Source organism: Nocardioides silvaticus (assembly GCF_003160695.1).
Taxonomy (GTDB): domain Bacteria; phylum Actinomycetota; class Actinomycetes; order Propionibacteriales; family Nocardioidaceae; genus Nocardioides; species Nocardioides silvaticus.
The window spans coordinates 110,958-159,775 of sequence record NZ_QGDD01000010.1; the positions used below are offsets into that span (position 1 = coordinate 110,958).

General features: G+C 71.5%; 55 protein-coding genes. 35 read left to right on the forward strand and 20 right to left on the reverse strand.

Translation table 11 applies throughout. From position 1 onward, the window contains the following. The first annotated feature begins 96 nt into the window (after nt 1-96). The 7 genes from DJ010_RS19335 (at nt 97) to malQ (ending at nt 4,992) form a co-directional block, all read left to right on the forward strand. On the forward strand, nt 97-432 hold the full coding sequence (locus DJ010_RS19335) for a rhodanese-like domain-containing protein (RefSeq protein WP_109696843.1): 336 nt from the start codon (nt 97-99) through the stop codon (nt 430-432). A 53-nt stretch (nt 433-485) separates the two neighbouring features. After that, entirely contained in the window at nt 486-1,064 is a 579-nt protein-coding gene (locus DJ010_RS19340) for a YceI family protein (RefSeq protein ID WP_109696845.1), read from the forward strand. 65 nt (nt 1,065-1,129) lie between these two features. Next, on the forward strand, nt 1,130-1,915 hold the full coding sequence (locus tag DJ010_RS19345) for a CPBP family intramembrane glutamic endopeptidase (protein ID WP_158283068.1): 786 nt from the start codon (nt 1,130-1,132) through the stop codon (nt 1,913-1,915). Continuing rightward, the gene (locus tag DJ010_RS19350; protein WP_109696849.1) at nt 1,912-2,355 is read left to right on the forward strand and encodes an ester cyclase; all 444 of its coding nucleotides are present in this window, start codon (nt 1,912-1,914) and stop codon (nt 2,353-2,355) included. The genes DJ010_RS19345 and DJ010_RS19350 overlap by 4 nt, the downstream gene beginning before the upstream one ends. Before the next feature lie 4 nt (nt 2,356-2,359). Further along, nucleotides 2,360-3,307, forward strand: a complete 948-nt coding sequence (locus DJ010_RS19355; protein ID WP_109696851.1) for a Gfo/Idh/MocA family protein — start codon at nt 2,360-2,362, stop codon at nt 3,305-3,307. Nucleotides 3,308-3,336: 29 nt separating this feature from the next. Then, entirely contained in the window at nt 3,337-3,588 is a 252-nt protein-coding gene (locus DJ010_RS19360; protein ID WP_109696852.1) for a DUF3072 domain-containing protein, read from the forward strand. A gap of 42 nt (nt 3,589-3,630) precedes the next feature. Further along, complete coding sequence (malQ, locus tag DJ010_RS19365) at nt 3,631-4,992, forward strand: 4-alpha-glucanotransferase (RefSeq protein WP_109696854.1); 1,362 nt, start codon at nt 3,631-3,633, stop codon at nt 4,990-4,992. Here malQ and DJ010_RS19370 read toward each other — a convergent pair whose 3' ends face one another. Next, nucleotides 4,993-5,496 (reverse strand): EVE domain-containing protein, encoded by a 504-nt coding sequence (locus DJ010_RS19370; RefSeq protein WP_146207408.1) that lies wholly within the window; start codon nt 5,494-5,496, stop codon nt 4,993-4,995. After that, complete coding sequence (locus tag DJ010_RS19375; protein WP_158283069.1) at nt 5,489-6,199, reverse strand: HNH endonuclease family protein; 711 nt, start codon at nt 6,197-6,199, stop codon at nt 5,489-5,491. The genes DJ010_RS19370 and DJ010_RS19375 overlap by 8 nt, the downstream gene beginning before the upstream one ends. Nucleotides 6,200-6,523: 324 nt before the next feature. Between DJ010_RS19375 and DJ010_RS19380 the strand changes: the two genes are divergently transcribed. Beyond that, nucleotides 6,524-6,997, forward strand: a complete 474-nt coding sequence (locus tag DJ010_RS19380; RefSeq protein ID WP_109696860.1) for an NYN domain-containing protein — start codon at nt 6,524-6,526, stop codon at nt 6,995-6,997. Nucleotides 6,998-7,204: 207 nt separating this feature from the next. Here the strand turns inward: DJ010_RS19380 and DJ010_RS19385 are convergent, their stop codons facing one another. Further along, nucleotides 7,205-8,983: a M1 family metallopeptidase gene (locus DJ010_RS19385; RefSeq protein WP_109696862.1), complete on the reverse strand. Its 1,779-nt coding sequence runs from the start codon at nt 8,981-8,983 to the stop codon at nt 7,205-7,207. 264 nt (nt 8,984-9,247) lie between these two features. Here DJ010_RS19385 and DJ010_RS19390 point away from each other — a divergent pair, with 264 nt between their 5' ends. Further along, entirely contained in the window at nt 9,248-10,039 is a 792-nt protein-coding gene (locus DJ010_RS19390; RefSeq protein ID WP_158283070.1) for a nuclease-related domain-containing protein, read from the forward strand. A gap of 68 nt (nt 10,040-10,107) precedes the next feature. Further along, nucleotides 10,108-10,509 (forward strand): PLD nuclease N-terminal domain-containing protein, encoded by a 402-nt coding sequence (locus tag DJ010_RS19395; RefSeq protein ID WP_109696864.1) that lies wholly within the window; start codon nt 10,108-10,110, stop codon nt 10,507-10,509. A 30-nt stretch (nt 10,510-10,539) separates the two neighbouring features. Here the strand turns inward: DJ010_RS19395 and DJ010_RS22165 are convergent, their stop codons facing one another. Next, nucleotides 10,540-10,689, reverse strand: coding sequence for a hypothetical protein (locus DJ010_RS22165; RefSeq protein ID WP_158283071.1), 150 nt, complete (start codon nt 10,687-10,689; stop codon nt 10,540-10,542). Between the two features lie 142 nt (nt 10,690-10,831). Between DJ010_RS22165 and DJ010_RS19400 the strand changes: the two genes are divergently transcribed. From DJ010_RS19400 to DJ010_RS19420, 5 genes are all read left to right on the forward strand, one after another. Beyond that, nucleotides 10,832-11,032 (forward strand): hypothetical protein, encoded by a 201-nt coding sequence (locus tag DJ010_RS19400; protein WP_109696866.1) that lies wholly within the window; start codon nt 10,832-10,834, stop codon nt 11,030-11,032. Nucleotides 11,033-11,065: 33 nt separating this feature from the next. Continuing rightward, complete coding sequence (locus DJ010_RS19405) at nt 11,066-12,202, forward strand: protein kinase domain-containing protein (protein ID WP_109696868.1); 1,137 nt, start codon at nt 11,066-11,068, stop codon at nt 12,200-12,202. A gap of 9 nt (nt 12,203-12,211) precedes the next feature. Then, complete coding sequence (locus DJ010_RS19410) at nt 12,212-13,108, forward strand: haloalkane dehalogenase (RefSeq protein WP_109696870.1); 897 nt, start codon at nt 12,212-12,214, stop codon at nt 13,106-13,108. Nucleotides 13,109-13,236: 128 nt separating this feature from the next. Beyond that, complete coding sequence (locus DJ010_RS19415; RefSeq protein ID WP_109696872.1) at nt 13,237-14,409, forward strand: WD40 repeat domain-containing protein; 1,173 nt, start codon at nt 13,237-13,239, stop codon at nt 14,407-14,409. 22 nt (nt 14,410-14,431) lie between these two features. After that, complete coding sequence (locus DJ010_RS19420; RefSeq protein WP_109696874.1) at nt 14,432-15,574, forward strand: PQQ-binding-like beta-propeller repeat protein; 1,143 nt, start codon at nt 14,432-14,434, stop codon at nt 15,572-15,574. Nucleotides 15,575-15,711: 137 nt separating this feature from the next. Here the strand turns inward: DJ010_RS19420 and DJ010_RS19425 are convergent, their stop codons facing one another. From DJ010_RS19425 to DJ010_RS19435, 3 genes are read right to left on the reverse strand one after another with little or no spacing between them, the layout of a single operon-like run. Further along, nucleotides 15,712-16,272: a hypothetical protein gene (locus tag DJ010_RS19425; RefSeq protein ID WP_109696875.1), complete on the reverse strand. Its 561-nt coding sequence runs from the start codon at nt 16,270-16,272 to the stop codon at nt 15,712-15,714. Between the two features lie 33 nt (nt 16,273-16,305). Further along, nucleotides 16,306-16,719 (reverse strand): (deoxy)nucleoside triphosphate pyrophosphohydrolase, encoded by a 414-nt coding sequence (locus DJ010_RS19430; protein ID WP_109696877.1) that lies wholly within the window; start codon nt 16,717-16,719, stop codon nt 16,306-16,308. 7 nt (nt 16,720-16,726) lie between these two features. Further along, nucleotides 16,727-17,335, reverse strand: a complete 609-nt coding sequence (locus tag DJ010_RS19435) for a hypothetical protein (RefSeq protein ID WP_109696879.1) — start codon at nt 17,333-17,335, stop codon at nt 16,727-16,729. Between the two features lie 95 nt (nt 17,336-17,430). On the opposite strand from DJ010_RS19435, the gene DJ010_RS19440 reads away from it, so the two are divergent. After that, nucleotides 17,431-18,000 (forward strand): hemerythrin domain-containing protein, encoded by a 570-nt coding sequence (locus DJ010_RS19440; protein WP_109696880.1) that lies wholly within the window; start codon nt 17,431-17,433, stop codon nt 17,998-18,000. Nucleotides 18,001-18,009: 9 nt separating this feature from the next. Here the strand turns inward: DJ010_RS19440 and DJ010_RS19445 are convergent, their stop codons facing one another. Together DJ010_RS19445 and DJ010_RS19450 are read right to left on the reverse strand one after the other, a co-directional pair. After that, nucleotides 18,010-19,311 (reverse strand): MFS transporter, encoded by a 1,302-nt coding sequence (locus tag DJ010_RS19445; RefSeq protein ID WP_109696882.1) that lies wholly within the window; start codon nt 19,309-19,311, stop codon nt 18,010-18,012. Then, complete coding sequence (locus DJ010_RS19450) at nt 19,304-19,999, reverse strand: FadR/GntR family transcriptional regulator (RefSeq protein WP_109696884.1); 696 nt, start codon at nt 19,997-19,999, stop codon at nt 19,304-19,306. The genes DJ010_RS19445 and DJ010_RS19450 overlap by 8 nt, the downstream gene beginning before the upstream one ends. Before the next feature lie 115 nt (nt 20,000-20,114). On the opposite strand from DJ010_RS19450, the gene DJ010_RS19455 reads away from it, so the two are divergent. From DJ010_RS19455 to DJ010_RS19465, 3 genes are all read left to right on the forward strand, one after another. Continuing rightward, nucleotides 20,115-20,645: a gluconokinase gene (locus tag DJ010_RS19455; protein WP_109696886.1), complete on the forward strand. Its 531-nt coding sequence runs from the start codon at nt 20,115-20,117 to the stop codon at nt 20,643-20,645. Next, nucleotides 20,642-22,027 (forward strand): GntT/GntP/DsdX family permease, encoded by a 1,386-nt coding sequence (locus DJ010_RS19460; protein ID WP_109696888.1) that lies wholly within the window; start codon nt 20,642-20,644, stop codon nt 22,025-22,027. Before DJ010_RS19455 ends, DJ010_RS19460 begins: the two co-directional genes overlap by 4 nt. A gap of 129 nt (nt 22,028-22,156) precedes the next feature. Continuing rightward, nucleotides 22,157-22,924, forward strand: a complete 768-nt coding sequence (locus DJ010_RS19465; RefSeq protein WP_109696889.1) for a class I SAM-dependent methyltransferase — start codon at nt 22,157-22,159, stop codon at nt 22,922-22,924. Between the two features lie 42 nt (nt 22,925-22,966). Here the strand turns inward: DJ010_RS19465 and DJ010_RS19470 are convergent, their stop codons facing one another. The 4 genes from DJ010_RS19470 to DJ010_RS19480 form a co-directional block, all read right to left on the reverse strand. After that, nucleotides 22,967-23,302 carry a WhiB family transcriptional regulator gene (locus tag DJ010_RS19470; RefSeq protein ID WP_109696892.1) on the reverse strand — a complete coding sequence of 112 codons (336 nt, stop codon included), beginning with the start codon at nt 23,300-23,302 and terminating at the stop codon, nt 22,967-22,969. Between the two features lie 135 nt (nt 23,303-23,437). Beyond that, the gene (locus DJ010_RS22170; protein WP_158283072.1) at nt 23,438-23,596 is read right to left on the reverse strand and encodes a hypothetical protein; all 159 of its coding nucleotides are present in this window, start codon (nt 23,594-23,596) and stop codon (nt 23,438-23,440) included. 193 nt (nt 23,597-23,789) lie between these two features. Continuing rightward, entirely contained in the window at nt 23,790-24,284 is a 495-nt protein-coding gene (locus tag DJ010_RS19475; protein WP_109696894.1) for a hypothetical protein, read from the reverse strand. 17 nt (nt 24,285-24,301) lie between these two features. Further along, on the reverse strand, nt 24,302-24,703 hold the full coding sequence (locus DJ010_RS19480) for a hypothetical protein (RefSeq protein WP_109696896.1): 402 nt from the start codon (nt 24,701-24,703) through the stop codon (nt 24,302-24,304). A 197-nt stretch (nt 24,704-24,900) separates the two neighbouring features. Here DJ010_RS19480 and DJ010_RS19485 point away from each other — a divergent pair, with 197 nt between their 5' ends. Further along, on the forward strand, nt 24,901-25,623 hold the full coding sequence (locus DJ010_RS19485; RefSeq protein WP_109696898.1) for a hypothetical protein: 723 nt from the start codon (nt 24,901-24,903) through the stop codon (nt 25,621-25,623). A 9-nt stretch (nt 25,624-25,632) separates the two neighbouring features. Here the strand turns inward: DJ010_RS19485 and DJ010_RS19490 are convergent, their stop codons facing one another. Both DJ010_RS19490 and DJ010_RS19495 read right to left on the reverse strand, forming a co-directional pair. Then, nucleotides 25,633-26,061 carry a hypothetical protein gene (locus tag DJ010_RS19490; RefSeq protein WP_146207409.1) on the reverse strand — a complete coding sequence of 143 codons (429 nt, stop codon included), beginning with the start codon at nt 26,059-26,061 and terminating at the stop codon, nt 25,633-25,635. Nucleotides 26,062-26,105: 44 nt separating this feature from the next. Continuing rightward, nucleotides 26,106-26,705, reverse strand: a complete 600-nt coding sequence (locus DJ010_RS19495; RefSeq protein ID WP_109696901.1) for a mismatch-specific DNA-glycosylase — start codon at nt 26,703-26,705, stop codon at nt 26,106-26,108. Nucleotides 26,706-26,836: 131 nt separating this feature from the next. Here DJ010_RS19495 and DJ010_RS19500 point away from each other — a divergent pair, with 131 nt between their 5' ends. Then, on the forward strand, nt 26,837-27,325 hold the full coding sequence (locus DJ010_RS19500; RefSeq protein WP_109696903.1) for a hypothetical protein: 489 nt from the start codon (nt 26,837-26,839) through the stop codon (nt 27,323-27,325). Nucleotides 27,326-27,329: 4 nt separating this feature from the next. On the opposite strand, the gene DJ010_RS19505 is transcribed toward DJ010_RS19500, so the two are convergent. Further along, the gene (locus tag DJ010_RS19505) at nt 27,330-28,604 is read right to left on the reverse strand and encodes a phosphodiester glycosidase family protein (protein WP_109696906.1); all 1,275 of its coding nucleotides are present in this window, start codon (nt 28,602-28,604) and stop codon (nt 27,330-27,332) included. A 107-nt stretch (nt 28,605-28,711) separates the two neighbouring features. Between DJ010_RS19505 and DJ010_RS19510 the strand changes: the two genes are divergently transcribed. Continuing rightward, nucleotides 28,712-29,890, forward strand: a complete 1,179-nt coding sequence (locus DJ010_RS19510) for a site-specific DNA-methyltransferase (RefSeq protein ID WP_109696908.1) — start codon at nt 28,712-28,714, stop codon at nt 29,888-29,890. 534 nt (nt 29,891-30,424) lie between these two features. On the opposite strand, the gene DJ010_RS22960 is transcribed toward DJ010_RS19510, so the two are convergent. Both DJ010_RS22960 and DJ010_RS19515 read right to left on the reverse strand, forming a co-directional pair. After that, the gene (locus DJ010_RS22960) at nt 30,425-30,556 is read right to left on the reverse strand and encodes a hypothetical protein (RefSeq protein ID WP_281271151.1); all 132 of its coding nucleotides are present in this window, start codon (nt 30,554-30,556) and stop codon (nt 30,425-30,427) included. Nucleotides 30,557-30,673: 117 nt separating this feature from the next. Then, the gene (locus tag DJ010_RS19515) at nt 30,674-32,110 is read right to left on the reverse strand and encodes a WS/DGAT/MGAT family O-acyltransferase (RefSeq protein ID WP_245927719.1); all 1,437 of its coding nucleotides are present in this window, start codon (nt 32,108-32,110) and stop codon (nt 30,674-30,676) included. 202 nt (nt 32,111-32,312) lie between these two features. Here DJ010_RS19515 and DJ010_RS19520 point away from each other — a divergent pair, with 202 nt between their 5' ends. Both DJ010_RS19520 and DJ010_RS19525 read left to right on the forward strand, forming a co-directional pair. Continuing rightward, nucleotides 32,313-32,684 carry a hypothetical protein gene (locus DJ010_RS19520; protein ID WP_109696910.1) on the forward strand — a complete coding sequence of 124 codons (372 nt, stop codon included), beginning with the start codon at nt 32,313-32,315 and terminating at the stop codon, nt 32,682-32,684. Between the two features lie 37 nt (nt 32,685-32,721). Further along, nucleotides 32,722-33,879, forward strand: coding sequence for a DNA polymerase IV (locus tag DJ010_RS19525; protein WP_109696912.1), 1,158 nt, complete (start codon nt 32,722-32,724; stop codon nt 33,877-33,879). Between the two features lie 96 nt (nt 33,880-33,975). On the opposite strand, the gene DJ010_RS19530 is transcribed toward DJ010_RS19525, so the two are convergent. Continuing rightward, nucleotides 33,976-35,139, reverse strand: coding sequence for a glutamate--cysteine ligase (locus tag DJ010_RS19530; RefSeq protein ID WP_109696914.1), 1,164 nt, complete (start codon nt 35,137-35,139; stop codon nt 33,976-33,978). Nucleotides 35,140-35,153: 14 nt separating this feature from the next. Here DJ010_RS19530 and DJ010_RS19535 point away from each other — a divergent pair, with 14 nt between their 5' ends. Next, nucleotides 35,154-36,251, forward strand: coding sequence for an FUSC family protein (locus tag DJ010_RS19535; protein ID WP_109696916.1), 1,098 nt, complete (start codon nt 35,154-35,156; stop codon nt 36,249-36,251). Between the two features lie 26 nt (nt 36,252-36,277). Here DJ010_RS19535 and DJ010_RS19540 read toward each other — a convergent pair whose 3' ends face one another. Further along, nucleotides 36,278-37,447, reverse strand: a complete 1,170-nt coding sequence (locus DJ010_RS19540) for an ROK family transcriptional regulator (protein ID WP_109696918.1) — start codon at nt 37,445-37,447, stop codon at nt 36,278-36,280. Nucleotides 37,448-37,545: 98 nt separating this feature from the next. Here DJ010_RS19540 and DJ010_RS19545 point away from each other — a divergent pair, with 98 nt between their 5' ends. The 10 genes from DJ010_RS19545 to DJ010_RS19590 all read left to right on the forward strand — a co-directional run bounded on the left by DJ010_RS19545 (nt 37,546) and on the right by DJ010_RS19590 (nt 48,513). Next, nucleotides 37,546-39,099 carry a sugar ABC transporter ATP-binding protein gene (locus tag DJ010_RS19545; protein ID WP_109696920.1) on the forward strand — a complete coding sequence of 518 codons (1,554 nt, stop codon included), beginning with the start codon at nt 37,546-37,548 and terminating at the stop codon, nt 39,097-39,099. Then, nucleotides 39,096-40,148, forward strand: a complete 1,053-nt coding sequence (locus DJ010_RS19550) for an ABC transporter permease (RefSeq protein ID WP_109696922.1) — start codon at nt 39,096-39,098, stop codon at nt 40,146-40,148. Before DJ010_RS19545 ends, DJ010_RS19550 begins: the two co-directional genes overlap by 4 nt. Beyond that, entirely contained in the window at nt 40,145-41,281 is a 1,137-nt protein-coding gene (locus DJ010_RS19555; protein ID WP_109696924.1) for an ABC transporter permease, read from the forward strand. Before DJ010_RS19550 ends, DJ010_RS19555 begins: the two co-directional genes overlap by 4 nt. Continuing rightward, on the forward strand, nt 41,281-42,501 hold the full coding sequence (locus DJ010_RS19560; RefSeq protein WP_109696926.1) for a substrate-binding domain-containing protein: 1,221 nt from the start codon (nt 41,281-41,283) through the stop codon (nt 42,499-42,501). Before DJ010_RS19555 ends, DJ010_RS19560 begins: the two co-directional genes overlap by 1 nt. 175 nt (nt 42,502-42,676) lie before the next feature. Next, on the forward strand, nt 42,677-43,552 hold the full coding sequence (locus DJ010_RS19565) for a sugar phosphate isomerase/epimerase family protein (protein ID WP_109696928.1): 876 nt from the start codon (nt 42,677-42,679) through the stop codon (nt 43,550-43,552). Next, nucleotides 43,549-44,733, forward strand: a complete 1,185-nt coding sequence (locus tag DJ010_RS19570; protein ID WP_109696931.1) for a Gfo/Idh/MocA family protein — start codon at nt 43,549-43,551, stop codon at nt 44,731-44,733. Before DJ010_RS19565 ends, DJ010_RS19570 begins: the two co-directional genes overlap by 4 nt. Further along, a complete protein-coding gene (locus DJ010_RS19575; protein ID WP_109696933.1) occupies nt 44,733-45,743 on the forward strand; it encodes a sugar phosphate isomerase/epimerase family protein in 1,011 nt (336 codons plus the stop codon). The genes DJ010_RS19570 and DJ010_RS19575 overlap by 1 nt, the downstream gene beginning before the upstream one ends. A gap of 83 nt (nt 45,744-45,826) precedes the next feature. Continuing rightward, nucleotides 45,827-46,900 carry a ferredoxin reductase gene (locus tag DJ010_RS19580; protein WP_109696935.1) on the forward strand — a complete coding sequence of 358 codons (1,074 nt, stop codon included), beginning with the start codon at nt 45,827-45,829 and terminating at the stop codon, nt 46,898-46,900. Between the two features lie 12 nt (nt 46,901-46,912). Continuing rightward, entirely contained in the window at nt 46,913-48,130 is a 1,218-nt protein-coding gene (locus tag DJ010_RS19585) for a fatty acid desaturase family protein (protein ID WP_109696937.1), read from the forward strand. Then, nucleotides 48,127-48,513, forward strand: coding sequence for a hypothetical protein (locus DJ010_RS19590; RefSeq protein WP_146207410.1), 387 nt, complete (start codon nt 48,127-48,129; stop codon nt 48,511-48,513). Before DJ010_RS19585 ends, DJ010_RS19590 begins: the two co-directional genes overlap by 4 nt. The last annotated feature ends 305 nt before the right edge of the window (nt 48,514-48,818 follow it).

Genomic DNA, 48,818 nt, shown 5'->3' on the forward strand with positions numbered 1-48,818 from the left:
CCAGAAAATGTGCGCACGCACACTCTTGCGTCCCGTCGCTACCTGGAATAATGTGCGTGCGCACGCACTTTAGATAGCCAACTGAAAGGAACCGACATGACCGAGCTGATCTCCCGCGCCGAACTCCAGCAGCTGATCGAGGACCAGGCAGTGGTCGTCGTCGACGCGCTGCCGCGCGCCTACTACGACCGCGACCACCTTCCCGGCGCCATCAACCTCGTCGAGTCCGACGTGGACGCCCTCGCCGGGGAGCTGCTCCCGGACAAGGACGCGGCGATCGTCACCTACTGCTCGAACGCGGCCTGCGGCAACAGCCAGGCAGTGGCCAACCGGCTCGAGCGCCTCGGCTACACGAACGTCCGCAAGTACCGCGACGGCATCCAGGACTGGGTCGAGGCGGGCAACCCCACCGAGCGCACCCACGCGGCCTGACCGCACCCACCACCCAACAACCAACTCACCAACCCCACCAAGGAGAAACCGCAATGACCACCACCACCGCCCCCACCCGCACCGTCGACGGAGCCCTCCTCCCCGCTGCCGGCGCCTGGGAGATCGACCCCGGCCACACCGACCTCGCCTTCACCGGCCGCCACTTCATGGTGACCAAGGTGCGCGGCCGGTTCACCGGCGTGACCGGCGTCGTCGAGATCGCCGAGGACCTGCGCGACTCGCGCGTGGACGTCACCATCGACATGGCGAGCGTCGAGTCCGGCAACGAGACCCGCGACGAGCACCTGCGCTCGGCCGAGCTCTTCGACGTCGCGATTTATCCGACCGCCACCTTCCGCAGCGCCGAGGTGGAGTGGCGCGGCACCCGCGGCACCGTCCACGGCGACCTCACCATTCACGGCGTCACCAAGCGCGTCCCGCTCGAGGTCGAGTTCGAGGGCTACGTGCGCGACCCGTGGGGCGGCGACCGCGCCATCTTCAGCGCCCGCACCAAGGTCAACCGCGAGGACTTCGGCGTGACGTGGAACGTCGCGCTCGAGGCCGGCGGCGTCCTGGTGTCCAAGGAGATCCAGATCGAGATCAACCTCGAGACGGTCCTCAACAACGCATGACCCCATCCAGTGACGAGCGGCGCGGCCGAGCAACGGTCGCGCCGCTCGTCCCCGAAAGGAAGCCGATGCCCACGTCGCCCGCCACCGCTGCGCGCACGAACCCGCGCGCCGCCGTACCCACACGACCCCTCCTCGCCTTCGCCGCCATCGCGGTCCCAACGGGGTGGGTGCTCCTCAGCACCGCCCAGCTGCTCGACGCCCCGGCGGACCCGTTCGTGCTGCTCACCCTGCTGCTCGGGTTGGTGCTGCCTGCTGTCGTGCTCCTCCGTCGCGATCCGCGTACGACGCTGCGCGCGACCTTGCGCGACCTCGTCCGGCCGACGCGGCCGGCCTGGTTGATGGCGCCCGCCGCGCTCGGGATCCCCCTCGTGGCCTGGCTGCTGGCCGCGGCACTCGACGGCACCGACGGCGACGCAACAGCGGCAGTCGGCGCCTTCGCCGGCGCCGCCCTCGGCAGCCTCGTCATCGTCAACCTCTGGGAGGAGCTGGCGTGGACCGGGTTCTTCCAGCGAGGCGCGATGGCTCGCTGGGGCTACCTCGGCGGCAGCCTGGTCACCGCGGTGCTCTTCGCAGCGATCCACCTCCCGCTCGCGTTCGACGGCGCCGACGGGCTCAGGGATGTCCTCGTCGGTGTCGCCGCCCTGCTCGGCGCCGGCGTCGGGATGCGCCTGCTCATCGGCGCCCTGGACCTGTGGGCCGGCAGCAGCCTGCTGGCGGTCGCGATGCTCCACGCGTCCTTCAACGGGGCCGCGGAGATCATCGAGCCGGACGTCGACTGGGTACGCTACGCCGTCGTACTCGTCGCGGGCGTCCTCGCCGCCGCCCTCCTCGGCCGGAAGGACCGGGCATGACGCCGTTCGAGGTCCACCCCGGGGACGTCCCGACCTGGCCGGGCATCACCGATGCCGGCCGGGTCGTCGCCCGCTTCCTCGCCGAGGTCCGGGTGACGGGTGATGAAGCCGCGGCCCACCGTCTGCTCGCCGCCGAGGTCCCCGCCCACCAGGTCACCTCGGAGGAGCCGACGACGGTCGTCCGCACCCCGGGGGAGTACGCCGCGCACGTGCGCGACATGTTCGCCACCTTCGGCCGCTTCCGCTACGTCGTGGAGGAGGTGCTGGCCGACGGCGACCGCGTCTACGTCCGCTGGCGCCAGGAGGGGCGTGGCCTCACCGAGATCGGTTCGGCGGTCTACCGCGTCCAGGACGGGCGGATCGCGGAGTACTGGATCCAGCTCGACCGTCTTGGCCTCCTCCGACAACGTGAGGCCGCTGACGGCACCCTGGCAGAGTGACCGCGTGACAGCGCAGACCACCCGCGACGTGCTGATGGTCGGGCTCGGCACCATCGCCACGACCCACCTCCACGTGCTCGACCAGCGCGCCGACGTACGCGTCGTCGCCGGCGTCGACCCGCAGCCCTCCGAGCAGCCGTTCCCGGTCTTCGCCTCCGTCGAGGCCGCTCTCGCGGAAGCGCCCGAACCCGACCTGGTCGTCGTCGCGACGCCCACCGACACCCACCCCGCGCTCGTCCAGGAGGTGCTGCGGTCCACCGGCGCGCTGGTGCTCTCGGAGAAGCCGCTGGCCCGCGACCTGGCCACCATCCGGGCGCTCGAGCAGGCGGAGCCGGACCTGGCCGACCGGGTCAAGGTCGCCCACCACTTCGCGTTCTCGCCCGAGATCGAGTGGGCCCGCAGCGTCGCGGCGGCGCACCCGCAGTGGGGGCCGCCGAGCCACATCCTGTCGGTGTTCAACGACGCCTACGGCGGGTTCTCCGCCGAGCGCCGCGCCAGCTACGTGTCGACCTGGGTCGACTCCGGCCCCAACCAGCTCAGCCTGCTCGGCGCGTTCGTCGGCGGCTGGCGGCTCCTCGACCACGACGACCGCGGCGACCGGTCGGTGACCACGCTCGCGCACGACGGCGGCACGACCGTCCTCACGTCAAACTGGCTGGCCGCCGACAGCAGCAAGCAGACGACCATCGACTACGCCGGCGGCGCGCGCATCCGGATGGACCACACCTCGATGACGGGCGTGGTCCTCGAGGGTGGCCGCGTCGTCGAGCACCACGGCTACACGGGCACGGCCGGCCGCAAGGAGGCGCACTACCTCGGCCTCTACGACGTGCTGCTCCGCGACCCCTCCGACAGCCGGCTCGGCGTGCCGCTGGCGACCGACATCGCCGCGCTGCTCGAAGCAGGGGAGCTCGCGGCCGCGGCGACAACGATTCGCTGGACGGACGCATAGGCCGTCGCCGGGCCGGGTACCGGCGGGACATGACCGATTCGAACACACGTACGAACCAGTCCGATGCCGACGTGATCGGCGCCGAAGCTCCCGACCCGACCGGCACCGAGAAGGACCCCGACGACTGGGTCACCGGCGACGAGCCGATGACCGGCGCCCAACGCTCCTACCTCGACACGCTCGCGCGCGAGGCCGGCGAGACGCTGTCGGCCGACCTCACCAAGGCCGAGGCGTCCGAGCACATCGAGCGGCTCCAGGCACAGACCGGCCGGGGTGCCTGACCGCACTGTGGTTAGGGTCGAAGGCCTCGGGGAGGAGTGTCGATGAGCGAGCAACCAGGTCCGTTCGGCGTACGACGTGCCGGCGTGCTCCTGCACGTCACCTCGCTGCCGTCCGGTGACCTCGGCGACGACGCGTTCGGGTTCGTCGACTTCCTGGCCGACGCCGGGTGCTCGGTGTGGCAGGTGCTGCCGCTCGTGCCCACGCACGAGGAGGACCGCTCGCCGTACAACTCACTCTCCTCGATGGCCGGCAACCCCGAGCTGATCAGCGACGCCCGGCGCGAGCAGCCCGACAACGCCACGCTGGCGGACTGGTGCGCGCAGCACAGGGACTGGCTCGAGCCGTACGTCGAGTTCGTCGCGCTACGGGAGCTCCAGGGCGGCACGAAGTGGTGGACCTGGGAGCCCGGCCTCCGCGACCGCGACCCCAACGCCGTGACGCGGGCGCTCGCACCGGTCGTCGACCGGGTGGTGGAGCTCAAGCGCGAGCAGTGGCAGTTCGCCCGCCAGTGGCAACGACTGCGCGAGCACGCGGCCGAGAAGGGCGTGCTGTTCTTCGGCGACCTGCCGATCTTCGTGTCCCTCGACAGCGCTGATGTGTGGGCGCACCGCGAGCTGTTCCTCCTCGACGAGCGCGGACAGCCGATCACAGTCACCGGGTGCCCTCCCGACTACTTCGCCGAGGACGGGCAGCGCTGGAACAACCCGCACTACGACTGGGACGCGATGGCGGCCGACGGCTACGACTGGTGGCGGCGGCGGATCGCCCGCCAGCGCGAGCTCTTCGACCTGGTGCGGATCGACCACTTCCGCGGCTTCGAGGCCGCCTGGCACATCCCGGCCGACGCGCCCACCGCGCGCGACGGGAAGTGGGTCGAGGCGCCCGGTGCCGAGGTGCTCGCTGCGCTGATCGACGAGGCCGGCACCGGGACCCTGGTCGCCGAGGACCTCGGTGTCATCACGCCCGAGGTCGACGCGCTGCGCACCAGCTTCCGGCTGCCCGGGATGAAGGTGCTGCAGTTCGCCTTCGACGGCGCGCTCGACAACCCCTACCTGCCGGTCAACCACGACGAGCTCAGCGTCGTCTACACCGGCACCCACGACAACGACACGACCGTCGGCTGGTGGGCGAGCATCGACGAGCGCACCCGCACGCAGGCGGCCTCCCACCTGATCGACCCGGACGAGGAGATGCCCGGAGCGCTGGTGCGGCTGGCGATGCAGTCGACCGCGCGGCTCGCCGTCGTACCCGCCCAGGACCTGCTCGCCCTCGGCAGCGAGAGCCGGATGAACACGCCCGGCACCGAGACCGGCAACTGGTCGTGGCAGGCGCCGCCCGACGCTTTCGACGAGGAGCTGGCGGCGCGGCTGCGTGCGGTCGTGGGGGAGGCCGGGCGGCAGTGATCAGCCGTCGTCGTGGTGCAGTCGCCACAGGTGGAGCAGCCGCTCGGTGACCGAGGGCGGCGTACGACGCCCCGAGCTGTAGACCTTGCGCCACGGGAACTCCGGCGTCGCCATCTCCAGCTCGGTCACCTCGATCGCCTCGGCGAGCGGCACCGCCTCCACCAGCTCGAGGTCCACGACCCGGGTCGCCGCGCCGCGGCGTGACCGCTCGGGGTCCCAGTGCGGCGCGGTCCACGGCGTGCTCCGGATGACGCCGCGCGCCACGATGCCGCGTCCGTGCGGGCCCTGGCGGTAGAGGAACGCGGTGTCGCCGGGGTCGATGCCGTTGACGTGCCGGCCGACGCCCCAGGTCGTCGCCACCGGACCGTTCGCCTCGATCGCGTCGACGACCTCGCGCTCCCACGTCTCCGGGCTCCAGACGTAGTCGTCGTCCGGGCCGGGGTTCCAGGTCAGGAGGACGGCGTGCATGGCGGTCCAGTGCCCGCGGCTGTCGCGATCAACCACGGGGACTCCGGCAGTACCCGAGCATGTCCTCGAGGGCCGCGACCTCGCTCGGGTCGGCCGCGAGGTCGTACTCGTGCTTCACCCGGATCCACCGCCGTGCGTAGGCACACTGGTACTCCTTGCGCGGCCGCCACGCCGCCGCGTCGTCCGACCCCTTGCTCGCGTTGGTCGGTCCGTCGACGGCGAGCAGCACCTCGAGGTCGTTGGCGAACTCCTTGCGCTCCTCGTCCGTCCACCCCGCTGCACCCGAGACCCACGCCTCGGCCAGCGGCACGACGTGGTCGATCTGGATCGCCTGCGCCTGCGCAGGATCCTTGAGGTCGTCGAAGGTCAGCGTGCCGCCGGTATAGGGGTCGACCCACGACCCGGCGAGCACGTCGTGGTCGCACGCGTCCTGCTGGGTGGTCGTGGTGGATCCGGGGACGGCATCGCGCAGGAGCACGTCGTCGCGCTGGTTGCACCCGTTGCCGTCGATGTCCGCCCAGGCGTAGCCGAACGCGTCGCGGTCGTAGGTGTCGGGCGGCACCCGCTCCGCGATCCTGAGCTCGGACAGCAGGCGCTTCGCGTTGGTCGGCGCCGGCGGGGACTGTGCGGTCGGGGTCCCCGCCTCATCTGCGGGGGCGCTGTCAGGACGTTCGGTGCTGCACCCGAGGAGCAGGACGGTCGTCGCGAGCGCGATGCCCACACGAAGACCGGTCGTCACGACACGAATGTTGCCGCACGGACGGCCTGTGGATGAGACCCCGCTTGTCGGAGGTGCGGCTCACGATCGAGCCATGACCGGACGACTCGGAGTGAGGCACCAGGGTCGTCGATCCCGATGGCCCGCGCCTGACGGCCTGGGAGCTGAGCGAAGGGGCGTACGTCGAGGCGGACGTGGTCGGTCCTGGCGAGGAGTGGGCGGCGTCCGCGCCGTTCGAGGTCACCGTGCGGCCGGACTCGTTCGCCGGCTGACCGAAGTGTCGGGGGTGCGGCGCAGAGTGGGCGTGACAGGACTTCACGACTCGGGCCGGCTCAAGGACTTCGGATGGACGCACACTTCGACCCGGGCGACCGGCGGTTGGTGCTGATCGACATCGAGAACGTCGTCGGCGGGCTGGTGCTGCACGAGCGCGCCGCCGGGCACGCGCGCTGCTCGATCGAGGAAGCGGTGGGGACGCGCCCGATGGACCAGGTCGTGGTGGCGACCTGCCACAAGGGCTACCCGCACGTCGCGTGGACCTGGCCGAGCGCCCGGCGGCTGGTGCGGTCGGGGCAGGACGGCGCCGACCTCGAGCTGCTCGACGTCCTCGACGAGGAGGTGGCCGACCACTTCGAGCACGTCGTGCTGGTCTCGGGCGACGGGATCTTCACCGACGCCGTCACCGCGCTCGAGCGCAGTGGGGTGCGGGTGACGATCGCCGCCCGGCGCGGGCACCTCAGTGGCCGGCTCCGGCTGGCGGCGTCGGAGGTGGTCTACCTCAACGGGACCTGGGAGGCGCAGGAGAGGGTGGCGATCTGAGGTAGGGGTCTCGATACGTCCTCGCGCAGGGCGCTCGGACTACTCGACCACCGGAGGGGTCACCTTGACCACCGGAGGGGTCTCGATACGTCCTCGCGCAGGGCGCTCGGACTACTCGACCACCGGAGGGGTCTCGATACGTCCTCGCGCAGAGCGCTCGGACTACTCGACCACCGGAGGGGTCACCTCGACCACCGGAGGGGTCGGCTACCCGAGGATCTTGTCCAGGGTGAGCTGCGCGACCGGGTGGTAGCCGGGGCGGGCACGGGCGTAGACCTCGCGCGCCCGCCCGAGCCCGCGGTCGGTCGCGGCGAGCTTGAGGTAGACCTTCTTGATGTAGAGCGCCCGGCCGTGGCGGGTGAGGAAGTCGGCCATGGCGGCGTCGACATCGGGGCGTTCGAAGAGGTAGCCGGCGTCGATGACCTTCTCCAGCCACGCGGTCGCGTTCTCGATGTTGCCGCTGCGGCTCAGGCCGAACGTGGCGTCGGCGTCGTCGAACCGCTCGAACGGCAGGTCGTCGGGAAGCGCGCGGATGAAGTGCACCCACTGCTGGGAGACCCAGTCGCCGGTCGCGAGCTCGGCAGCAGGGCGGCCGGAGAGGAACGCGGTCACCTCGGCGTCCACCCGGTCGAAGGCGTCGGAGGTGAAGTGCGGCTCGTTGTCCGGCACGCCCGGCCCGCGCACCCAGGCATCGACCTGCAGGTCCTCATCCGTGATGCCGGCCGGCTCCAGCAGCTCGGCACGCAGGTAGGAGAGGAAGGTCTCGGTGTCCATCGACTCGAAGGCGAACCGCTCGAAGTAGCCGCGCAGGAACGCGTCGAACCTCTCCCGCCCCACGGCGGCTTCGATGGTGCGGAGGAACAGCGACCCCTTCTCGTAGGGGATCTTCGACGGGCCCTCGTCGGGGTCGGTGAGGTCGAGCTCCAGCCAGGTGTCGCGCGGCTTCTCGACCGCGAGCCAGTGCTCGAGCTCCTGGCGTCCGAGCCGCAGGATCATGGCGGCGTAGTCGGCGCCGAACAGCTCCTCGTCGATCCGCGTCTCGAAGTAGACGGTGAAGCCCTCATTGAGCCAGATGTCGTTCCACGTCGAGTTCGTGACCAGGTTGCCCGACCACGAGTGCGCGAGCTCGTGCGCGACCACGGTCACCAGCGACCGGTCGCCCGCGAGCAGGGTCGGCGTCGCGAAGGTGAGCCGCGGGTTCTCCATGCCGCCGTACGGGAAGCTCGGCGGCAGCACCAGAAGGTCGTAACGGCCCCAGCGGTAGGGCCCGTAGAGTCGCTCGGCGGCTTCCATCATCTTCTCGGTGTCGGCGAACTCCCACGCCGCCGCGTCGACCACCGACGGCTCGGCGTAGACGCCGGCGCGCTCGCCGAGGGCCCGGAACTCGAGGTCACCGACGGCGAGGGCGACGAGGTAGGCCGGCACCCGCGTGTCCATCGCGAACCGGTAGACCCCGTCGTGGGCGCGCTCGGTCGGGTTGGTCGCGCTCATCACGGCCAGCAGGTCGGACGGCACTCGCAGGACGGCGTCGTACGACGCGCGCACGCCCGGGCTGTCCTGGCAGGGGATCCAGCTCCGCCCGAGGATCGGCTGGTTCTGGGTGAAGAGGAACTGCTTGCCCGACGCGGTCTGCTCCGGCTCCAGCCACTGCAGCGCCCGCGCGTCGTCGGTCGTGGCGTAGTGGACGACGACCCGGCTGACCGATCCCACCTCGATGGTGAGCGGCTGCCCGAGGATCGGGTCGTGCTCGCCGAGCTCCCACCGCAGGTCGCTGCCGTGCCCGTCGGTGACCGCCGAGATCGCGAGCTGCCAGGTGTCGAGGACGAGCGTGCCCGCGTCCGGGGAGCTGACGTCGAGGTCGAGGGTGGCCCGTCCCGCCAGCCGGCGCGCATCGAAGTCGGCGGTCAGGTCGAGCGAGAGATGCCGGACCGCGATCTCGTTGGGCCGGGCGAACGAGTGCGGGTCGGGGGCGAACGAACGAGCCATGCCGTCACGGTAGTGGCCGCCCCCACGAGTCACTCCGCCGCGTCCCGAGCGCTTGTTCTCCTACGCACCCCACGCCTGCTCGCCTCAGCAGTCCCAGCAGCCCCAGCGGTTTCCGGGAATCCCGGACGTGGCCCCGTCGGCTGCCTACGCTCGTCGTGGGAGAGGGAACTGTCGGACTCGGCCGGCTTGAGGGGGCACTGCATGGCCGGCGAATCGGCAGAGATCTCGGCACGCCCGATGAGGGAGAGGGCGAGGCGGCTCAGGTTGGTCGCGGCTCGCTACGAGCGGCGCGCCGACGACGAGCGGCGTACGGCGCACGCCCTCGAGTCGCTGCCCACCGAGGAGTGGCAGGTCTTCCACGACATAGCCTGGCCCGGCCGGCGCTACGCGAGCATAGATCACGTCGTGATCGGTCCGCCGGGTGTGTTCGTCATCGACTCCCAGCACTGGACCGGCCGGGTGACGGTCGAGGGCGGCGTGCTCCACCGGAACGGGAGGCCCCGCGACGCGGCCACCCTGGCCGCGGCGGAGGCGGCGGCGAGCATCAAGAAGCTCGTCGTCGCGGTTCAGGACATCCCGGTGCACGCGGTCCTCTGCTTCGCCGGCGACCTGGAGCTGTTCGGGCTCGCCGACGACGCCGTGCTCTGCTCGACCGACACCGTGGCGACCGTGCTGCGGACGCGGCAGGGCGTCGTCGCCCGCGGGATCCGCGAGGACGTCGCCCGCCAGCTGGCGGAGAAGCTCGGCGACCGCACCACCGTGCGCAACGTCGTACCCGCCCAGCGGCTGCGGATCTTCCTCCCGGAACCGTCGCGGTTGCCCACCCCGCCGCCGGGGCGGCCAACGGGACGGCTCCGCAGGTCCGACATCGCCAGCGTGGCGGTCGGGGTCTCGCTCGCGGTCGGCTCGCTGGCCCTGGTCGCGTCGGGGTCGGAGACCCTCGGCGACCTGGGGCAGGCGGTGGTCGACCTGGTGTCGAACGACTCCGCGCCGGAGCGCCAGCCGGAGATCCAGATGCCCACCGGCTACGAGCCGCCCGCGCAAGACGACAGGTGATCCGGGACCCGGTCCCGATCCCTCGCAAACTCCCTCCGCGAGCCCGAGCGGCCCGGCACAATGCGGCTGTGATCAGGTTGGTGCCCGCGGTGGTCGTCTTCGTGTTCTGGCTCTACTGCCTCATCGAGGTCATCACGACGCCGGCGGGCAACGCCCGCAACCTCAGCAAGAACCTGTGGCTGCTGATCGTGTTCATCTTCCCGCTGGTCGGCTCGATCGCATGGCTGGTCGCGGGACGTCCCGTCTCCGAACGGCGGCTCACCCGCGAGGAGGGTGCGGCGCCCAGCTTCCCCGAGTACGAGCGCCGAGGTCGCTTCTCGGCGGCCGATCCGGAGAAGGACGAGGAGTTCCTCAAGCAGGTTCGTGAACGGGCGGAGCAGCAGCGCCGCGAGTACGAGGCACGTCGCCGCGCCGAGCGGGAAGCCGCCGAGCGCCCGGAGGACGAGGAAGGCTCGTCCTCGCCAGCGTGACCCAGGGGCCGCGCTGGCAATGACGACCGGTCAGGAGCGAGCGGCGACCAGGTCGCGTTTGCGGCGGAGGTCGCGCCGGGCGCGGCGGTACTCCACCTCGAGGATCAGCGCCACCCGGGCAGGCCGCAGCGCGCGGACCGCAGGGCGGTCGGCGGCGCGGGTGCGCTGGAGGGTGGTCACAGGACGAGGGTAGGCAGTGGCCGGGCCGCGCGGCTACCGACTTAAGGATGATTCGGGGTCCGACCAGGGGTAGCCCTGAGGCGTGCCCTCCGTCAGTCTGGTTCGTTAGGGACTCGGGGGGTTCCTTGGGAGGGGGACCAGCATGGACTACCTAGGACTGATCATCTTCGCCGTTGCTGCGGTGGGGTTCGCCTACCTCGTCCACGCCATGAGCGTGGCCGGTAGCTGGGACGAGAAGGATCGGGAGGCGCGGCGGCAGGCCGAGCTCGACCGTCGCGGCGAGGCGGCGCTGGAGGCGCTGCGCGAGCTCGGTCGCAAGTATCCGCGACCCAAGGACTATTGATCCGCGGGGGAGGGGCGGGGTGAGACTGCCCTCATGCCCCCACCCACGCTCCGGCTGAACACCGTCCTGGTCACCGACGACGGACCCCGCTACCTGGTCGAGCGCAAGCTCGGCGCGGGCGGCTTCGGCACGACCTACTTCGGGCACCGGGTCACCAAGAGCGGTCGGGTAATGGAGCTGGCGAAGGTCTGCATCAAGGTGTGCACGAGTCGGAAGGACTGGCACGGTGAGGCCTTCTTCGGCGAGCTGCTGGCGGACGACCCGCGCGTCGTACGGCTCCGCGACGCCGTCGTGCGGACGACGGGCTCGGGCACCTCGCAGCGCCGCAAGTACATCTTGATCTTCGACTACATGGAGGGCGGCACCGTCGCCGACGCGATCCGGCGCGGGGAGCTGTGCTGGACCGAAGCGCGGACCCGGCGCGAGATCAAGGCTCTGCTCCGCCTGCTCGCCCGGTTGCACGATGCCGGCGTCACCCACCGCGACCTCAAGCCCGACAACGTCTACCTCCGCGACGGCAAGCTGGTCGTCGGCGACTTCGGGATCACCCAGCTCGACCTCGACCCGCGGCACAGCAGCGCCTATGCGATGTCCCCGAGGTTCGCGCCCAAGGAGGCGGTCGCCTCGTGGCGCTGGGGCCAGGCCGACGACGTCTTCCAGGTCGGGCTGCTCGCGGCGACCCTGGTGTCCGGCGAGACCTGGGGCACCGAGACGGTCTCGGTGCCGGCGATCTCGCGGCTGCCGGTGAGCGACGAGTTCAAGAGCTGGATCTGGCACGCCACCGGCGCGAAGGCGAAGCGCTACTGGGACGCCGGCGACGCCATCGAGGCCCTCGACGCCTTGCGGACGACGAGCATCGCACCCGGCCGGGTGCCGCGCTCCCTGGCGGGGCAGGTGGTCGTGTTCACCGGCGGCATCGCCGGGATGCCCCGGCGCGAGGCGGCCGAGGCCGCCCGCAGCGCCGGTGCGGTCGTGCAGAGCTCGGTCGGCGACGCGACCACGCTGGTCGTCGTCGGCAAGGTCAACCGCGGCGCCGGCGCCAACGAGGGACTCAAGCTGTTCGCCACCCGGGAGCGGCTGCGTCGTGGCCAGGACATCCGGGTCATCAGCGACGCGCAGTTCAGGCGCGCGGTCCGGTCGCACTCCCGGCGGGCGGTCCTGGCGCCCTAGGCTCGCCGGATGGACGTCCTGCGTACCCCCGAGTCGCGCTTCGCGGACCTGCCGGACTACCCGTTCGCGCCGCACTACCTCGACGTTGCGGCGTCGGACACCGAGCCGGTGCGGATGCACTACCTCGACGAGGGACCGAGCGACGGCCCGCCGGTGCTGCTCCTCCACGGCGAGCCGACGTGGAGCTATCTCTACCGCACGATGATCCCGCCGCTGGTCGACGCGGGCCACCGGGTGCTGGCGCCGGACCTGATCGGTTTCGGGAGGTCCGACAAGCCGACCCGGCGGGAGGACTACACCTACCTGCGGCACGTCGAGTGGGTCACCGCGTGGCTCGAGCACCTCGACCTCCGCGACGTCACCCTGTTCGGCCAGGACTGGGGATCGTTGATCGGGCTCCGGGTCGCTGCCGAGCAGGAGGAGCGGTTCAGCCGCATCATGATCGGCAACGGCTTCCTCCCGACGGCCGACCGCGGCACGCCGGCGGCGTTCAGGATCTGGCGCGCGTTCGCCCGCTACACACCGGTGTTCCCCGCCGGCCGACTGGTCGCGACGGCCACCGTCACCAAGGTCGGCAGCGCCGTGCGAGCGGCGTACGACGCGCCGTACCCCTCGGCGAAGTACCAGGCCGGCGCCCGCGCCTTCCCCGCCCTGGTGCCGACCGACCCCGACGACCCGGCGGTCCCGGCCAACCGCGCGGCGTGGGCCCGGCTCGGCCGGTGGGAGAAGCCGTTCCTCTGCGTCTTCGGCGCCGACGACCCGATCCTCGGCAAAGCGGATTGTCCGCTCATCGCGCACGTGCCGGGGGCCGCCGGACAGCCGCACGCGCGGATCCGCGCCGGGCACTTCCTCCAGGAGGACGCGGGGCCGGAACTGGCGCAGCGACTGATCGCGTGGGAGGCCTGACGGGCCACGCCGACTCGTAATCAGATATGAAAACGGAGTCGCCCCGGCCTCCGGTGGGCCGCTGTTACCGTCGATGCGCTCCGTAACACCAGCTCCGCCGTGGGGATCGGGCCCCAGGCTCCTTGGGGGTGGCCGTGGTGGCCGTCGACAGCCTGTCCTTCCGCGCACGCGTGCGTTCCTGCGCGCTCGCTGCCGCGCTCCTCGCGGCGCTGGTCTCCGGAACGGCCGGACCCGCGGCACCCGCCGCGGCGGCCGACGTCTCGCCGACGCCGGCTGCCACGGTGGGTGCCACGGGGAAGGCGGTCTACGACATCGTGGTCCTGCCCTCGGGCCGGACGATCCTCGGCGGTGACTTCACCGCACTCGGTGGCTTCGCCAGGGCGAATCTGGGGGCTGTCCTGGCCAGTGGCGCCGCCGACCGGACGTTCACCCCGAGGACCGACGGACCGGTGCACGCCATCGCCGCGTCCGCCGACGGCAGCACGCTGTTCATCGGCGGCCGGTTCACCGAGGTCAACGGCGAGCCCCGGCACAACCTGGCTGCCATCGACGCGAGGACCGGCGCGCTGGTCACCGACTGGCGGGCCGACACGACCGGCGGCGTGCCGACCGTGACCGCGCTGGCGGTGCACGGCGACGACCTGCTCGTGGGCGGTCGGTTCTCCGGGATCGACGGGTCGAGCAAGGAGAAGCTCGCCAAGCTCGACGCGACGACCGGCGACCTCGTCGCCTGGAACACGTGGGTCAACGGCGCCGTCCTCGACATGAAGATCGGCCCGGACGGGACGACCCTCTGGGTCGGCGGCGAGTTCAAGCGGATCCGTGGCGTCGACCGTCCCTACTTCGGGGCGATGGACATCGCGTCCGGGGAGCCCACCGGCTACGCGCCGAACGGCAACAGCAGCCGGGTGCTCGCGCTCGCGGTGAGCGCCGACGGCCGGTGGGTCTACACGACGAACAACGGCAACCGGACGCGGGGATACAAGCCGGAGGTGTCACCCGACGCGCGCTGGGTGCGCCGCGCCGACGGCAACACGCAGGCGCTGGCGATCTGGCGCAACTCGCTCTACCTCGGCGGCCACTTCAGCAGGCTGACCGACACCAGGACGAGCCGCCCGTTCTTCGCCGCGGTGAACCGGTTCGACGGCAAGAACAAGCGGTGGAACCCGAAGGCGCGCGGCGCCAACCGCGGCTGCTGGGCACTCGTGGTCGAGGGCAACCGTCTGCACGCCGGTGGTGGCTTCACCCACTTCAAGAAGCGCAGCCAGCGTCTGTACGCGAGGTTCGACGCGCGGTCCTAGCAGCGATGGAGGAGGTACGCCGGTGACGGTCGACCGACGTCGGGTCCGGTCCCTCCTCTGCGCGCTCGGCGCGGCGATCGTGGGCGTCGGGCTGGTCCTCGCGCCGGCACCGTCCCGGGCCGACGTCTCCCCGACGCCGGTGCCGACGCCCAGCCTCTCCGGTCCCGTCGTCTACGACCTTGCGGTCCTCCCCAGCGGCCGGGTCGTGCTGGGCGGTGACTTCACCGCGATCGGCAGCCTGGCGCGCACCGATGTCGGTGCGCTGCTCACCAACGGGCAGCCCGACCCGGGGTTCGCCGCGCGCACCAACGGCCAGGTCAACGCCGTCGTCGCCTCGGAGGACGGCAGCCGGGTCTTCATCGGCGGCACGTTCACCGAGGTGAACGGCGTCCCGCGGCAGAACATCGCCGCGCTGAACGCGACCACCGGCGCCGTCGTACAGGGCTGGCAGGCAGATGCCACCGGCTCCTCGGTGTCGGTCAAGTCGCTCGCGGTCAGCGGCACCCGGCTCTACGTCGGTGGCCGGTTCGACGGCATCGACGGCATCCACAAGGAGAAGCTCGCCGCTGTCGACGTGAGCACCGGCAACGTCCTGCACTGGAGCACGTGGGTCAACGGCGCCGTGCACGAGGTGCGGGTCGCGCCCGACGGTCGCACGGTCTGGATCGGCGGTGCGTTCACCAAGATCCGCGGGGAGGCGCGGCCGTACGTCGGTGGCATCGACGCCGCGACCGGGCGGCCGACCGCATTCGTCGCGAGCAACAGCCCGGCCCGGGTCGTGTCGGTCACGCTGAGCCGCGACGGCCAGTGGCTCTACGCCGGCAACGACCACAACCGCGTCCTCGCCTACCAGCCGTGGCTCTCCGACGCGCTGCGCTGGCAGCGCGCCGGCTCCGGCAACACCCAGGCCATGGCGGCGTCGGACACGACGCTCTACCTCGGCGGCCACTTCCGCACCTTCGGCGACGGCTCGTCCCGCCCGTTCTTCGCCAGCGTCGACCGCCTCACCGGCGCGCTCACCTCCTGGAACCCGCTCGCCACCGCCTACAACAAGGGCACCTGGGTGCTCGTCATCGACGGCAACCGCCTGCACGCCGGCGGCGGCTTCACCCACTTCGACGGCGTCAGGCAGCGGCTCTACGCGCGGTTCGACGGCTCGCCCTAGGTGCCGTGGGTTGAATCGTCACTCGTGGCGCGTTGAATCCCCTGTTGTGGCGCGTTGATTCGTCCCTCGTGGCGCGTTGGATCGTCTGTCGTGGTGCCGCGCCACGAGGGACGAATCAATGCGCCAGGAGGGACGAATCAACGCGTCGGGGGTCCGCGGAAGAACTGAGCGGTGGAGAAGAGCATGGTCTGCTTCGGGGTCAGCTCGAGGCCGGTGACGACCTCGGTCAGGGCGAGGGCGAGGGCGAGGCCGTCGGCGTCAGAGCCCTGGGCGAGGAGGGGGCGGAGCTCGGGTGGCACCGGGTCGGCGTCGTCGAGGGAGCGGAAGTCCGGGGCGTCGAAGAGGAGTACGGCGTCGCGCGCGCACCCGAAGCGCAGGTGCTCCTCCTCGTCGTCGGTGCGGACGACGGCCGCTGCGGCTCCGCCCTTGGTCATCGTCGTCAGCGCCTCGCTCCCGGGGTCGGCGCAGCCGGAGTACTCGATGCCGAGCACGCCGCCGTCGATCTCGACCAGCGCCCAGGCGGCGTACTCCGCGTCGCGCTTGTCGTCCCACGGGTGCGCGACCGGGTCGTGCAGGTCGACCTCGAGGGCGTGGGCCACCGCGTCGCGGCTGGCGCCGGCGACGACCAGGAAGGAGAACGACTCGGGCACGACGATGGCGTCGATGAGCTCGTCGTAGTACTCAACGGTCGCGGCCACGTCTCGGAGGGTAGAACCGGACCGCCGCGCGCGTCACCCGATCGCGGAAGTCAGCGCCGCGAGCGCCTGCCGGTCCGACGGCAGCCAGTCGAGGTCGTCGAGCTCGGTCGGAGCGACCCGGCGCAGCTCGTCGTGGTCGGCGCTGGAGCGCAGCTCGCCGTCGGTGACGACCGCGAAGTAGAGCCGCAGGAGGTAGTCCTGCGAGATCGGCCAGCCGGCGCCGTCCGGCCCGACCAGCTCGGGCCCGACCTCGACGCCGACGCCGAGCTCCTCGCGGACCTCCCGCACCAGCGCGGCCTCCGGCGTCTCGCCGTCCTCGACCTTGCCGCCGGGGAACTCCCAGCGGCCCGCCAGCGCAGCGGGCTTCGTGCGGCGGGCCGCGATGACGTACGACGGCCGCTCGAGCGCGTCGACGATGATCGCGCCGACGACCGTCGCTCGGTTCATCGCCGGCTCAGCCGCAGTTGTCGCAGATGCCCGTGGCGGGCAGCGCCATGAAGCAGGTCGGGCACACCTTGGTGACCGGCTCGGGCTTCCGCGCCGGCGCCGGCCTGGGCGTGGCGACGCGGGTGCGGCGCGGCTTCGGCGCGGCGACCGGCGTGACCGGTGTCGGCGGCGGGGGTGGCGGCTCCCAGCCCGGAGGCTCCGGCGCGTCGACGCCGAGTCCGGCCAGCACCGCACGGGCCTCGTCGGTGGGCCGGTGCTTCGGGGTGGTGACGATGTCGTGCGGCGACGCGCCGCCCTCGAGGAAGGCCTGCGCGTCGGGGCGCATGGCCGGTGGGATCCGGCGGTGCCGCCACCGGGCCGGCGCGGCGCCGCGTTGGGTGATCGTCACCAGGTCGGGCCGCGACCAGGCCACCAGCGTCCAGTCGTTCTCGCGGGAGACCGCCCACACGCCGATCGGTCCGTCGCCCGCCTCGCCGGCGGCACGCAGCGCGATCCGCTCGGGGTTGAGGAAGCGGCCGGTGACGTGGAGGGCGGCGGGGAGGGGCCGGGTGACGTCGTACCCCTCCTCGCGGAGCGCGTAGGTGGCGTCGTCGAGCGGGTCAGGGGGAGTGTCCATCGGTTCGGAAACTACCCGGACCCGGCGGCCACGCGGTAACCGGGCGTGACGCACGTCGCCGGATGGGCGCCAGGTCTTCCGGGTAATGCGGGGGCATGAACCATGCGATCGACCTGGGTCGCCCAGTCGCGGGCGACGTCATCGACCTCATCACCGACGACCACCGGCTCTTCGAGCGGCTGCTCCGGCAGCTGCGCGACACGACGCAGGACCTCGACGCCGTGCGGCGTGCCTTCGCCGACGTGCTCATCGCCCACGGCGAGGCCGAGGAGGAGCTGGTCTACCCGGTGCTGCGCCGCAAGACGCCCGACGTCGGCGAGCACGAGATCGAGCACGGTCACGAGGAGCACGCCGAGGGCAACGAGGCGCTGCTGAAGGTGCTCGAGCTCAAGGGCACCGACACCCAGGCGTTCGCCGACGCGGTCGAGGAGCTGAGCAACCTGATCGCGCACCACATCGCGGAGGAGGAGATCACCATCCTCAGCCCGGCCCGCGAGGAGGTCGGCATGAAGATCCGCACCGACCTCGGCGCGACGTGGGCGGCCCGCCGCAACGAGCTGATCGACCGGAACTGCGGGAGCGTCGAGAACGTACGACGCATCGTGGCCGAGGCCGAGCGCGAGGGGCTGCTCGACGACGATGACGACGAGGACGACGAGGACTGAGGCAGCGCCTCAGCCGATCATCGTCGAGCCGCCCTCGACCACCTCGCGGCCGAGGGTGCGCCGCACGATCATCCGGTAGCGCCAGATCTGCACGGCGCCGAACAGCCACAGCGGCACCTGGACGGCCATCGCCGCCCGGAAGGCGCCCGCGGAGTAGTCGCTGGACGAGCCCGGTGTCATCAGGTCGAGCACCACCCCGATGCCGAGCACGGCGAGGACGGTGGCGAGGAACCCGCCGACGTTGATGATCCCGGTCGTGCTGCCCATCCGGTCCGGCGGGTTCGACGTGCGTCCGACGTCGAAGCCGATCATCGACGCCGGACCGCCGCAGCCGCAGGCGACGATGAGCAGCACCAGCAGCCAGAGCGGCGCTTCGCCCGGCCAGGCGAGGACCGCCGACCAGGTGGCGATCATCGCGACGACGGTGCCCAGGGCGACCGTCGAGCGGTGCCACGGGTGGTTGCCGACCACCCACCCGAGCACGGGGCCGGACGCGACGACGACTACGACGATGAGGCTCAGCAGACCGCCCGCGGTGGTGTCGGAGAGGCCCTCGCTCAGCACGAGGAACGGGAAGCCCCACAGCATCACGATCATGTTGGCGCTGAACGGCGTCGTGAAGTGCACCCAGAACCCGAGCCGGGTCCCCGGCTGCGCCCAGGACGAGCGCAGGCTGCCCATCAGCATCAACCTGGACATCGGGTACCCGCGCTCGTGCCGGGAGGCGGGGGAGTCGCGGACGAACGCGAGCAGCGCCGCGAGCAGCACCGGGCCGGTCCCGGCGGCGATGAGGTAGGCCGTCGTCCAGCCGAGCTCCGAGAGCGCCCAGGTCATCGGGACGGCGGCGGCGATCGCCCCGACCTGTCCGCTGCTGCCGGTGACCTGCGTGATCAGCGGGATCAGCCGCGGCCCGAACCAGCTGGTCACCAGGCGCAGCACGCAGATGAACGTCATCGCGTCGCCGAGGCCGACGAGCACCCGGGCGCCGAGCGCCTGGGGGTACGACGTCGCCAGGGCGAACCCCAGCTGCCCGAGGCTGATGGTGATGACGCCCGCCGTCAGCACGGTGCGGGGTCCGAAGCGGTCGACGAGCAGTCCGACCGGCACCTGCATGCCGGCGTACACCAGCAGCTGGAGCACGGTGAAGGTGCCGAGCTGGCTCGCGGTGAGGTCGAAGCGCTCGGTGGCGGCCAGGCCGGCGACGGCGAGGCTGGTGCGATGGAAGACCGCGACCAGGTAGATCGAGAGGCCGACGCCCCACACCAGCCAGGCGCGGCGCGGGGTGAGCCGCGCCGCGGACGGCTCAGTCATCCGACCCCGCCGTCGCCTCGGTGGCCTCCTCGACGATCGCCTGCATCGCGGCGCGCGCGGCCACCGCGTCGCCGGAGCGTACGGCGCGCGCGACCTGGTCGTGCCAGTCGACGGCCTCGCGCTTGGGGTGGTCCGGCATCAGGTGGTGGTGGGTGCGACCGGCGAGCACCTCGGCGACGACGGATCCCATCGCCGCGAACATCTCGTTGCCGGTCGCCTCGAGCAGCACCCGGTGGAAGGCGATGTCGGCCTCGAGGAACGCCTCGAGGTCGCCGGAGCGGCCGTGCACGACCATGTCGCTGACCGCGGCGGACAGCGCGGCGCACTGCGCGGGCGTGGCCCGCTGCGCGGCGAGGGCTGCCGCCGCCGGCTCCAGCCCGCCGCGCAGCTCGCCGAGCGACTGCAGCTGGGCGACCCGGTCCTCGGAGTCCAGGCGCCAGCGGATGATGCGCGGGTCGAAGACGTGCCACGAGGAGCGGGGGAGGACGGTGACGCCGACCCGCCGCCGGGACGCGACCAGCCCCATCGCGGCCAGCACGCGGACGGCCTCGCGCGAGACGGACCGGCTGACGTCGTACTCGCCGTCGACGGAGTCGAGCGTGATGACCGCACCCGGCGCGAGCTGGCCGCCGACGATCCGCCGACCGAGCGCGTCGAGGACGTCGTCGTGGAGTCCGGAGCCGGCCATTGCGCTCCTCCTCGGTCAAAGATCAGATTATTTGAGCGACAACTCTTGCAAAAAGCATATCAATCACTGAGGCTGTGGCGGGTACCACACAGCCCGTGACGGACTCGGAGAGACCATGACACACCCCCCGCTCCTCGTCGTCATGGGCGTGTCCGGCTCGGGCAAGTCCACGGTCGGCGCGGCGCTCGCCCAGCGGCTCGGCGTCCCGTACGCCGACGCCGACGACCTCCACCCCCAGGCCAACATCGAGAAGATGGCGGCGGGGGAGGCGCTCGACGACGGCGACCGCTACCCGTGGCTCGAGACGATCGGCGCGTGGCTCGCCGACCGCGACGGGTCCGGCGGGGTGATCAGCTGCTCCGCGCTGAAGGTCGCCTACCGCGACCAATTGCGCCGGCACGCGCCGCGGGTCCGGTTCGTCCACCTCAGCGGATCGCGCGAGGTGATCGCGCGACGGCAGGCCAGCCGGCCCGGCCACTTCATGCCCGCCTCGCTGCTCGACTCGCAGTTCGCGACCCTCGAGCAGCTCGGCCCGACCGAGGACGGGCTTGTCATCGACGTCGAGCAGTCCGTCGACGACATCGTCCAGGAGTACGTCGACCTGACCGGACCTCCGGTCCGCCCCCACCCAGGAGATCCCGTATGACTGCGCACCTCTCGGCACTCGCCGGCACCGAGCTCGTCGAGCCCGTCGCCTCCGACGGCCGGCTGCTGCTGGCCGCGCTGCTCGGCATCGGCGTCATCGTCGCGCTGATCCTCGCCGCCAAGCTGCACCCGTTCCTCGCGCTCACCGTCGGCGCGCTCACGGTGGGGGTCGTCGCCGGAGTGGCGGTCGAGGACGCGCTGGTCAGCTTCACGACCGGGTTCGGCGACACCGCGGCCGGCGTCGGCATCCTGATCGCGCTGGGCGCGATGTTCGGCAAGCTGCTCGCCGACTCGGGCGGCGCGGACGAGATCGTCGACACGATCATCGGCGTCGCCTCGCCGCGCGCCCTGCCGTGGGCGATGGCGCTCGTCGGCGCGCTGATCGGGCTGCCGATGTTCTTCGAGATCGGCCTGGTCCTGCTGATGCCGGTGATCTACCTGGTCGCGCGCCGCTCGGGCCAGTCGCTGGTGACGATCGGCATCCCCGCGCTGGCCGGCCTGTCCGCCATGCACGGCCTGGTCCCGCCGCACCCCGGCCCGCTGACCGCCATCGACTACCTCAGCGCCGACCTCGGCATCACCCTCGCGCTCGGAGTCGCGGTCGCGATCCCGACCGTCGTCGTCGCCGGTCCGTTGTTCGGCCGGGTGCTGCGCAACGTCGACGTGCCGGTGCCCGACCGGTTCGAGGCCCGGGACGCCGACGAGATGGAGCAGCGCCCGTCGTTCACGGTCACCCTCGCCTCGGTGCTGCTGCCCGTGGTGCTGATGATGGGCAAGGCGCTGGCCGACATCTTCATCGAGGACGAGACCGACCCGCTGCGCCGTACGCTCGACATCCTGGGCACACCGCTCATCGCGCTGCTGATCGCCGTCGTCGTCGGGATGTTCACGCTCGGCGGCGGGGCCGGGATGGGCCGTGGAGGCGTCGCGAAGTCGCTGGAGTCCTCGCTCCCGCCGATCGCCGGCATCCTGCTCATCGTCGCCGCCGGTGGCGGCTTCAAGCAGTCGCTCGTCGACACCGGCATCGGCACCCTCGTCGCCGAGTGGGTCGCCGACAGCGACATCTCGGTGCTGGCGCTGGCGTGGTTCGTCGCGGTCCTGATCCGGCTCGCCACCGGCTCCGCGACCGTCGCCACCGTCACCGCCGCCGGCCTGCTCGCGCCGCTCACCGACACCCTGTCCAGCGGCGAGGTCTCGCTGATGGTGCTCGCGATCGGCGCCGGGTCGGTGTTCTTCTCCCACGTCAACGACGCCGGGTTCTGGCTGGTGAAGGAGTACTTCGGCATGACCGTCGGGCAGACCATCAAGACCTGGTCGGCGATGGAGACGCTGCTCTCGGTCACCGGCCTGGTGTTCGTGCTGGCGCTCGACCTGGTGATCTAGCGGTCCGACGGCCGAGGCGTCCGGCGAGGCACCTGACCCGGCCGGGCCAGTCGGGATCCCGTGGTGGCTAGGCGGCTGGCCACTACGTGCCATTCCCGTGCCGGTGCGGCCGGTGCCACCATCGGCCTCATGGCGCTGTTCGACGTCGCCGCGGACGCCTATGTGCGGTTCATGGGCCGCTTCTCCGCGCCGCTGTCGGCGCCGTTCGCCGACATCGGGCTGGCCGGGGTGGATGCCACCGCGCGGGTGCTCGACGTCGGCTGCGGGCCGGGCATGCTCACGCGCGAGCTGGTGGCGCGGCAGGGAGAGGGCAACGTCAGCGCCGTCGACCCGGTCGAGGCGTTCGTGGGTGCGACGGCGGCGTCGTACCCGGGCGCCGACGTACGCCGCGCCTCGGCCGAGGACCTGCCGTACGACGACGACACGTTCGGCGCTGCCCTCGCTCAGTTGGTCGTGCACTTCATGGACGACCCGGCTGCCGGCTTGGGGGAGATGACGCGAGTGACCGCGCCCGGCGGCCGGGTCGCGGCGTGCGTGTGGGACCACGCCGGCGGCACCGGCGCGCTGTCCGCGTTCTGGCGGGTCGTGCACCGCTGCGATCCCGCGGCGCCGGGCGAGGAGGCGCTGCCCGGGTCGTGGGAGGGCGACCTCACCCGGATGCTGACCGGGGCCGGGTTGCGCGAGGTCGAGGAGACGCTGCTGACGGTCAGCCGGGACTTCGCGACGTTCGAGGAGTGGTGGGAGCCGTTCACCCTCGGCGTCGGTCCGGCCGGCGCCTACGTGCGTGGGCTCAACCAGATCGAGCGCGCTGGACTGGCCGACGCGCTGCGCGAGGAGCTCGGCGACGGGCCGGTGACGATCCGGGCGAGTGCCTGGACCGCCACCGGCCTGGTGTGACGTGGTGTGACGTGGTGTGACGGGGTGTGACCCGCCCGCTGCTCACGCAGCCGGGCTCACCTTCTCCTTCGGGGGCCGACCCCGCCGCGGCACACCGACCTGCGGCTTGCCGCTCTCGAGCAGCACACCGCCCCAGACGCCGTACTCGTCCCGGCGCCGGCCGAGGTCGAGGCAGAGCTCCCGCACCGGGCAGCCGGCGCAGAACGCCTTCGCCGCGGCGAGGGTGGCCTCGTCGGTCGGGTGGAACAGGTCGGGGTCCGGGTGGTCGGCGCACGCCCACACCAGCCCGGGGGCGAGCGGGGTCGGCGCGGTGAAGGCGATGGTCACGCCCTTGGTGTCGAACCGGTCCTCGTGGGCCGAGATCTTCCGTGCAGTCATCGCCTGTCACCTCCTCTGGTCGTGGCGATGGGGTGGGTGGGGTTGGTCGGGACGGACGGCCCGCGCGAAAAATGCGAAAGGCCGCTTCCGCGTGGTCGACGCTGAAGCGGCCCGGTGCACGGGGTGCGGTCGCACCTAGTCCACGGGCGGCTCCAGCGAGAACGGCAGCTGCTCCTCTTCGGTCCTCCGCGAGGAGCCGAAGCCGGGACCGCCGGGGAACGGGCACGGGTGGGCAGCACCGAACGCGCGGACCGCGCTGCGGTTCGCGTCGATGAGGCTGCGATAGGTGCCCACGTCATGTCCTTCTCTGGTGGCGCGCCCGGGTCCGTCCCGGACTGCTCAAGGGTAGATGTGCCCGCCCGGCCGGGCCTAACGCTTTATCGGGACGCTTTCGGGGTGCTGCCGAAATGCGCCGTACCGGGGATCCTTGTCCCGAAATCGCTGGAACGGGAGCAAGAATCTCCGGTACGTCGGGGCCGTGCGGGTGTCAGATCTCGCGCCGGGCGCCGGGCGCGCCCGGGCCGGGGACCGAGCCGGGCGGCGGAGGTCCGAGCTGGCCGGTGCGGATCCAGTCGATGGCGAAGTCGGCCGGGTTGAGCGGGTCGACCATCACGCCGAGCTTGGAGCCGGGCTGCATCCGCGCCATGTGCATCGCGGCGACGACGTGGTCGCAGGTGACGACGTACGGCTCGGTGCCGTCGGCCCGCTCCACGCGCGCGGTGACGCGGACGACGGGCGAGGTGTTGGCGTAGGTGCCGACCTGCCACGAGCCGTCGACGATGGCGATGGCCGGGAGGCCCTCGCCGTTGGTGAGCTGCAGGTGGCGCGACATCCGGAGGCCGAGGTCGGTGTTGTCGGCCGCCTCCCGCATCTGGTTGGGGATGTCCGCGATCTGCCCGAAGAACGACGACGGCTTGCCCTGCTGCTCGAGGTGGCGCTGGTTGGCCTTGTACATCCGCTGCCAGTCGCCGAAGAGTCCCATCTGGACGGCCTTCGCGCTCAGTAGCCGAGGAACTTGCGGAACTGCTGGCCGACCGCCATCGACTGGCCCATCCGAGCGACCCAGCCGTCGAGCGCCGCCTTCGCGTCCGCCGCCGAGACGTTGTGCTCGCCCGCGATCGTGATCAGGCCGGCCTCGTCGTTGACGCCGCGGGCCTGCGCCTCACGCGCCCAGTCGGCGTAGTCCTGCAGCGAGACGCCGTTGATCGGCTCCCAGATCGGGTCGTCCGCAGCGACCGAGCGCGTCGACGGACCGCCCATGATCGCCGGGTCGATCGGACCCGCGCCCTGGACGTGCACCATGCCGTCGCCCTGCTGACCCTGCTGCTGTCCCTGTGCGGCTGCCTGCGCTGCGGCCGCCTGCTGGGCGAGCGCGTCCTTGGCCTTGCTGAAGAATCCCATTGGTGTCCCCTTCCGGTCGTCGGGGCGACGACCTGTCAGCCCTCCGCAGCGAACGTAGGCGGCGACGCCGGGCCGCGGAAGCGTGGCGCGTCTCAACGTCGTCTCAACCGCCGCCGGCCGTCGCAGATGGGTCTCAACAAGTAAAGACACCCCGCAGACGCATGTCGGGCACCCCTTTCGTGCCTTACCTTTCCCCCATGCCAGACCAGCCGGATCCGCCCGAGAAGTGGCGGGTTTACAAGGAGGACAAGACTCCCGACCCGGAGCCTCCGCTCAGCGTCCACCCGCCGACGAGCAACCCGCCCCAGGTGCCGTACGGCCAGTCGTCCTCCTACAACCCGGTCGTCATCACCTCCTCCGGCACCAGCGCGGCGCCGAAGATCGTCCTGCTGGTCGTCGCGTTGCTGGTGCTCGGCGGTGTCGTCGCCGGCGCGATCGCGATCTTCGCCGCCGTGGGAGGGGTCGGTGGCCTCGGCGGCGGGATCGACGCGAAGGACCCCGAGGACTTCGAGGAGTTCACCGAGGAGTTCGAGAAGAAGTTCGGGCGGACCGACGTCCAGAGCGTCAACCTCTACACGGACTACATCATCGTCTACCTCCCCTACTCCGAGGACCGCGACGACGACCGCCAGATCGGCTACACCTGGCGGGGCGGGGACGAGTTCGAGGAGTGGCACCGGTCCACCTCGACCGAGCCCACGTTCGACCTCACCGAGATCGACACCTCCGCCATCGACGGGATGTGCGACTCGGTGCTTTCCCGTGCCGACGGCGCGACGCCGGACGACTGCTACATCTTCCTGCGGAAGCCGCCGGACGGGAGCGAGGGCTGGTACCGGGCGAGCGCGAGCGACAGCTTCAATCGCTCGGTGTGGACGGAGTACGACCTGAACGGCGTCGAGGTCGGCCGCAGCGAGTGACGACCGCGATCACGCGCTGATCGCGCCGATCGCGCCGATCTCGTCGAGGGGCACCGGCACCAGTCGGTCGTCGTTCGCCGCGTGCACGACCTCGCACGGCACGCCGGCGATCTGCGCGGCGCCGTAGAGCGCGGCCGCCCAGAGCCGGTCGGCGTCGTCGAGACCACCGCGCCCGGGCCGGGTCCGCAGGAACGCGACCCGCCCGCCCGGCACCGTGCCGGTCGTCCATTCCGCGAGCAGCTCGAGCAGCTCCGGCGCCGTCGGGTCGGGCGCCACCATGTCGTCGGGCGCGGGCACCTCGATCAACGTCTTCTGCGGTCGCCCGTCGGGGTGGATGAAGATGATCCAGAGGCTGGTCCGGGTGAACCCCAGCGGCTCCATCAGTCCGCGCCAGACCTGCTCGAGGTCGGCCTGGCTGGTGATCAGGTCATCGGTCATGCCGCCACCCTGCGCGGGCACGGCCGCGGCCGGGAGGGGGCCGGTCAGTTGTCCACAGCGACGAGCGGGATGCCCGCGGCACGCGCCGCCTCGCCGTACGCCGTCGCCAGGCTCGCCACCGTCTCGTGCGCGTTGAGCCCGCTCGGGTTGGGCACCACCCACAGCTCGGCGCCGGCGAGCGGCTCGGGCTGGCGGCCCATGACCGCCTTGGGCTGCCCGAACGCCGCCCGGTAGGCCGTGATGCCCGCGACCGCCACCACCCGCGGCCGGACCCGCTCGACGAGCGCGACCAGCGCCGCCCCGCCCGCCTTCAGCTCGGCGTTGGTGAGCTCGGAGGCCTTCGCGGTCGCGCGGGGCACCACGTTGGTGATGCCGATGCCCCGTGCGCGGAGGGCGTCGCGGTCCGCGTCGGTCATCCCCGCCGCCGGTTCGATCGGCTCGAGGAGCACGCCCGCCCGGTGCAGCGCCGGGTAGAAGCGGTTGCCCGGGTGCGCGAAGTGGGTCTGCGTCGCCGCCGTCCAGAGCCCCGGGTTGATCCCGACGAACAGCAGCTTGAGCTCGTGCTCCGGCGCCGTCGGCAGCAGGTCGGGCACGACCGCGTCGCGGAAGGACTCGAGCTCCGCTCGGGAGAAGGTACGGCGCACGGGGCCAGTCTGCCGGGAGGGCGATAGTCCCTGACGAAAAGCACCTCGATCACCTGGATCCGGGTGCTTTTCGTCAGGGACTATCTCCCCCCGCGGGGAACCGACCCTCCGCGGGTACCGTCCTAGTCGCCATGAACAGAGCTCTCGGACTCCTCTTCATCCTCGCTGCGCTGGTGCTGCCGATCGCGTGCAGCAACGACGAGGGCACCGACACTGCCGAGGACCGGGCGGGCGGGAGCAGCGAGGCCGGGCAGCAGCCGGACGACGGAGACGGAGGGGAGCCGGTCGTCGTCGAGATCGTGTCGGGGTCGGCTGCGCGCGGGGACGTGTCCGGGGAGGCGACGGTGATCGGGGATGAGCAGGAACTTGACCGCTACCTGCGCCAGTTCAGCAACGAGACGTTCACGTCCGACGTCACCGCGGCCATCGAGGCGCACGACTTCGCGGACGGACGGGTGCCGGGGCTCGCCGTCATCGAGATCTCCTGCGACACGCCGCCCTCGGCGACGGTGACGCAGGAGGGCAGCCGGTTCCTCGTCACGCCGGCGAAGGTGGCAGACCCGCTGCCGGAGTGCTACGTGCCGGTGACCAGCGTCGCCGTCCTCGACCTGCCCGGGTGAGCCCTCAGGGGCGGTAGATCACCTCGAGGCCGTTGGGCACCGACCGCTGCACGCCGTCCGACGGCGAGTTGAGGACCTGAAGCTTGCCGTCACGTACGGCGGCGAGGGTGGTCGACCCACCGCCGTCGAGGTTGAGCGCGTCCTCCGCGCCCAGGCGCAGCATCATCTTGCCGAGCTCGACCATCGTGTGACCGCGGCTGAAGCTCTGCCGCCCGTCGACGACGAGGAAGATCAGCTCCTTGTCGTCGCGGTCGACGCCGACCGCCGTACGCGGGTGCATCTCCCGGTCGTCGAAGGTCACCAGCTGGCGCTTCTTGAGCAGCAGCGCGTTGCCCGTGATCGCCATCGCCACCCGACCGTCGAGGCTGCGGCTGACGTTGACCTTGGTGCCGACCTTCAGCTGCTGCAGGCGGTCCTCAGGCTTGTCGCCGCGGGCGATCAGCCAGATGCCCTTAATGCCCTGGTTCCCCGGGAGGGTGGTGCTGTTGCTGACCACGACGCCGTCGACGATCTGGACGCACCGCACCTGGCGGCGCTGCCCGTCGGTCCAGCCGAGGCCGGCCGCGCGGCCGAACCGCCAGTCGTAGATGCCGGTGCCGTTGATCTTCACCCGCGGGGAGTTGTAGTTGGTGATCTTGATGCCGGGGCGGCCGTCGACGCTGCCGACCATCGGCAGGTCGCCGACGTGCCACTTGCCGGCGGTGTTGACCGAGATCGCGTTGTTCCAGCCGGAGTCGAGCGCGTGGAGCAGCGGTCCGCCCTGGTCGAAGCCGATGCCCAGTGGCGCGCCCGTGTCGCTGATGTCGAAGAAGTCGCCGTTGATGCCGGCGACGATGCCCTTGGTGCCCGAGATCATCGAGGTGACCGACTGGCGCTTGCGGACGCGGTTGCCGTGCGCGTAGTCGACGACGACGCCCGGCTTCCTCCACTTCACCCGCATCACGTAGTAGCGCACCGGCCCGCGGCGGGTGCGGGAGTCCCAGCCGGTGATGGTCACGCCCGGTGCGGCCTTGTAGCTGAACCGCTTGGTCCGGGACAGTACGGCGCGCTGGCCGGGCTGCAGCGGGGGCGCGATCTCGCCGGGGACCTGGTCGGAGGTCTGCCAGGTGGTCGGGTCGTCCGGGTCGGGAGCGGGTCCGCGTCGCGGCGTGCTCGGGGCGGCGCCGGCCTGCTGCGCGGCGGGCGGCTTCGACGGCTCGGAGGGCTCGTCGAGGTACACCACGACGCCGGCGGTCACGAACAGGGCGACCACGAGCAGCTCAGGCAGGAGGCGACGCATGGGGTCTAGGTTAAGAAAAGTGACGGGAGTGACGCGGGAGGCGCGGCCTGTCGGCGTGGCAGGGCGCGCGTCGCACGAGCCGGCGTCCGGGTTGGGATGATGGGGCGGTGTCGGGCGGGCCGTGCAACACCTTCGCCGAGGGTGACAACCTCGAGGTGCTCGAGAGGCTGCCGGCGGCGTCGTACGACCTGATCTACATCGACCCGCCGTACAACACCGGAAGCTCCTTCGCCTACCGCGACCGGTTCGCCGGGCACCAGGAGTGGGTGGCGATGATGCGGCCGCGGCTGGTGGCGGCCCGGCGGGTGCTGGCCGACACCGGCGCGATCTTCGTCAGCATCGACGACAACGAGGTGGCCTACCTGCGGCTGCTGCTCGACGAGGTGTACGACGAGCAGAACTTCCTCGCGCAGGTCGTGGTGAACCTCAACCCGAAGGGGCGGCAGCTGCGGAGCGGCTTCGCGACCTCGCACGAGTACCTGCTCGTCTACGCCAAGGACGGGCGGCAGTGCGTGCTCGACGCGTCGAGCGCGGACCTGGTGGTGGAGTCGGACTTCCCGCTGGTGGCCGACGACGGGCGCCGCTACCGGCGGCTGCCGCTGCGCAACACCAACAAGAAGTTCAACCCGCTGACCGCGCCGACCCTGCACTTCGCGATCTGGGGCGACCCCGGCACCGGCGAGGTGCGGACCGCGCCGTTCGCCGGCGCGGTCGAGATCAAGCCGGTCTTCGGCGACGGCTCATCCGCGGTCTGGCGCTGGTCCCGGCCGCGGATCGACGAGCGGCCGGGCGACCTGGTCTGCCGGCGGGTGCGCGGCACCAACGGCGAGCGCGTCGACGTCTTCCAGCGCGACTGGCTCGACGCGCACGCCGACGGCACCGCGCGCCGCAAGAAGCTGCGCACCATCTGGCTGGCCGCGGAGATCGGCTCCACCGACACCGCCGTCGCCGAGCTCAAGGACGTCCTCGGCCACGTCTTCGAGTCGCCGAAGCCGACCGGTCTCGTGCGCCGGATCCTCGACACGATGCCCGACGACGTGCGGGTGCTCGACTTCTTCGCCGGCAGCGGCACCACCGGCCACGCGGTCGCGCTGGCCAACGCAGCGGACGGCGGTCGTCGTACCTGCCTCTCGGTCAACCACCCCGAGCCCGTCCGCCCCGGCTCCAACGCCGACCTCGCCGGCTACCGCACCGTCGCCGACATCACCCGCGCCCGGCTGCGGGCTGTCGCGGAGCGGGTGGGTGGAGGGTTCGCGGAGCTCCCGGGCCGGTCGGTCGTCGAGTAGTCCGAACCGCTCGGTCGTCGAGTAGTCCGAGACCCTCGGTCGTCGAGTAGTCCGAGGCGCTAGCCGAGGACGTATCGAGACGCCGTAGGCCGACTGCCGTCCTTGCGGCGGTGGGCACGTCACTGCATCTCGATACGCGCGGTCACGACCTCGTTCCTCGGTCGTGCGCGCTACTCGATGACCGAGGCTCGCACGTCACTGCGTCTCGATACGCGCGGTCACGACCTCGTTCCTCGGTCGTGCGCGCTACTCGATGACCGAGGCTCGCTGCTCGGTCGTCGAGTAGTCCGAGGCGCTAGCCGAGGACGTATCGAGACGCCGTAGGCCGACTGCCGTCCTTGCGGCCGTGGGCACGTCACCGCATCTCGATACGCGCGGTCACGACCTCGTTCCTCGGTCGTGCGCGCTACTCGATGACCGGCGCTAGCCGAGGACGTATCGAGACGCCGTAGGCCGACTGCCGTCCTTGCGGCCGTGGGCACGTCACCGCATCTCGATACGCGCGGTCACGACCTCGTTCCTCGGTCGTGCGCGCTACTCGATGACCGTGGCGTGCCGCTCGGTCGTCGAGTAGTCGGGGCCCTCGGTCGTCGAGTAGTCCGAGGCGCTAGCCGAGGACGTATCGAGACGCCGTACGCCGGCTGCCGGCGTTGCGGCCGTGGGCACGTCACTGCATCTCGATACGCGCGGTCACGACCTCGTTCCTCGGTCGTGCGCGCTACTCGATGACCGAGGCTTGCTGAGTGGATGCCGGTTGCTCGCGGGCTCGCCACCGGCATCCACTCAGCTGACGCCAGCCGCCTTCTCGAGCGCGGCGACCTCGTCGTCGAGGAAGGTGAGCAGCCGCTGGAGGTGGGGGACGGTGCGCCGGCAGCCGGTGAGACCGAAGTCCATGTTGCCGTCGTAGGAGGTGCAGGTGATGTTGAGCGCCATGCCGTTGATCGGGATGGAGAGCGGGTAGTTGCCGACGAGCTTGGCGCCGTTCCAGTACTGCGTGGTGCGGGGGCCGGGGACGTTGCTGATGATCAGGTTGTACGGCGACCGCACGATCCCCTGCAGCCGCAGCGCGGGGCCGAGCACGGCGGGGGCCTGGCCGATCGCGCTCATCGCGAGGATCTGCACGGGGGTCAGCGACTTGAGGGCGTCCTTGCCGTCCTTCATCGACTTGTTGACCGCCTCGAGCCGGTCGGCCGGATCGGCGAGGTCGGTGCCCAGCCGAGCCATCACCGCGCCCACCGCGTTGCCGCCCTCGGCCGAGGGCAGGTGCGACTCCTTGGCCTTGAGCCCGATCGGCACCATCGCCACGAGCGGGCTGTCGGGAAGGGCGTCGTGCTCGAGCAGGTAGGTGCGGATCGCGCCTCCGCACATCGCGAGCACCACGTCGTTGATCGTCGTCCCGGTCGCCTTCCCGATCGCGCGGATGCGCTCGATCGGCCAGTCCTGCGCGGCGAACCGGCGCGCGCTGGTGATGTTGCGGTTGAACATCGTCTTGGGGGTGTGCAGCGACAGCGTCGAGGTCTCGTTGCGCACGCCTTTCGACAAGGTCTTGATCAGCGCGCCCGGCATGCCGGCGGCCTCGGCGGTGACGCCGATCGCCGTACGCAGTGCGTCGCCGGGCAGCGACGCGAGCGTGGCGGCGGCGTCGGTCGCCGGGGTGTCGGTGTCGCGCTTCTTCGTCCGTACGGCGCGCGCCGCCCACGGCGCGGCCATCCCGCGCTCGTCGGGGTCGCTCGACATGGTGCTCGCCATCAGCCGCATCGCCGAGATGCCGTCGACCAGGCCGTGGTGGATCTTGGTGTACATCGCGACCCGGCCATCGGCCAGGCCCTCGATCAGGTGGGCCTCCCAGAGCGGACGCTCCCAGTCGAGGCGGGTGCTGTGCAGGCGGCCGCAGAGGTCGAGCAGCTCGCGGATCCGGCCCGGGGTGGGCAGGGCGTTGTGGCGCACGTGGTGCTCGATGTCGAACTGGTCGTCGTCGCGCCAGAACAGCTGACCAGCGGTCTTCACCGACCGGTGGGGGTGCTTGCGGAAGAGCGGCATCACCTCTTCGTCGCTGGACGTCGCGGCCTCGAAGAGCTCGCGCACGAAGTCCGGACCCGCGTCCTCCGGCTTCTCGTAGAGCTGCAGCCCGCCCACGTGCATCGGCTGGTTCTTGCTCTCCGCGAGGAGGAAGGCCGCCGACGGTGGGTCGATCGGCCTGAGCTTGGGCAAAGAGACCACGTGGAGCACCTTTCGTCCGTGCGGATCCTTCCGGTTGCTCACGGTAACGACAAGGGAGGAGGACCACTTGTCTTCCACAATGCTCGTCGTCGGACCGGGCTCTCCACAGCCGCCGCGGCAGGATCGCCCGATCGTCGGGCCACGCTCCTAACGTCCCTGCGCGACGCCGGAACTCGCCGGCGCACGACCCTCGGGAGCACTCATGTCTGAACGCGTCCTGCGGCGCCTCGCCGCCTTCGTCCTCACCCTGCTCGCCCTCGGCGGCGCGACCGTCGGCGGTCTGTCGGCCGCGGCCTCCGCCGACTCCTCCGGCTCCTCGGCAAGCCTGGTCGCGCCCTACGTGCCGCCCGGCGACACGATCGTCCTGGTGCAGGGCGACGCCGCCAACGGTTTCGAGATCAAGCACTACGACGGCACCTGGCAGTTCCCGCCCACCGACTCCGAGACGATGGCCGAGTGCGAGGAGTACGACCGCGAGGTGCGGCAGTTCCGGTGCAAGGTGAGCAACCGGACCTGGTTCCGCGCGCTCGAGGGCTTCAAGGAGACGACCCGCTACTACCGCTCGCTGCCGTAGCGACGTAGCCGGGGGCGCCGGGTGGCACGATCGGCGCATGGGCTGGGTGCTGCACGTCGACCTCGACCAGTTCATCGCGGCGGTCGAGGTGCTGCGCCGGCCCGAGCTCGCCGGTCTCCCCGTCGTCGTCGGTGGCCGGGGCGACCCGTCCGAGCGCGGCGTGGTGGCGACGGCCTCCTACGAGGCGCGGCGCTTCGGCGTCGGTTCCGGCATGCCGCTGCGGCTGGCCGAGCGCAAGCTCCGCAAGTCCGAGCAGGAGGCCGTGTTCCTGCCGACCGACGCGGCGGCGTACGACGCCGCGTCGGCCGAGGTGATGGCCGTGCTGCGGGGTCTCGAGTGGGGCGGTGTGCCCGTCCTCGTCGAGGTGCTCGGCTGGGACGAGGCGTTCGTCGGGCCCGGTCCCGGGCACGGCGACCTCGGCTCCCCGGTCGAGTTCGCGGAGCAGATCCGCACGGCCGTGCTGGCGCGGACGTCGCTCCGCAGCGCGGTCGGCATCGGTGACAACAAGCTGCAGGCCAAGCTCGCCACCGGATTCGCGAAGCAGCGGGTCGAGGGAGCCGTGGCCCGCGAGGCCGGCGCGGGGATCGGTGAGGAGTCCGGGCCCGGTGGGCAGGAGCGCGGTCGCGGGACCTACGCGATCAGCGACGCGACCTGGTATGCCGAGATGGGCGACCGCCCGACCTCGGCGCTGTGGGGCATCGGCAAGAAGACCGCCGACAAGCTCGCGGCGCTCGGCATCGCGACCGTCGAGGACCTGGCCCGGGCCGACCCGGACCTGCTCGCCGCCAACATCGGCCCGACGACCGGCCCGTGGTTGCGGCGGATCGGCAGGGGCGTGGCGTCCGACGAGGTCGACGCGACGCCGTACGTCGCCCGCGGGCACGGCCGTGAGGAGACCTTCCAGCAGGACCTCACCGCCTGGGCCGACGTCGAGCGCGAGACCGCTCGCATCGCCCGCCGCGTCGTCGAGGACATCCGCGCCGAAGGCCGGCCCGCGGTGCGGGTCGAGCTCAAGCTCCGCTACCGCCCCTTCTTCACCCTCACCCGCAGCCACAAGCTGAAGGAGCCGACCAGCGACCCCGACCTCCTCGCGGCCGAGGCCGTCGCCCTCCTCGACCGCGTCGAGAAGGACCGCCCGGTCCGCCTGCTCGGCGTCCGCCTCGAGATGACCCCGCCGTCATCGGTCGTCGAGTAGCCGCCGCGAGGGACGAACGGGGGCATATCGAGACGTCATCGGTCGTCGAGTAGCCGCCGCGAGGGACGAGCGGCGGCGTATCGAGACGCCCGGCGATCAACGCAGCTCGTCGCGGAGCTCCTGGACGACGGAGTCGACGACGGCGACGAGGTCGCCGCCGGTGCGGTCTGCGACGGCGCGCTGGCGCTGGTAGGACGCGCCGCGACGGGGGATGTCGAGGACGGAGGCGAGCTCGGCCGAGCAGCCGAGCCGCTCGGCGACCGGCTCGAGGGTGACGACGAGCTCGGCGAGGTCCTCGGTGACGAGACGCTCGTTGGAGTGGGCGTCGAGGATGACGATGGCGTCGACGCCGTACCGGGCGGCGCGCCACTTGTTCTCCTGGACGTGCCAGGGTGGCATCGTCGGGAGCTGCTCGCCGGCGGCGCAGCGCTCGTCGAGCCAGACGACCAGGCAGTGCATCAGCGCGACGAGGGCGCTCATCTCGGTCAGGGTGGAGACGCCGTCGCAGACCCGGTTCTCGAGAGTGCCGTGGGTGACGGCGGGGCGGACGTCCCAGCGGATCTCGGTGAGCTCCTCGATGACGCCGGTGACGAGCTGGTCGTTGACGAACGACTCGAACTCCGCCCATCGCTCGAACTGGAACGGCAGCCCTGCGGTCGGCAGCTGCTGGAACATCAGCGCCCGGTTGGAGGCGTAGCCGGTGTCGACGCCGGCCCAGATGGGGGAGGAGGCGGAGAGTGCCTGGAGGTGGGGGTACCAGTTGAGGAGCGCGGAGAGGACCGGCATCACCCGCTCCTGCTCGGGCATCCCGACGTGCACGTGCACGCCCCAGATCAGCATCTGGCGGCCCCACCACTGGGTGCGGTTGATCAGCTCCTCGTAGCGGTGGCCCTCGGTCAGCTGCTGCCCCGTCCAGGAGGCGAAGGGATGAGTGCCGCCGCCGAACAGGTCGAGGTCGAGCTCGTCGCAGGCGGGCACGACGTACTCCAGCGTGCGGCGCAGGTCGGCCATCGCCTCGGGCACGGTGCGGCAGACGCCGGTGACGACCTCGACGGTGTTGCGCAGCAGCTCCTTGTGCAACCGGCCGGGATCGGGCATCCGCGCCTTGGCGCGGGCGAAGAGGTGGGCGGCCTCGTTGCGCAGGTCGCGGGTGCGGCGGTCGACGAGCGCGAACTCCCACTCCACCCCGAGCGTGGGCTCCGGGGAGCCGTGGAAGTCGATCCGCACGGGATCAGCGTTCCACACCGGTCCACCCGTCATGCGACCATCGACGGGTGGAGGTGCCGCTCGACCGGATGTGGGAGCGCAGCCGGCTCTCGGTCCGCGGCCGGGTGCAGCGCTGGCGCAGGAAGCTGTTCGCCGTGCTGCAGTGCTCCGTCGCCGCAGCGGTCGCGTGGTGGGTCGCGGCCGACCTGCTCGACCACGACACCCCGTTCTTCGCGCCGATCGCGGCAGTGGTGTCGCTCGGTACGTCGTACGGCCAGCGGCTGCGGCGCGTCGTCGAGGTCACGCTCGGCGTGGCCATCGGTGTGCTGGTGGCCGACCTCCTCGTCAGCTGGATCGGCTCGGGTGCCTGGCAGCTGGGGCTGATCGTCGCGCTCGCGATGTCGACCGCGCTACTCCTCGACGCCGGCCAGCTGTTCGTGACCCAGGCCGCCGTGCAGTCGATCGTCGTGGCGACCCTGCTGCCCGACCCCGGCGCCGGACTCATCCGCTGGACCGACGCGTTGGTCGGGGGAGCGGTCGCGCTGGTCGCTGCCGCCGTGGTGCCGGCCGCACCGTTGCGGAAGCCGCGCGAGCAGGCGGCCGCGGTCGCCCGCAAGATCGCCGAGCTGCTGCGCGCCGCCAGCCACGTGATGGTCGACGGCGAGAGCGAGCCGGCCCTCGCGCTGCTGGCCGACGCGCGAGCGACCGACCGGATGATCCGCGAGCTCCAGTCGGCCGCGGAGGAGGGGGCCTCGGTCGTCGCCTCCTCGCCGTTCCGCGTCCGGCACCGCCCCGGGGTGCGGCGGATGGTCGAGCTCGTCGACCCCCTCGATCGCGCGCTGCGCAGCACCCGCGTCCTGGTGCGGCAGGCGGCGGTTTCGGCGTACCGCAGCCGGCCGGTGCCGTCGTCGTACGCCGACCTCGCGGCCGACCTGGCGCTCGCCGTCGATGCCGTCGCGGACGAGCTCGCCGAGGAGCGGATGGCGGTCGCGGCGCGGCCGCGGGTGCTGGCCGTCGGGCACGCGACGGGGCTCGTCGACCGGAGCGACTCGCTCACGGGCGACGCGATCCTCGCGCAGATCCGCTCGATCGTCGTCGACCTGCTGCTCATCACCGGGATGGGGCAGCTCGAGGCGACCGACGCGCTGCCACCGCCGCGACGCTGATCGGCTCGGGCGCTGGGAGCTGTGCGCTACTCCGCCACGGCGAGGCCGCTGACCTCGACCGCCCGCTCGATCGAGTCCGGCGAGAGCACGTGGCCGATGGCGAGGGCGGCGGCGCCGATGACGCCGGCCCGCTGGCCTGCCTGCGAGGTCGTGATGTGGAGGTTCTGGGTCGCCAGCGGCAACGACCGGCGATAGACGATCTCGCGGATGCCGGCCAGCACGCTCTCGCCGGCCCCGGCGAGCGCGCCGCCGATGACGATGACCGACGGGTTGATGAGGTTGACCAGCGTGGCGAGCACCTCGCCGAGGTCGCGCCCGGACTGGCGCACGACCTGGATCGCCTGCGCGTTGCCGCTGCGCACCAGCGGGACGACGTCGTGGTCCTCCGCGACCTCCACGCCGGCGCCACGGATTGCGGTGGCGAGCGCGGGGACGGCCGCGACCGCCTCCAGGCAGCCCTGGTTGCCGCACCGGCAGGTGACCTCCGCGCCGCGCGGGAGGAACACGTGACCGAGGTCGCCGGCGGTTCCCTGCGCCCCACGCTGGAGCGCGCCGCCGGAGATGATGCCGGCGCCGATGCCGGTGCCGATCTTGATGAAGACGAGGTCGTCGACGTCGCGCAGGTGTGCGTGCTGCTCGCCCAGCGCCATGATGTTCACGTCGTTGTCGACGAGGACGGGCACGTCGTAGGAGCGCTGCACGCGGCCGGGCACGTCGTAGCGGTCCCAGCCCGGCATGATCGGCGGGTTGATCGCGCGACCGGTGTCGTGCTCGACCGGCCCGGGGAGCCCGATGCCGATCGCGGCGAGGTCGGTCCGGGGCCGGCCGCTCTCGGTGAGCAGGGCCGCGATCGTCTCCTCGACCCACGACAGCACGTGCTCGGGCCCGGCGGCGATGTCGAGCTGGGCCCAGCGGTCGCCGAGGATCCGGCCGTCGAGGTCGGCGAGCGCTGCGCTGGCGTGGGTGGCGCCGAGGTCGATGCCGGCAACCACGCGGGCGCCGGGGTTGAAGGCGATCAGCGAGGGTGGACGTCCGCCGGTGGAGACGCCGCCGTACGGCACCACGAGCCCGAGCCGGACCAGCGCGTCCAGCCGCGCGGAGATCGTGGACCGGGCGAGACCGGTCACCTCGGCCAGCTGCGCTCGCGTCCGCGGCTCCCCGTCCCGCAGGAGGTCGAACACGTCGCTGGCCCTCATGGGAGGAGTGAACCACAGCAGAGCGGGTTTGGCTCGTCTGACTAACGACTTTTGACAGATGCTCGACAAAAGTGCGTGACGCGTGCCACTCTGACGCCGTGCGACCCCCGACCGAGACCGCGCCGGCCGTTCCGACGGCCGATCACTCCGCCCCCGGGCAGGTGGTGCTGCGCGCGCGGTCCCTGACCAAGAGCTTCGTCGGCCACACCGTCCTGTCGGACGTCGACCTGGAGCTCCGGGCCGGCGAGGTGCACGGCCTGGTCGGCGAGAACGGCGCCGGCAAGTCGACGCTGATGAAGATCCTCGCCGGGGTGCACACCGCCGACCACGGCACGGTCGAGCTGGACGGCCAGATGATGTCGTTCCACCACCCCCTGCAGGCCCAGCAGGCCGGGATCTCGACGGTGTTCCAGGAGTTCAACCTGCTGCCCGAGCGCACCGTCGCCGAGAACATCTGGCTCGGCCGGGAGCCACGCCGCGGCCCGCTGGTCGACGTGAAGCGGATGAACCGCGACACCCAACAACTCCTCGACGACCTCGGCGTGCCCGGCCTCCGTCCCGACCAGCGGGTCCGCTCGCTGTCCGTCGCCGAGCAGCAGGTGGTCGAGATCGCGAAGGCGGTCAGCTTCGACGCGCGGATCATCTCGATGGACGAGCCGACGGCGGCGCTGGCGACCCACGAGGTGGAGCTGCTCTACGGCATCATCCGCGGGCTCACCGCCCGCGGGGTGGCCATCCTCTACGTCTCGCACCGGCTCAAGGAGGTCTTCGACCTCTGCGACACCATCACGGTCCTCAAGGACGGCAAGCAGGTCGCGACCCGGCCGGCCGGCTCGCTCGACGACGCCGAGCTGGTCCGGCTGATGGTCGGCCGCTCGATCGCCTCGTTCTTCCCCGACCCGGTCGAGGGCACCGAGACCGGCGCCCCGCTCCTGGAGCTGCGCGGCGCCGGCAACGGCTACGTCGACGACGTCAGCCTCACCCTGCGCGCCGGCGAGATCCTCGGCATCGCCGGGCTCCAGGGCTCGGGCCGCACCGAGCTGCTGGAGGCCCTCTTCGGCGTGCGCGGGTTCACCCGCGGCGAGCTGCGCGTCGGCGACAAGGTGGTGCGGCTGCGCAGCCCGCGCTCCGCCGTACGAGCCGGCTTGGCGCTCGTGACCGAGGACCGCAAGGCCACCGGGCTCGCCCTCAACCAGAGCATCCTCGACAACGCGCTCGGCCCGGTCCGGGCCGTGTTCCCCGGTCGCACCGGCCGCGCGCGGCGCGAGGTCCCCGGCCTGTTCACCAACCTCCAGGTCGCAGCCCGCGCGATGGACCAGGAGGTGCAGTTCCTCTCCGGCGGCAACCAGCAGAAGGTCGTGCTCGCCGGCTGGCTCGCCACCGAGCCGCGGATCGTGCTGATGGACGAGCCCACCCGCGGCATCGACGTCGGTGCCAAGCACGCCATCTACGAGCTGATGCGGGTCCTCACCCGGGAGGGTGTCGGCATCGTCATGGTCTCCAGCGAGCTGCCCGAGATCATCGGGATGGCCGACCGGATCCTCGTCATGCGCGACGGCCGGGTCGCGGGCGAGCTGCCGGCCGGCCCCTCCGAGGAGGCCGTGCTCCAGCTGGCGACCGGCGTCACCCCGACCGAGCAGGAGCGCGCATGACCAGCCCGACTGCCCCGACCGCCCCGAGCGCGCCGGACCGGCCGCCCGTCGTACGACGTCCCGCCGGTCTCACCTCCACCGGCATCGTGCTGGTGATCCTCGCCGTCGCGGTTGTCGCGGGCGCGGTGCTCACCGCGATCGAGGGCCGCAACTTCTTCAGCACCGGCAACCTGCGCGACATCCTCACGATCACCAGCACCCTCGGCCTGATCGCGATCGGGCAGACGCTGGTGATCCTCGTCGGCAGCCTCGACCTCTCGGTGCCGTTCGTCGCCAGCCTCACCGGCGTCATCGCCGCCGGGATCATGGCGGGGGAGACCGGCAACGTCCCGCTGGCGCTCGTCGTGGCGCTCGGGCTGGCCGCTCTCATCGGGTTGGTCAACGGACTGGTGGTCAGCCTGCTGCGCGTGCACGGGTTCATCGCCACCCTCGGCATGGGCCTCATCATCAGCGGCTACATCGCGACCAACTACCAGGGCAGCCACGGCTCCGCGCCCCGCTCGTTCCGGTTGATCGGCATCTCCTTCATCGGTCCGATCCCGGTCTCCACCCTGCTGATGCTGGGCTGCGCACTGCTCGCGATCGTGCTCCTGCGTCGCACCCGCGTGGGCCACCACCTCTACGCGGTCGGCGGCAACGCCGAGGTCGCGCGTCTCTCGGGCGTGCGGACCTGGGTGCCGGTCGTCACCGCCCACGTGCTCTGCTCGCTGCTCGCCGGCTTCGCGGGCCTGCTGCTGCTGGCCCGGCTCTCGGTCGGCAACCCGACGATCGGCAGCCAGGGCCAGTACGACCTGATGTCGATCGCGGCGGTGGTCCTCGGCGGCACCCTGCTCGCCGGCGGCAAGGGCCACATCACCGGCACGATCGCCGGAGTCGCGATCTTCGCCGTCATGGACAACGTGATGGGCGCCCTCCAGACCGACCCGTTCCTCCGCGACGTCGTGCGCGGCGCGGTCATCGTCGCGGCGGTCGCTGTCTACGCACGCCGCGAGATCGACCGGCGTCCCGCCCGCTTCGATGCACCGAGCCCTGCGAGGAGGCGCGCATGAGCACTCCGACGGTTCCCTACCGGTCGACGACGGTCCCGCAGCACCAGCACGGGCTGGCCGGCCGGGTCGCCGCGTCCGTGAGCACCCCCGGCGGTGCGGTGTTCGTGCTCGCGTTCGCGCTCCTGGTCGCGACCATCTTCGCCAACTCGAACTTCGGCGACCCCGGCTACTTGATCCGTTTCCTCGGCCGTACGGCGCCGATCGCGATCGCCGCGATCGGCCAGTACTACGTGATCGTCTCGGGGGAGTTCGACCTCTCGATGGGAGCGGTGATCGCCGCGCAGGTGGTCATCGCCGGCGACTACATCGGCGACGACCAGAGCCGGATCGTGCCGGGGCTGGTCCTCATGCTCGCGCTCGGCGCGTTCATCGGGCTGGTCAACGGGCTGCTCACCACACTGCTGCGGGTCCCGAGCTTCATCGTCACCCTCGCGACGATGCTCGCCCTCGCCGGGCTGGTGCGCTACCTCTCCGGCGGCGCCGCGAGCGGATACCCGCACGACGACCTCCGCCAGCTCGGCCGGGGCGTCGTGGAGAACGTGCCGGTCGTGGAGGTCCTCCCCTACCCGCTCATCATCCTCGGCGTCCTGTGCGTGGCGGCGGTCTGGCTGATGCGCCGGCCATTCGGTCGGACCCTCGTCGCCGTCGGCGACAACCCGGACGCGGCCCACGTCAAGGGCGCCCGCGTCTGGTGGGTGAAGACCCGCGCGTTCATGATCTCCTCGCTCGCCGCGACGGTGGCCGGCATCCTGCTCGTCGGCTCCGCCGGCGTGCACCCCTCGGTCGGCCAGGGCTACGAGTTCCGTGCGATCACCGCGGTCGTGCTCGGCGGAGTCGTGCTCGGCGGCGGCCGGGGCTGGGTGCTGTCCGCCGTCGCCGGTGCCTTCGCGCTCGAGCAGCTGTTCACCCTGCTGACCGTGCTCGAGGTCGACTCCACGTGGCGCGACTCCGTGCAGGGCGTGATCATCATCGCCGCCGTGGCCGTCGCCGCCCGCGCCTGGACGGTGGGCCGCCGGCCCAGCCCGAAGGCGCCCCCTCCCGAGCCGGCGAGACCGGCATCGGTGACCTATGAACCCACTCCAGGGACCCCACCGGAACAGCCCACCCCGGGCGCCAACACAGGAGGCAATTGATGCGCAGGACTCACGTCAAGTCCGTGCTCGCGGGGGCGGCCGTGCTGGCCGTGCTCACGGCGTGCTCGACCGACGACTCGGGCGGCGGTTCCGACACCGCCGGCAACGACACCGCCGAGCAGGAGACTGAAGGCTCCAGCGACGAGTGGTTCGTCCAGGCGGACTACGACGAGCAGATGGAGCAGATGTCGGCCACCTTCTCGGGCCCGGAGGACCAGCCGTGGCTGCAGTACATCGAGGGGCCGACCACCGACACCTCGCAGTGGGCCACGCAGGAGTCCCAGAAGGTGTGCTTCGCCAACGCCTCGATCTCCAACCCGTGGCGGCAGACCGGCTGGATCACGATGAACCAGCAGCTCGAGGTGCTCCAGGAGTCGAAGGTCATCTCCGAGATGGAGACCCGCGACGCCGGTGACGACGACAACCAGCAGATCGCCGACATCGACTACTTCATCTCCGAGGGCAACTGCGACGTCTTCATCATCTCGCCGAACTCCACGGCGGCGCTCACGCCCGCCGTCGAGCGCGCCTGCGAGACCGGCAAGCCGGTCATCGTGTTCGACCGCGGTGTTGAGACGGACTGCGCGGCCACGTTCATCCACCCGATCGGCGGCTACGCCTGGGGCATCGCGACGGCGGAGTTCCTCGTCGACAACCTGGAGGAGGGGGACAAGGTCGTCGCGCTCCGGATCCTCCCGGGCGTCGACGTGCTCGAGACCCGCTGGGCGGCCGCGGAGAAGATCTTCGAGGAGAACGGCATCGAGGCCGTCGACTACTTCACCGAGGCGAACCCCGAGACGATCAAGTCGATCATCACCGACGAGATCACCAAGGGCGACGTCGCGGGCGTGTGGATGGACGCCGGTGACGGCGCCGTCGCCGCGATCGAGGCGTTCGAGGACCAGGGCGTCGACTACCCGGTCATGACCGGCGAGGACGAGATGAGCTTCCTGCGCAAGTGGGAGGAGACCGGCCTCAACGGCCTGGCCCCCGTCTACTCGAACTTCCAGTGGCGCACCCCGCTGCTCGCGGTGGAGATGATCGCCAAGGGCGAGCCGGTCCCGACCGAGTGGGTCCTCCCGCAGGTGCCGATCACCGAGGAGGAGCGGGCCGCGTTCCTCGAGGCCAACGACGGCATGCCCGACGGCCACTACGCCAAGTTCGGTGGCGAGGACCTGCCGGGCTACCCGGAGGTCTGGCAGGAGCGGCAGATCCCCTGATGCAGGCGGCGTCTCGATACGTCCTCGCCTAGCGGCTCGGACTACTCGACGACCGATCGGCTCGGACTACTCGACGACCGATCGGCTCGGACTACTCGACGACCGATCGCTTCGCTCAGCGAGCGACGTGTCGAGACGCCCCGCACGGACCGCACAACCGACGAAAGGCAGCGACGTGAGAGCCATCGGCGTCAACACGTGGGTGTGGACCTCCCCGCTCACCGACGCGAACGCCCCTGACCTGCTCCGGCACGTCGCCGGTCTCGGCTTCGACGCGGTCGAGCTGCCGCTGGAGAACGCGGGAGACCTCGACCCGGCGGCGACGGCGGCGGTGCTCCGTGAGACCGGGCTGACGCCGTACGTCGTCGGGGCGATGGCTCCCGGACGCGACCTCCTCGCCGCGCCACCGGAGGCCATCGCCTCGACCCAGGACTACCTGCGCGCCTGCATCGACCTGGCCGCTGCCGTCGGCGCGCCGGCAGTGTGCGGCCCGTTCTACGCAAAGACCGGACGCGTGTGGCGCCTCGACGAGGACGCCAGGGCCGCGGCCTACGAGGAGTGGCGGGCCAACCTCGCCCCGGTCGTGGAGCACGCGGCCGACCGCAACGTGCGGATCGGCATCGAGCCGCTCAACCGCTACGAGACCTCGCTCGTCAACACCGTCGACCAGGCGCTCGCGGGGCTCGGCTCGCTGCTCGGCCCGTCGCTCGGGCTGGCGCTCGACACCTACCACCTCAACATCGAGGAGCGCTCCAGCGCCGACGCCGTACGACGCGCGGGGGAGCACCTCGTGCACCTCCAGGTGTGCGGCAGCGACCGTGGTGCGCCGGGCGGCGACCAGACCGACTGGCCGGCGCTGCTCGCGGCCCTGGACGACGTGGGGTACGCCGGCCCGCTCAACATCGAGAGCTTCACCCCCGACAACGCGGCGATCGCCGTCGCCGCCTCGATCTGGCGACCGCTGGCGGCCTCGCCCGACGACCTCGCCCGGGACGGACTGGCGTTCCTCCGTTCCGTCCCGACCGCCGCACCGACCGGAGGCGCCCGATGACCGAGCAGGAGATCAGGGTCGCCGTCGTCGGCTACTCGTTCATGGGCAAGGCCCACTCCAACGCGTGGCGCAACGTCGGCGCGTTCTTCCCGGGCCTGCCGGCCGTCCGCCAGCAGGTGCTGGTCGGCCGCGACGGCGCAGCGGTGAAGGCAGCGGCCCACCAGTACGGCTGGGCCGAGGCTGCCACCGACTGGGAGGCGGTCGTGGCCCGCGACGACGTCGACCTGGTCGACATCTGCACGCCGGGCGACACCCACCGCGACATCGCGCTCGCCGCACTCGCCGCGGGCAAGCACGTGCTCGTCGAGAAGCCGCTGGCCAACACGGTGGTCGAGGCGGAGGAGATGGTGGCCGCCGCCGCGAGTGCCCGGGCGACCGGCACGCGGGCGGCGGTCGGGTTCAACTACCGGCGGGTCCCGGCCCTGGCGCTCGCACGGGAGCTGATCGCCGACGGCCGCATCGGCGCCGTCCGCCAGGTCCGCGCGGCCTACCTGCAGGACTGGCTCGCCGACGCCGCCGCGCCGATGACCTGGCGGCTGCGCAAGGAGACGGCCGGCTCCGGGGTGCTGGGCGACCTCGGATCCCACGTCGTCGACCTGGTGCAGCTGCTGCTCGATGAGCCCGTGGTCACGGCGAGCGGCCGGCTCGAGACGTTCGTGCCGACCCGCCCGGGCCCCGACGGCGCCGAGCAGGTGACCGTCGACGACGCCGCCTGGGCGACACTCGGCACGGCGTCGGGCGCGGTCGCGAGCGTCGAGGTGAGCCGGATGGCCACCGGACGCAAGAACGGGCTCACGCTCGAGGTCTACGGCGACCGCGGCGCCCTCTCCTTCGACCTGGAGCGGCTCAACGAGCTGCAGGTGCAGGACGGTCTCGCGGGTCCGGCCCTCGGCTTCCAGCGGGTGCTGGTCACCGAGCCCGAGCACCCGTCGCTCTCGGCGTGGTGGCCGCCCGGCCACGTGCTGGGATGGGACCACACCTTCACCATCCAGGCCGCCGAGCTGCTGCAGGCGGTGGCGGGGGGCGCCGACCCGACGCCCTCCTTCGAGGACGGGCTGCAGGTGCAGCGGGCGCTCGCGGCGATCGCCGACTCCTCGGAGCGCGGCGGGGTGCGGGTCGACGTACCGACAGGGCCGACAGGGCCGACAGGGCCGACAGGGCGGACAGGGACGGAGGACTGATGGGCAAGCGCTTCACGCTCTTCACCGGGCAGTGGGTCGACCTCACGCTCGAGGAGGTGGCGGGCCTCGCGGCCGGCTGGGGGTACGACGGCCTCGAGATCGCCGTCTCCGGCGAGCACCTCGACGCGTGGCGGGTCGACGAGCCCGGCTACGTCGAGGAACGGCTCGAGCTCCTCGAACGGCACGGCCTGGAGGTGTGGGCGATCAGCAACCACCTGACCGGCCAGGCCATCTGCGACGACCCGATCGACTTCCGGCACCGAGCGATCGTCCGCGACCGGGTCTGGGGCGACGGCGACCCGGAGGGGGTGCGCCAGCGTGCCGCCGAGGAGATGCGGCTGACGGCACGGCTCGCGCAGAAGATGGGCGTCGACACCGTCGTCGGCTTCACCGGATCGTCGGTGTGGCAGTACGTCGCGATGTTCCCGCCGGTCCCTGCCGACCGGATCGAGGCCGGCTACGCCGACTTCGCCGACCGGTGGAACCCGATCCTCGACGTCTTCGACGAGTGCGGGGTGCGGTTCGCCCACGAGGTGCACCCGAGCGAGATCGCCTACGACTACTGGACCACCCGCCGGACGCTCGACGCGATCGACAACCGGCCGGCGTTCGGGATCAACTGGGACCCCAGCCACATGATGTGGCAGGGCCTCGACCCGGTCGCGTTTATCACCGACTTCGCCGACCGGATCTACCACGTCGACTGCAAGGACACCCGGATGCGGGTGGGCGGTGGTCGCAACGGCGTCCTCTCCTCCCACCTGCCCTGGGGCGACCAGCACCGCGGCTGGGACTTCGTGTCGACGGGCCGGGGCGACGTGCCCTGGGAGGACTGCTTCCGCGCCCTCGCGGCGATCGGGTACGACGGTCCGGTGTCGGTCGAGTGGGAGGACGCCCGGATGGACCGGCTCCACGGTGCGCCCGAGGCGCTGGAGTTCCTGCGCCGGTTCGACTACGACCCGCCGGCGACGTCGTTCGACGCTGCGTTCAGCAAGCAGTCCGAGGGCTGAGTCCCGGGCGGGGGCCGACTACCCACTCGTCCGCCGTACAACCGTCTTGACCTCTTGAGTGAACACTTGTTCTCTTGGGAGGCATGGCGAGCACCATCCCGTGGGAGCGCGTACGTCGATCCGCGTCCAAGCTGACGACGCCGCTCCATCCCGACGACTACCTGCGACTGGTGAATCCGCTGTGGAGCTCGCGTGAGCTCCGCGGCCGGATCGAGGAAGTGATCCCCGAGACCGAGGACGCCGCGACGTTGGTGATCAAGCCTGGCTGGGGTTGGCGCTACAACCACAAGCCGGGCCAGTACGTCGGCATCGGCATCCAGGTCAACGGCAAGTTCCAGTGGCGCTCCTACTCCGTCAGTTCGCCGCCCGAGCGGCGCCGCGGCACCATCACCATCACGGTGCGCGCGATGCCGGAGGGGAAGCTCTCCAGCCACCTCGTGAACGGGTTGGCCGCCGGCACCATCGTCCGGCTCGCCCTGCCCGAGGGCGACTTCGTCCTGCCGGACCCGCCGCCGCAGCGGATGCTGTTCCTGGTCGGCGGCAGCGGGGTGACGCCGGTGATGGCGATGCTGCGCACGCTCGACCGGCGCGGGTCGATGCCGGACGTCGTCATGCACTACTCGTCCCCCACCGAGGACCGGATGATCTTCCGGGACGAGCTCGACCACCTCGAGCAGAAGCACGAGGGACTGACTCTGCACCGGTTGCAGACAGACGTCGACGGGATGCTGGACCTCGCTGATCTCGATGAGATCTGCCCCGACTGGCGTGAGCGGGAGACCTACGCCTGCGGCCCGGGGCCGATGCTCGACGCGATCACCGAGTACTACGAGGCGAACGACCTCGAGGAGCACCTGCACCTCGAGCGGTTCTCCCTCGAGCTCGGCGGCGAAGGCGGCGAGGGCGGCACGATCACGTTCCAGAACTCGGGGAAGACCGTCGAGGCCGACGGCGCCACCACCGTCCTCGAGGCCGGCGAGGAAGCCGGCGTCGGCATGCCCTACGGCTGCCGGATGGGCATCTGCCACACCTGCACGCTCACCCTCATCAAGGGCAAGGTGCGCGACCTGCGCAACGGCGACGAGTACGACAGCCCCAACGAACCCGTCCAGACCTGCGTCACCGCCGCCGTCGGTGACTGCACGCTGGACATCTGAGGAAGGACCGACATGGCGATCTCCGACGTCAAGGAGTACACGCACCTCACCGAGGACGAGGTGGAGCAGATCGGGCGTGAGCTCGACCAGATCCGTGCCGACATCGAGGAGTCACGCGGCGACTCCGATGCGGCGTACATCAACCGCCTGATCAAGATCCAACGCGGTCTCGCCGCCGCCGGCCGGGTGACGTTGCTCGTCGGGACGCAGTTCAAGGAGACGCGGAAGCCGGCCTGGGTGCTCGGCGCCGGGCTGCTCGGCCTGCACAAGATCCTCGAGAACATGGAGATCGGCCACAACGTCATGCACGGGCAGTGGGACTGGATGAACGATCCGGAGATCCACTCGTCCAACTGGGAGTGGGACACCGCCCAGCCGGCCGAGCAGTGGAAGCACTCGCACAACTACATCCACCACCAGTTCACCAACGTCCTGGGCTACGACAACGACATCGGCTACGGCGTCCTGCGGATGGCGCGCGAGCAGAAGTGGTCGCCGTACAACCTCGGCCAGCCGATCTACAACAGCCTGCTCGCCACCCTCTTCGAGTGGGGTGTCGCCCTCCACGACCTCGACATCGAGCGGATCCGCAAGGGCGAGAAGGATCCGAAGGAGATGAAGCGGCAGCTCAAGCAGATCTTCAAGAAGGGTCGTAACCAGGTCCTCAAGGACTACGTCGTCTACCCGGCGCTCGCGGGCAAGCAGTGGAAGACGGTGCTGACCGCCAACGTCGCCGCGAACATCACCCGCAACCTGTGGTCCTACATGATCATCTTCTGCGGTCACTTCCCCGACGGTGCAGTGCACTTCACCGAGGAGGAGATCGAGAACGAGACCCGGGCGGAGTGGTACCTCCGGCAGATCCTCGGCTCGGCCAACTTCGAGGGCGGCCGGCTCCTGCACATCTTGTCGGGAAGCCTCGGGTTCCAGATCGAGCACCACATCTTCCCGGACCTGCCGAGCAACCGGTACCCGGAGATCTCCGAGAAGGTCCAGGCGCTGACCGCGAAGTACGACATCCCGTACACCACCGGTCCGCTCCACCGGCAGTACGGCCAGGCGCTGCGCACGATCATGAAGCTCTCGCTGCCGAACTCCTGGACGAGCAGCGACCAGCCGGACCCGCCGACCCCGCCCCGCGACCGCAAGCGCCGCGGCGACGACGAGCGTCCTTCGCGCAGGACCGAGCTCGGAGGGTGGTCGCGCTCCTCGTCGAAGGCCCGCGGGTGACCGCCGTGGCGATGCAGACCCCGCACGGCATGACCGGCCCGTTCGCCTGGGACCCCTCGCCCGAGGGCGGCCTGGGCGAGCTGGTCGGTCGCCGGGTCACGCAGTGCGCGCTCAGCCGGATCTGCGGCGTCTGCGCCGAGTCGCTGGGCCGGCCGATCGTGTTCGTCGGGACGGGTGAGGAGATCGGGCGCAACGCCTTCCACGCGCCCCCGCTCCACGCCGAGTGCGCCGACGCGCTGCTCCGCGACCCCGGTGCCGACCCAGCCTGGCAGATCGTCACCACCGCCGGCTTCGAGTTCGTCCGCCCCGGCAAGGAGGACGTCGACAAGCGCCCCACCTTCCAGCCGAACTCACTCATCGACGCCCCCTCGGTCGTCGAGTAGCCCGACCCCCTCGGTCGTCGAGTAGCCCGAGCGCTCTGGCGCGAGGGCGTATCGAGACGCGGTGAGGCGACAGTCCAGCGGCGAGTGGGCACGTGTGAGGCGTCTCGATACATCGCTCGCTGCGCTCGCTCTCCTCCTCGACGACCGATAAGAGCGCCGCGCTTCCGTCGGTCGTCGAGTAGCCCGAGCCGCTAGGTGTGATGTCCAGGCACGTTGTTCGATCGGGTACGGCGAGCCGTAGATAGGTGAAGGCCTCCCCGATGTGGAGTGGAGCTGTCTAGGACCACACTCCAAGGGAGGCCTTC

What these genes read in the sequence shown, in the direction of transcription:
- DJ010_RS19335 (WP_109696843.1), top strand. Translation starts at nt 97, where the DNA reads ATGACCGAGCTGATCTCCCGCGCCGAACTCCAGCAGCTGATCGAGGAC.
- DJ010_RS19340 (WP_109696845.1), top strand. Translation starts at nt 486, where the DNA reads ATGACCACCACCACCGCCCCCACCCGCACCGTCGACGGAGCCCTCCTC.
- DJ010_RS19345 (WP_158283068.1), top strand. Translation starts at nt 1,130, where the DNA reads ATGCCCACGTCGCCCGCCACCGCTGCGCGCACGAACCCGCGCGCCGCC.
- DJ010_RS19350 (WP_109696849.1), top strand. Translation starts at nt 1,912, where the DNA reads ATGACGCCGTTCGAGGTCCACCCCGGGGACGTCCCGACCTGGCCGGGC.
- DJ010_RS19360 (WP_109696852.1), top strand. Translation starts at nt 3,337, where the DNA reads ATGACCGATTCGAACACACGTACGAACCAGTCCGATGCCGACGTGATC.
- malQ (WP_109696854.1), top strand. Translation starts at nt 3,631, where the DNA reads ATGAGCGAGCAACCAGGTCCGTTCGGCGTACGACGTGCCGGCGTGCTC.
- DJ010_RS19380 (WP_109696860.1), top strand. Translation starts at nt 6,524, where the DNA reads ATGGACGCACACTTCGACCCGGGCGACCGGCGGTTGGTGCTGATCGAC.
- DJ010_RS19385 (WP_109696862.1), bottom strand. Translation starts at nt 8,983, where the DNA reads ATGGCTCGTTCGTTCGCCCCCGACCCGCACTCGTTCGCCCGGCCCAAC.
- DJ010_RS19400 (WP_109696866.1), top strand. Translation starts at nt 10,832, where the DNA reads ATGGACTACCTAGGACTGATCATCTTCGCCGTTGCTGCGGTGGGGTTC.
- DJ010_RS19405 (WP_109696868.1), top strand. Translation starts at nt 11,066, where the DNA reads ATGCCCCCACCCACGCTCCGGCTGAACACCGTCCTGGTCACCGACGAC.
- DJ010_RS19410 (WP_109696870.1), top strand. Translation starts at nt 12,212, where the DNA reads ATGGACGTCCTGCGTACCCCCGAGTCGCGCTTCGCGGACCTGCCGGAC.
- DJ010_RS19430 (WP_109696877.1), bottom strand. Translation starts at nt 16,719, where the DNA reads ATGAACCGAGCGACGGTCGTCGGCGCGATCATCGTCGACGCGCTCGAG.
- DJ010_RS19435 (WP_109696879.1), bottom strand. Translation starts at nt 17,335, where the DNA reads ATGGACACTCCCCCTGACCCGCTCGACGACGCCACCTACGCGCTCCGC.
- DJ010_RS19440 (WP_109696880.1), top strand. Translation starts at nt 17,431, where the DNA reads ATGAACCATGCGATCGACCTGGGTCGCCCAGTCGCGGGCGACGTCATC.
- DJ010_RS19445 (WP_109696882.1), bottom strand. Translation starts at nt 19,311, where the DNA reads ATGACTGAGCCGTCCGCGGCGCGGCTCACCCCGCGCCGCGCCTGGCTG.
- DJ010_RS19450 (WP_109696884.1), bottom strand. Translation starts at nt 19,999, where the DNA reads ATGGCCGGCTCCGGACTCCACGACGACGTCCTCGACGCGCTCGGTCGG.
- DJ010_RS19455 (WP_109696886.1), top strand. Translation starts at nt 20,115, where the DNA reads ATGACACACCCCCCGCTCCTCGTCGTCATGGGCGTGTCCGGCTCGGGC.
- DJ010_RS19460 (WP_109696888.1), top strand. Translation starts at nt 20,642, where the DNA reads ATGACTGCGCACCTCTCGGCACTCGCCGGCACCGAGCTCGTCGAGCCC.
- DJ010_RS19465 (WP_109696889.1), top strand. Translation starts at nt 22,157, where the DNA reads ATGGCGCTGTTCGACGTCGCCGCGGACGCCTATGTGCGGTTCATGGGC.
- DJ010_RS19470 (WP_109696892.1), bottom strand. Translation starts at nt 23,302, where the DNA reads ATGACTGCACGGAAGATCTCGGCCCACGAGGACCGGTTCGACACCAAG.
- DJ010_RS19475 (WP_109696894.1), bottom strand. Translation starts at nt 24,284, where the DNA reads ATGGGACTCTTCGGCGACTGGCAGCGGATGTACAAGGCCAACCAGCGC.
- DJ010_RS19480 (WP_109696896.1), bottom strand. Translation starts at nt 24,703, where the DNA reads ATGGGATTCTTCAGCAAGGCCAAGGACGCGCTCGCCCAGCAGGCGGCC.
- DJ010_RS19485 (WP_109696898.1), top strand. Translation starts at nt 24,901, where the DNA reads ATGCCAGACCAGCCGGATCCGCCCGAGAAGTGGCGGGTTTACAAGGAG.
- DJ010_RS19490 (WP_146207409.1), bottom strand. Translation starts at nt 26,061, where the DNA reads ATGACCGATGACCTGATCACCAGCCAGGCCGACCTCGAGCAGGTCTGG.
- DJ010_RS19500 (WP_109696903.1), top strand. Translation starts at nt 26,837, where the DNA reads ATGAACAGAGCTCTCGGACTCCTCTTCATCCTCGCTGCGCTGGTGCTG.
- DJ010_RS19505 (WP_109696906.1), bottom strand. Translation starts at nt 28,604, where the DNA reads ATGCGTCGCCTCCTGCCTGAGCTGCTCGTGGTCGCCCTGTTCGTGACC.
- DJ010_RS19520 (WP_109696910.1), top strand. Translation starts at nt 32,313, where the DNA reads ATGTCTGAACGCGTCCTGCGGCGCCTCGCCGCCTTCGTCCTCACCCTG.
- DJ010_RS19525 (WP_109696912.1), top strand. Translation starts at nt 32,722, where the DNA reads ATGGGCTGGGTGCTGCACGTCGACCTCGACCAGTTCATCGCGGCGGTC.
- DJ010_RS19530 (WP_109696914.1), bottom strand. Translation starts at nt 35,139, where the DNA reads ATGACGGGTGGACCGGTGTGGAACGCTGATCCCGTGCGGATCGACTTC.
- DJ010_RS19540 (WP_109696918.1), bottom strand. Translation starts at nt 37,447, where the DNA reads ATGAGGGCCAGCGACGTGTTCGACCTCCTGCGGGACGGGGAGCCGCGG.
- DJ010_RS19550 (WP_109696922.1), top strand. Translation starts at nt 39,096, where the DNA reads ATGACCAGCCCGACTGCCCCGACCGCCCCGAGCGCGCCGGACCGGCCG.
- DJ010_RS19555 (WP_109696924.1), top strand. Translation starts at nt 40,145, where the DNA reads ATGAGCACTCCGACGGTTCCCTACCGGTCGACGACGGTCCCGCAGCAC.
- DJ010_RS19560 (WP_109696926.1), top strand. Translation starts at nt 41,281, where the DNA reads ATGCGCAGGACTCACGTCAAGTCCGTGCTCGCGGGGGCGGCCGTGCTG.
- DJ010_RS19570 (WP_109696931.1), top strand. Translation starts at nt 43,549, where the DNA reads ATGACCGAGCAGGAGATCAGGGTCGCCGTCGTCGGCTACTCGTTCATG.
- DJ010_RS19575 (WP_109696933.1), top strand. Translation starts at nt 44,733, where the DNA reads ATGGGCAAGCGCTTCACGCTCTTCACCGGGCAGTGGGTCGACCTCACG.
- DJ010_RS19580 (WP_109696935.1), top strand. Translation starts at nt 45,827, where the DNA reads ATGGCGAGCACCATCCCGTGGGAGCGCGTACGTCGATCCGCGTCCAAG.
- DJ010_RS19585 (WP_109696937.1), top strand. Translation starts at nt 46,913, where the DNA reads ATGGCGATCTCCGACGTCAAGGAGTACACGCACCTCACCGAGGACGAG.